Source organism: Pantoea sp. Fr+CA_20 (assembly GCF_024520835.1).
Taxonomy (GTDB): domain Bacteria; phylum Pseudomonadota; class Gammaproteobacteria; order Enterobacterales; family Enterobacteriaceae; genus Pantoea; species Pantoea allii.
Genome location: NZ_JALNPN010000002.1, coordinates 323,692 through 381,362 on the forward strand (window position 1 = coordinate 323,692; position 57,671 = coordinate 381,362).

Here is a 57,671-nt window from a genome sequence, read left to right on the forward strand (position 1 = left end):
CCAGCGGTACGGTAAGCGCAGCAATACATGACAGACAGAGCGTGGCCAGCCAAAAGACATGCTTTGCCTGCCGTTCAGCCTGAAACACCTGGTATTTGCCCAGCCGCCTTCCGGTGATGATAGTTGACGCTGAACCCAGAGAGTTACCCGGCAGGTTAATCAATGAAGCCACAGAGAAGGCGATAAAATTACCGGCAATTTCATTGGTGCCCATGCCTGCGACAAAAACCTGAGTCAGCAATTTACCGCCGTTAAACAGCACGGATTCGATACTGGCAGGCACGCCAATGCTCAGTACTTCATATAAGATGCTGCTGTTCCAGCGACGAAAATAACTGGAAAGCGTGATTTTTAGCGAAGCATTAAATCCAATCATTAACACATAAATAATGGCGAAAGCGCCGATATAGCGGGTAATGGTTAACCCTAATCCAGCGCCGACAAACCCCAGTCCATCCCATGAAAAGCAGCCATAAATGAGTACGCTACTGATCATGATATTGAGGATATTCATCCCGCCATTAATCAGCATCGGGATCTTGGTATTCCCTGCCCCACGCAGCGCGCCACTGCCGATTAGCGTGATTGCCGCTGCCGGATAGCTCCATGCGGAAACCTGGAGATAGCTCAGTGCTAAGGCTTTCACTTTTGGTTCGGCAGCGCCCGCAATAGCATCAATGATCAGGTGGCCCCAGAATTCGATAGCAATGACCAGCACCAGCGCCAAAATCGTCATCATGGCCAGAGACTGGCGCGTGGCGGCGCGGGCCCGCTTGCCGTTGCGCCTTGCCAGGCTGAAGGCGACGACTACGGTAGTACCGAGATCGATGGCGGCAAAAAAGGAGATGATGACCATGTTAAAACTGTCAGCCAGGCCCACGCCTGCCATCGCCTCTTTACCCAGCCAACTGACCAGGAAAGTACTCAACACACCCATTAACAGCACACAGGCGTTTTCGAAAAAGATAGGAACTGCAAGCGGCGAAATTTCACGCCAGTACAGCGTGCGGTAGGAACGACGTTTGGGATACCACGCCGTGCGCTTAATCGCCTGCACCACTGCTACGCCGGGATTTTGCAAAGGAGTACCAAATATGAAGAAGTCGGGGGAATAACTCTAATGATGGTAGCCTGCGGGCAAATATGCAAAACGTTTTGCATTCCTGTTAAATCATGGTTACACACTTTTTTTATCTCTGCCTCCCACCCATTTAAATCGCCACGTTGTCGCATCCGGCACGTGATAATCCCTGGAAGAATGCCTTTTCTGTGCGGATAACCCGATGTAATGGTCGGGTTTATCTGCATTTTCACTTACCCCATCGCGCCAGCGTTAAGCCTCGCCTATAACTCGCAGCAGTAAAATGCGCGCGATCATAGATTCTTCACCAAATCCTTCGTTAAACCCGCTAAGCTGAAGGAAATTGTCGTAAGCATGTGAAAGGAGAAGTTATGCCCGCCCAACGGAAAAATCTTACACGCGAGCAGGCGCTTGATACGCTTGAGCAGATGTATGACGATGCAGTGAATGCCCTGCGCGCGTCGATTAAAGCCTACACGGAAGAAGGATCGTTACCTGATCCCGTTGCCCGGTCGCAAGGTCTGTTTGTTTATCCTGAATTACGTATTACATGGCAGGGCGATGGCCCTCAGCAGAATCGTACCCGCGCCTGGGGACGTTTTACTCACACAGGCAGTTACAGCACTACGATTACGCGCCCGGCTTTGCTACGCCACTACATTTCTGAGCAGCTTGCTATGCTGGAAAAAGAGTATGAGGTCGAAATCGACGTCGGTCCTTCGCGTCAGGAAATCCCTTATCCTTACGTCATTGACGGTTCTGACCTGTCGCTGGACCGCACCATGAGCGCCGGTATTGCCCGCCATTTTCCCACCACCGAGCTGTCGCAGATTGGTGATGAAACGGCAGACGGTTTATTTCATGCCGATGCCACCTTCCCTCTTTCTCACTTCGATGCGCTGCGCACTGACTTTTCACTCGCCCGCCTGCGCCATTATACCGGCACCGCCGTTGAGCATTTTCAGCCCTTTGTACTGTTCACCAACTACACGCGCTATGTAGACGAATTTGTTCGCTGGGCCATTGAGCAGGTTCGCGATCCTTCGACGCCTTTTGACAGTCTTGTCTGCGCAGGTGATGTCGTTCTGACAGCCAGTACGGAAGACAACGAAGCGATGCTGTCTGATTTAGCGTGGAAGAAGCATCAGATGCCCGCCTGGCACCTGACGTCACCCAACCGCCGGGGCATTACCCTGATTAATATCGGCGTCGGTCCGTCCAATGCCAAAACCATCTGCGATCATCTGGCCGTTATTCGCCCCCACGCCTGGCTGATGATTGGGCACTGTGGTGGCCTGCGTGAAAGCCAGCGTATCGGTGACTATGTGCTGGCGCACGCTTATCTGCGTGATGACCATGTGCTTGACAGCGTGTTGCCACCCGATATCCCGATTCCAAGCATCGCTGAGGTTCAGCGGGCGTTGTATGACGCAACCAAATCGGTCAGCGGTATGCCGGGCGAAGAGGTCAAAGAGCGTCTGCGCACCGGAACCGTTGTAACGACTGACGATCGCAACTGGGAACTGCGCTATTCGGCTTCAGCCCTGCGTTTTAACCTCAGCCGTGCCGTCGCCGTCGATATGGAAAGTGCGACGATTGCCGCGCAGGGTTATCGCTTCCGGGTGCCTTATGGCACATTACTCTGTGTTTCAGATAAACCGCTGCATGGCGAGATCAAGCTGCCCGGTCAGGCAAACCGCTTCTACGATGGTGCGATTTCAGAACATCTGCAGATTGGTATTCGTGCCGTGGAATTATTGCGGGCTGAAGGTGATAAGCTGCATTCACGTAAGTTACGCACGTTTAACGAACCACCGTTCCGTTAAACGATAAAAGATGAAAAAGACGGTATTAAGTGTGAATGCATTTCACATTAATGCCGTCTCTAAATTGAATACGTTATGCTGATTCAGGCCGCGTTTAATACGGCAGTGTTGATGAACCAGGCAAATACAGCAAGGATAGCTGGGACCATTAACGTCCAGATAAGTCGGTTATTCAGGCTTTCAAATTTTAAATCCAGTTTATCGAATCTTTCGTCAATCTTGTCGAATCGATGATCCATGGCATCAAGTCGTCTGTCGATGCCATCAAGTCTGATATCAAGGCCATTAAGCCTGAAATCAATGCCGTCGAGTCTCTTGTCAATGCCGTCAAGCCGTGCTTCAATGCCGTTAAATCTCACATCAATAGCGTCGAATTTTTTGTAAACATCATCAAACTTCGCATTTATCACGCTGAACTGGATATCGATAAGATTAAATCGATTAGCAAAGTTGAATAATATGCCATCGATTTCAGTCAGTTTGCTCTCAATGCTGACCAGCCTGCCGTCAACATCGGCAAACCTGATGCTAAAATGTTCAACTTTATCTTCCAGTTGAGTAAATCGCTGACGTATTTCAACATGAAACACAGTCTGCTCCGAGCGCAGACGCTCAAGATCGGCTTTGGTCGCAAACGCCATGGCGCGCCCACTAAAAAGCGCCAGATCGATTTTTATTTGATGATTGTCGGCTTCAAGTCGCTCAAAGCGCATCTCAAAATTTTCCATTTTTCTGCCTCCTGTCCAGCGATGACTGAGGGTCAAATGCGGATTACCGCGATTCCGTTTTCCATACAGATTGCCCATTATTTTTTCCTGACAGGCGGATTAACTCAATCCATTAATGTAAGTCCCAACCTGCTTCACTGTTATTGAAGCAAAATCTCGCGCAATAAACATTACCTGATTGAATAAAAAGGAAAAATAAAAAGAGAGTCAACTCGTTCCTTTATTCGCAATGTTTAATCAAAGGATAAAAGGACAGCGGCGTGAAGAAAAGGTGGTTCAGAGACGATCTGGAAGGGAGCGCACAAGGATTGAAGATAACCGTGAATAACCATCACCCGTTAATTTGGCATACCGCATTAAAACCGTTACAGCATATTCAATATACTGTAACGGTCTGATTAATTAGGCACTCAGCCAGCCAAGTTTAATGACAAATAAGATAGAAAGAATAATTAGTGCAACATTAATCTCTTTGGTGCGCCCGCTGAGTAACTTAACCACGGTCCAGGTGATAAAGCCAAACGCGATACCGTTGGCAATAGAATACGTCAGCGGCATCGTCAGTGCGGTTACCGTCACAGGGGCGGCAGTCGTGATATCTTTCCAGTCAATTTCAGCCAACCCGGACGTCATCAAAACAGCGACAAACAGTAACGCCGGTGCGGTGGCATAAACCGGTACGCTTGACGCGAGGGGAGAAAAGAACAGCGCAAGCAGGAAAAGAACGGCAACCACCACAGCCGTCAGACCGGTACGTCCACCTGCGCTGACGCCAGCGGCAGACTCGACATAGCTGGTGGTGGTAGATGTCCCCAGCAGAGAACCAAACAGCGCGGCAGCACTGTCTGCAACCAGCGCGCGTCCCATCTTAGGCACGTTGCCCTGCTCGTCAGCCAGCCCGGCACGTTTGGTCACGCCCAGCAGTGTGCCGGTGTTATCAAACACATCGACAAACAAGAAAGCAAAAATCACGCTAATTAAGCCGACGTTAAAGGCTCCCGCAATGTCCAACTGCATAAAGGTTGGCGCGATTGAAGGCGGTGCAGAAAACACACCACCAAATTTCGTCAGGCCGATCCCCATGGAAATAAAGGTAATGAGCAAAATGCCAATTAATACGGCCCCTGTGACGCGACGCGCTTCCAGGACGACGATGATGATAAAACCTAACATCGCCAGCAGTGGTCCCGGCTTAGTCAGATCGCCAATCCCCACCAGCGTGGCCGGGTTATCCACCACGATTCCGGCACCTTCCAGCGCGATAATCGCCAGGAAAAGCCCGATCCCGGCGGCAATACCTGCGCGCAGCGGCAGCGGGATACTGTTAATAATCCATTCGCGAATCTTAAATATGGATAAGGCAAAGAAGATCACGGCGGACAGGAACACCGCACCTAATGCAATCTGCCAGCTATAGCCCATGTGCAAGACAACGGTATAGGTGAAAAAGGCATTCAGCCCCATTCCCGGTGCCAGCGCGATCGGGTAGTTGGCAATCAGCCCCATTAATACAGAACCAATCGCAGCTGCCAGACAGGTCGCGACAAAAACGGCACCTTTATCCATGCCGGTTGCGCCCAGAATACTGGGGTTAACAAACAGAATGTAGGCCATCGCCAGGAAGGTGGTAATCCCTGCGATGATTTCAGTGCGTACGGTTGTGTTGTGCGCTTTTAATTTAAATAGTTTTTCTAACATCATTATCTCTCGATGATAGAGACGTCACTTAGGTGCGCGCTCTCTTGCCAAAGTTATGGTCATGCTGTTTGTTGTGATACTGAGGGATCGCCAGTGCTGTCGCATGCCAGCCCGGCCACCCGAAATACTGTTTTCGCTTTCCTTAGTCACGTGAGCAATTGCAAAGGCTTAAGCAATTGCTGTGCCAGCCTGGCACGCAATCGATTACCTGGGTGAGGGCAAGCGAGCCTTAAGATAATTCTGAACCGAATCAGGGCGCGATTATGGTGCATTGCCCCCTGACAGCGCAATCGTTTTCCTGCACGGTCCACTCTCCGGGAAATTCTGCGCTTACGCACGGTTTAGCACCTTGCCAGGCGACGCTGGTCACGTTTCAGCTGCATCAACCTGCAGACAATATTGGAATGTGTACACTCGCATTTAACCCTTCAGTAACATTGAGGTCACACGATGAAGCCAGCAATTCTGGTGGTGGATGACGATCATGCTGTCTGCGATCTGTTGCAGGACGCACTCAGTGAACATGGTTTGTTGGTTTATCGCTGTCATCAGGGAAAAGATGCCCTCGCGATGGTGCGCGAACGCCCGGAAATTTCTCTGGTGATGCTGGACATGATGTTGCCCGACACCAATGGATTGCTGGTTCTGCAGCAGTTGCAGCGTCAGCGGCCGGACATTCTGGTGATTATGCTGACCGGGATGGGATCGGAAGCGGAAATGGTGGTGGGCCTGGAGATGGGAGCGGATGATTATATCGCCAAACCCTTCAACCCCCGCGTCGTCGTTGCGCGGGCGCGCGCTGCACTCAGGCGCAGCGGGCGCGTCGTGACGCCGGAAGGTGACCATGAAGGATGGCGTTTTAATGGCTGGCTGCTTGATGAGGCGCGCTGCCAGTTACTGAATCCGCAGCGTGAAACCGTGCCCTTAACCCAGGGTGAATACACCTTGCTGCGCGCCATGGTACGACATGCGCGCAAGGTTCTGACGCGCGATCAGTTACTGGAACTCACTCATAGCGAAAGCATGGATGTGTTTGACCGTACTATCGATGTTCTGATTATGCGGCTGCGCCGTAAAATCGAAGTGAACCCGCATCAACCCGGCCTGATCCGCACGATTCGCGGGCTGGGTTATGTTTTTTCAGCGGACGTGGTGAAACCTGAAGGTCTGCGGCTCTCGACGCAAACAGCCTGAGCCATCCACTGCCTCATCTCGGTCAGTGGACGAATGCCATCGATGGCATTCGCCGCGCGTAAGTTAAAGCAGGCACAGGTGTGAGCCAGTTGCAGCGTCGACAGCATGTCATCGCCCTGATGGCTGGCAAACAGCACCCCCGCGCAAAACGCATCGCCGGCTCCCACACTGCCAACAATGTCGTCCGGTGCCAGTTGCCATGCTGGCTGCCAGATACCCTCGCCGCCCACCTCCTGACCCCATGCACCTTCCGGCGCATGAATGACCACACGCTGGCGCACGCCCTGCCCGGCCAGCCACTGTGCAGCGTTTGCAAAAGCCGCCGGTGGCTGAATCCCCTGACTGTCACGCAACACAATACCTGACAGCGCCTGTGCTTCCAGTTCGTTAATGATCAGATAATCCAGCCAGCGTAGTGCGGGCAGCACCTGGGGACGATAATCACCCACGCGTGAGGCTAAATCCAGAGAGGTAAAATAGCCACGCTGCTGCATCTGGGCCAGTAAACGGGCGCTGCGCGTACCAAATTCGCTGTCTGCGCCATCCAGCGTTTCAAGCAGCAGTAAATAGCCTAAATGGAAGATGCGCTGTGCGTCATCAACGGCCGCAAAATGGGGCCTGTCCAGCAGGGCGTTCGCGCCGGGTGAAAAGAAAAACGTTCGCTGCCCATCCGGTGCCGTCATCACCTGCGTCATCGCGGTGGGCTTATGACTGGTACGCTGCACCCAGCGATGATCGATCTGCGCCTCCTGCATCATGGTCAGCAGATAGTCACCGTCGGCGTCATTCCCTAACAGGCCGATCGCCACCAGCGGAAGCTGACAGTGCATGCGCGACAGGGTAAGCAGGACGTTAAGCGGCGCGCCACCTGCCGCCTTTTCGCTATGCTGCACCTCCGCCAGCCAGCCCTGCTCCGGCCAGTGACTAATGCGGTGGACATAATCCACCAGCATCACGCCAGCGGCCAGAATGCCGCGCCGCGCGCTCATCTATGCCTGCCCTACGCTGCCGAAAATCTTCATTTGCTGCATGACCGTCTCACAAATGGCTTTTTCTACCGCCATGAGCAGTTCAGCAAACTCGTCATAACGCGTATTGCGTGATGCCAGACTGCGCTCTACCGCGTCGAGTGCCGCCTGGGACATGCCGGTATAAAAGTTAATTTTATGAATACCGAGCGAGATAGCCCGGCGGAAATCCGCATCGCTGATGCCCGATCCGCCGTGCAGCACCAGCGGCACGCCGGTTTGCTGACGGATGGCGGCCAGCCGGTCAAAATCAAGTTTGGGTTCGCCTTTGTATTTGCCGTGGGCATTCCCAATGGCGACCGCCAGCGTATCGATGCCGGTTTCGCGGACAAATTCGGCGGCCAGGCGCGGATCGGTGAATTTTTCGCTATCGGCCTCCCCAAAGAGCGCGCCACCTTCATCTCCCCCTACCGCACCCAGCTCCGCTTCAACCGACACGCCCACGGCATGTGCCGCCCTGACAACCTCGCGGGTCTGGCGAATGTTTTCGTCATAACTCAGGGTCGAACCGTCGAACATTACCGAGGTAAAGCCCAGGCGGATGGCCTGCATCACCGCTTCGAAGTGCAAACCGTGATCCAGATTGAGCACCACCGGAATAGCGTGCTTTGCGGCTTCAAACTTTATCGCCTCAACGATCTGGTCGAGGGTGACATATTTAAAATGCACTTCTGCAATGTTGATAATAAAAGGTGAGCGTTGCTGCCCGGCAGCCGCAAACAGCGCGCGCAGGAAATGGCTGTCCAGAACATTAAACGCGCCCAGTGCGTACCCATTTTGCTGTGCATGAGCCAGCCCTTGTGCCAGAGAGATCAATGCCATTATTCACTCCTCAGATTGAGCCAATGGGAATAGTCGTTGCAGAGCAGCCGGTGCGGCTCCTGATCCTCGTCGAGGGCGTTAAAGCGTGCCAGCGGCGTCAGAAACACGTTGTCGTTATCGTCATCGTTAGGCATCGAGACTTCCCCGACCAGCACATCGCCAAAGCCGTTTTCGCCCCAGAAACTGTGCCAGACACCGGCAATCAGAGTGACGCTTTCGCCAGGTGACAGCCGGAGCTGTGACCCTGCAGCATGGGTTTGCCTGATGCCATCCAGCGACACCGTGACCGGCGTGCTCGCTTTTTCATTGCCTTCACGGTTGTAAAGCTCGACGATCAGATTGCCGCCACCGCGATTAATAATGTCTTCCATTTTTCGTGGATGGTAATGCATCGGCGTCACCTGCCCTTCACGCACATGCATCACTTTTTCAGCATAGGGTTTGTGCCAGGGCTTTCCGCCCGGTGAGCCATTGCGCAGGGTGAAGAGCGTCAGGCCGGTTTGCAGAAAATCATCGGCCCCAAAGCTGGTGAGGTCCCAGCCCAGACGTAACGCCACAATTTCATCCATATCACACTGCTGCTGACGCCACTGACGGATATCGTAATCCGCCCAGGGCGGCAGATGGACATCCTGACGCGTAAAAAAGTCTCGCGTGTTTTGCAAAAACACATTCACTTCGGAGCGTTGCATCCTCAGCTCTCCCGTTAAAGCGGCACCCTGAGGTGCCGCGCGCCGGTTTATTTCACTGTCCAGCCCTTGTAGCTGCTGACGTTATTACGATCGATTAACTTCACCGGGATCAGTACCGGTTTATCCGGGGCCGGTTTGCCCTGAAGAATGTCGTAACCGATCTCAACGGCTTTGGCTGCCATCACCTGCGGGTCCTGTGCTGGCGTGGCGGCAAACAGCGAGTTTTTACGCTTCAGCGCTTCCTCGCCGTCCGGCGAACCATCCACGCCGACAATAAAGAACTCTTTGCGCTGCGCCTGTTTTGCGGCTAAGTCTGCGCCGATAGCGGTAGGATCGTTAATGGCGAACACCGCATCGATTTTTGGATTTGCCGACAGCAGGCCGGTCATCACTTCCAGTCCGCCTTCACGGCTGCCTTTAGCGTTCTGGTTAGAGGAGAGCAGCTTGATGTCCGGATGGCGTTTCAGCTCGGTCATGCAGCCTTCCACGCGGTTCTGTACTGCCGAAACTGGCGGTCCGTTAATAATCACCACGTTGCCTTTCTCTTTCAGGCGATCGGCGATGTATTTACAGGCCATTTCACCGGCCTGGGTGTTATCGGAGGTGATGGTGGCGTTAGCGCCATCTGCGGCCACGTCCACCGCGACCACGACAATACCGGCGTCACGTGCGCGCTTAACGGCGGGAGCAATCCCTTTTGAATCGGCGGCATTCAGGATAATCATGTCCACTTTGGCAGCAATAAAGTTGTCAATCTGACCGACCTGCTGTCCGAGATCGTAGCCGCTCGAGACCAGCGTGACCTTAACGTTGTCGCCGGCCAGCTGACGCGCCTTCATCTCTGCACCTTTAGTGATCTGCACAAAGAATGGGTTAGCCAGATCGCCTACGGTTACACCAATAGATTTCAGTTCTTTTGCCTGAGCCACACCGGCGCTGAACAGCGTTGCCGCCAGCAGCCCAGTTACAATCGGATTAAAACGCATAGATCTTCTCCTGCTGTTATTTATCTGCCAACTGCTGAATGGCGCTTTGTTTGCTCTGCGCATGTGGCCTGTCAGCCCACATGATGACGAGTTCGATATTTGTCGATCAGCACGGCAATAATGATCACCGCGCCTTTAATCACCAACTGCCAGAAATAGGAAACACCCATTAATGTCATGCCGTTGTTCAGCGTGGCGATAATCAGCGCCCCAATCAGCGTGCCGGTAATGGTGCCGATGCCACCGACGAAACTGGTACCGCCTAAAATGACCGCTGCGATGGCGTCCAGCTCATAGCCCACGCCAAGGTTGCCGTTGGCGCTGTAAAGACGCGACGCACTCATCAGCCCGCCCAGCCCGGACAGCAACCCGCTCATGCCGTAGACAAACACCAGCACCATGCCCACTTTGATGCCCGTCAGTCGGGCCGCCTGGATGTTGCCGCCCACCGCGTAGATATGCACCCCCAGCGTGGTGCGGCGCAAAATAAACCAGCAGATGGCGATGACGGCAAAAGCGATGACGATGAGCCACGGCACCGGCCCAAGATAGCCGTTGCCTATCCACTCAAAATTAATATCGGAATTGATGACTGTGGTGCCGTTGGCCAGCAGATAGGCCGCGCCGCGCAGAGCGGTATAGGTGCCGAGCGTGACGATAAACGGCGGCAGTCCGGCCCAGGCCACCAGAATGCCGTTAAACAATCCCATGACCAGTCCGGCACCCAGCGCCATTGGGATCGTCAGTGACGCCAGCATCGGGTCCAGCGAGGTCAGCAGCGCCACCACCGCCGTGGTGCCCAGCATCGATCCCACGGACAAATCGATACCGCCCGTCAGAATGACAAAGGTCATTCCTGCGGCCAGCACAATATTGATAGAAGCCTGGCGCGTAATGTTCAGTAAATTGGCTTCGGTAAAGAAGTTAGGAGTAACAAAACCGAAGACTGCGACGATTAAAATCAAAATCGGTAAAATGCCCACCGTCTGCATGATGTCGCCCATCAGAGCGCGCTTGATCGTCGGTGGGTTAACAGGTGCCGTTTGTGTCATTGTTTTATCCTCATACTTCAAGCGGTGATGCGCTGTGCGCACCGGTTGCCAGCGTCATGATGTTTTCCTGACTGATCCGGTCGCCCGCCAGCTCGCCGGCGATGGCCCCTTCATGCATCACATAAACCCGGTCGCTCATGCCGACGACCTCCGGTAATTCACTGGAGATCATGAGAATGGCCACGCCCTGCCGCGCCATATCCTGCATCATGCGGTAAATTTCGCTTTTCGCGCCGACGTCGACGCCGCGCGTCGGCTCGTCCAGAATCAGAATGCGGGGTCCGATGGCGATCCAGCGAGAGATCAACAGCTTTTGCTGATTGCCCCCTGATAAACCGCCAGCGCGTACCAGCGCATGGGGCACACGAATATTGAGAGACGAAATGGCCTCACTGGCGATTTTTCGGGATTTGCGACGGTTAAGCATGCCGTAGCTAGCATCACGCTCCAGGGTGGCCATCACGATGTTTTCCTGCGCGGCCATCTCCAGAAACAGCCCCTGCTCTTTACGGTTCTCGGTAAGAAAACCAATGCCGTGCGCAATCGCCTCACGCGGGGAGTGAATCGCCACCTTCTGACCATCGATCCAGATCTCACCCTGTTTAAGCCGGTGCACACCAAAGATCAGCTGTGCCAGTTCACTGCGTCCGGCCCCCACCAGTCCGGCCAGGCCGACGATTTCGCCCGCACGAACCTCCAGGCTACAGGGATGGACTTTGCCGCCGTCGGACAGGTGGTTGATCGCCAGGCGAACGGCACCGCGCGGAATCGTGCGGTCTTTGTTAAACAGGTCACTGAGTGGACGCCCCACCATCATGCGCACCAGCTCACTGGCATTGAGGTTGTCACGCGTCAGGCTGCCCACGTACTGCCCGTCGCGCAGCACGCTGACCCGATCTGACAGTTCATAGACTTCAGCCATGCGGTGGCTGATATAAATAATCGCCATACCTTCGCTGCGCAGACGTTTGATGAGGGCAAACAGTTGTTCGGTTTCACGATTCGACAGGGCGGCGGTAGGCTCATCCATCACCAGAATCCGGCTGTTACGGTGCAAAGCGCGCGCAATTTCAACCTGCTGCTGCTCGGCAATACTCAAGCGGCTGACTTTGTCAGTGGCGCTGAACTGTGCGCCCAACCGGTTGATCACCTGTTGCGCCTCGTCCGCCATCTGGTGGCGTTTCACCATGCCTGCCCGGGTAATTTCACTGCCCAGAAAGATGTTTTCGGCCACGGTAAGATTGGGGGCCAGGTTGATTTCCTGATAGATCAGCGTGATGCCAGCAGCTAACGCCTCTTTGGGCCCTTTCAACTGCCAGGGCTTGCCATCAATTAACACCTCGCCACTGCTGGCCGTATAGGCACCCGCCAGTATCTTCATCAGGGTGCTTTTACCCGCGCCATTTTCGCCCATGAGCGCATGCACCTCACCGGGATACACGGTGAGATCCACCCCTTTTAACGCGTAAAAATTACCAAAGCGTCGGGTGATCTCGCGCATTTCGAGTATCGGCTTTGCTGTCATCTACCCGCTCCTGCTGGTTATGAATAGCAGCGAGTTAAGCAGGGCCAGATAAATGGAAAATGTCAGAAGTCATTCATATTTGTCATATTTCGCCTTGTGCTCGCTCCTATACTCGGCTCATCATCGCACGGTCGGAGAGTCTTTATGCAACGCAGTTCACCGTGGCAAGTCGGGGCGCGCGGTCGCCTGTTGCTGTCTCATTTGTTGGTGGTATGCGTCACATTAATGGTCAGCGTGGTGGCAGTAACCAGCTTTCGTCATGCGGGCACCATCCAGGAACAAGCCCAGGCGCAAACCCTGGCCGATATGAACGGCAGCCTTGCCCTGGCGCGGGATACCGCGAACGTCGCCATTACGGCAGTGCGCTTATCCCAGGTGGTCGGTGCGCTTGAATATCAAAGTGAATCGCGACGATTACAGCAGAATCAGCAGGCTTTGCAGCATTCGCTCTTTTTGCTGGCCAACACACCGCTGGCCGCACGTGAGCCTGAGCGCGTGGCACGCCTGCGGGCGCGCAGCCTGATGCTTGAACAGTCGGTCAGTCTGCTGTTACGCACCGGCCATGAGCGCCATCTGCAGCGCAATATGTTGTTAAGCGGTTTATGGCAGTCGCAGCTCCTGCTTGAACGCATTAACGACCTGGCCCTGCGGCAGACCGCAGGTGCACCCGACAGGGAGCTGCGACAGCAGACCGGCAGGCTACTGGATATCGCTATCCGTACCCCTTCGTCAGCCGCGGTGATTGAACAGCTGCAGCAGGTCATGACCACATGGCACAGCGTCACGGCGCAAGGAACGCTGGGTGACGACGTGCAGCAACTGGTGCAGGCTCTGCAAAGCCTGACGCCGCTGTCGGCGGATCTGGAACAGAGCGATCTGGCCATCGCCTACGCCACCTACCGTATCAAAGCGCTGGTGGCCGCGCTGAATGACGACATTACTGCTTACGTACAGCAGGTGGCGCAGCAAACAGAAAGGCGCAATATTGCGACACATCACCAACTCGACTCGGTGAGCGGATTTATCATGCTCTCTGCGCTGCTGGCGTTGGCGATTACCGTGTATACCGGCTACTACATTTACCGCAACCTTGGCTCCAGCCTGACCGCCATTGCGGGGGCGATGACCCGGCTGGCGCAGGGAGAGCAGAACGTCAGCGTACCAGGATTGCAGCGTCGGGATGAGCTGGGTGAGCTGGCGCGCGCGTTTAACGTTTTTGCCCGCAATACCGCCTCTCTGGCGCATACCTCACGTCTGTTAAAAGAGAAAAGCACCCAGCTTGAGTCCACCTTCCTGGCGATGCGCGATGGTTTTGCCCTCTTCGATAACAGTGGGGAATTGGTGGTATGGAATGCGCAGTATCCGCAACTGCTGGGCATCGCCCCGCGGGATTTGCATCGCGGCATGCACTATCAGCAATTGCTGGAGCAGCTTGATGTGCAGTTGCACGATTTAGCGGAACCCCAGGAAGTCAGGCTGGCAGACGGACGGACGCTGGAACTGCGCTTTAGCCCCGTGCCGCGGCGCGGAATGGTTAATACCGTGCTGGAACGCACCTCGCGTAAGGTGCTGGAAGAAGCGCTGGTGCACAGCCAGAAAATGAAAGCGGTGGGCCAACTGACCGGCGGCATCGCGCATGATTTTAATAATCTGCTGGCCGTCATCATCGGCAGCCTGGCGTTAACCGAAGGGCAGCTTGCGCCCGGCCCTGTTGCCAGCCGGATTGAACGGGCACGCCAGGCGGCGGACAGAGCGGCACTCCTGACCCAGCGGCTGTTGGCTTTTTCGCGCAAACAAACCCTGAATCCCCATGCGGTTTCCGTCGTGTCGTTGATAGAGAATCTACAGGGGCTACTGCAGCACTCGCTGCTGCCCGGTCAGCATTTGATTATCGATGCACAGCGGCCCGGCTGGCCAGCCTGGATAGATGCCAGCCAGTTAGAGAATGCGGTGATGAATCTGGTGGTCAATGCCAGAGATGCCATGGGTGGACAGAGTGGCGAGATTCGCCTGCGCATCTGGAATCAGCGGCGAAGCGAACAGGGTGAAAAACGTGATCGGGTGACGATTGAGGTGATCGATCACGGTTGTGGGATGGCGGATGACGTGCGCGCCCAGGTCTTTGAGCCCTTCTTTACCACCAAGACCACCGGCACCGGAAGCGGGCTGGGGCTGTCGATGGTCTACGGTTTTGTCCGCCAGTCGGGTGGACAGGTAGAGCTGGAAACCGCGCCCGGCCAGGGCACAACGGTACGGCTGTTGCTGCCGCGTGCGCCTGATGTCGCGGCGGCACGTCCCATCGTGCCGGCTCCGGCTCAGCCCGATGCCGCCGATGACCGTCTGGTGCTGGTGCTGGATGATGAACCGGCGGTGCGGCAAACCCTGTGTGAGCACCTGCATCAGTTGGGTTATCTGACGCTGGAGTGCGCGACCGGTGAAGAGGCGCTGGCACTTCTGCATCAGACGCCGGATATCGATTTGCTCATCAGTGATTTAATGTTGCCGGGGGAGATAAACGGTGCCGAGGTCATTCGTCAGGCCCAGCAAACCTGGCCGAAACTGGCAACGTTACTGATCAGCGGTCAGGACCTGCGCCACCAGCCGGTCACGCTGCCGCTGTGTGAGCGGCTGGCAAAACCCTGGCAGGAGGCGCAACTGGTACAGGCGCTCCAGCGCGCCTGGCAGCGAAGCGCGCGGCTTAATCGTGCCCGTCCGGCTGCCACAACGGCACCGCTTTCCCAATGATATAGCGCTTACGCAGATGGCTTGAGATCGTATCCATGATCATCACCACCACCACCAGAATCAGCGTCAGGAACATCACCACATCCCAGTTCCACAGGCGCATATTCTCAGCATAAACCAGGCCGACACCGCCCGCGCCGACAAAGCCGAGGACCGCCGCTGAGCGGGTATTCGACTCGATTTGATAAAGGCTGAGCGCCAGGAACTGCGGAAAAGACTGGGTGAAGATACCAAAACGGTGCTTCTGTAAGCTGTTCGCGCCCAGTGCCCCCAGCCCCCGGCTGGGTGAACGCTCTACCGCTTCGTGCCCTTCCGAATAGAGCTTACCCAAGAGTCCCACGTCCTGCAGGATAATGGCCAGTACACCGGCCAGTGGCCCCATACCGACCGCACGCACAAAGATCAGGCCCCAGATGGCCATATCAATCCCGCGCAGCATGTCGAACAGACGACGCATCAGGAAAGCAATGGGCCGGGCTGCCCGGTCATGCATCACATTACGTGCGGCCAGAAAGGATAATGGCAGCGCCAGTAAGGTGGCGGTAAGCGTACCGGCAAATACGATCGCCAGCGTAATCCCTACCTGAGAGAAATAGTAGCCAAAGGGCCAGTTGGCAAAGTCCTGCCAGACAAACATGCGCAGGAAATAGCGCCCCAGCTGCTGACAGCCCATCAGCAGGCGGCCCCATTCAATACCGTACACCATAAAGAAAAAGACGTAATAGAGCATCAGCGCCAGTGCCAGCATAGCCAGACGCCGCAGATAGCGGTTTTGCGCGGCAAAGAGTTCAGGATGCTGCTGCTTCATCGCCATGATATCAGGGGCCAACGTAACCATATTTATTCCTCCACCACACGGCGGCGCAGGCGGCCAGAAACCGTATCCAGTAGCGACACCACAATCAGAATCAACAACAGCGTCATGCTGACCTGATCAAAGCGATCCAGTTTGATGTTGGTCATTAACTCCTGACCGATTCCGCCCGCCCCGACCAGCCCAAGAATGGTCGACGAACGGAAGTTAACCTCCAGCCGCATAAAACTGTAGGAAAGAAAGGTAGGTTTGACCTGGGGCCAGAATGCAAAGCGCATACGCTGTAGCTTGCTGGCACCGCAGGCGGCAAGCCCGCGCACCGGCTTATCGGATGCTGATTCAATCGATTCATAAAACAGCTTGGTCAGGCTGCCGATGGTATGTAAAGCCAGCGCCAGAAAACCGGGAATCGCGCCAATCCCAAACGCCATGACAAACATCACCGCCCACGCCAGTTCAGGCATCGTGCGTAAAAACGCCACAAAGGCACGAATTCCGATGCGCAGGCTGGCGGGCGTTTGCGTGTTGTCGGCGGCAAAAAATGCCAGTACGCCTGCAATGACGACCGCAATCAGTGTGGAGGCCAGCGCCAGCTGTAAGGTTTCCCAAATCAGCGGGAGCTGAATGTTCAGACGATAGCCCCAGTAGGCCAGCGACCCTTCCGTCTTGCCATCGGCAAACAGCAGCGGCAGATGCAAAACGGGGATAATTTCGCGGATGTAATCGAAAAAGTGCGGCAACGATTGCCAGATGGTCACGAGACTGAACTCTGACATATTGGCCGCCGCCAGATAGAGCACCACCAACACCAAAGACCAGATGAGCGAGTCACGCTTCTGTTGGCGGCGGATACGTTGATAATAACGTTCGAAGTCGGTCACGGGAGATGTCTCAGATTGAGGTGTGGCAAAGCCATCCTGGAAAGGTTGACGTGCAGACAAGCCCGTCGGCTGTCTCGTGCCGCCTGCCTTGCTGGAGGCGGCACGAGGACGGAAAGCTCACTGCCCTGCCGTTAGCCGCGCGCGCCTTTCATCAGCTCGCGTTTCATATCAATGATGTTCTGAAAGTCAGCAACAGAGGTTTTGCCAATGTGCTGCGCGCCGCCCACGGCTTTAACGAAACAGGCATGATCGGTTTTATCCAGCTTTTTAATTGCCGCAACCACTTTCTCTTTAAAGTCTGCTGGCAGTTTATTGCTCACCAGAATTGGACCGTTAGGAATCAACGGCGATTGCCAGATGATGCGAATCTGCTTCATCAGATCGGGATGGTCCATACGGATCAGTCGACCAAACGCACCCGATGTGTAACCGGTGTTGTAATCACCGACCATGGATGTCCAGGTCACCGCGCCGTCAAACTGATTATTCAGCACGCCCAGAATGTCCTGCTCATGACCGCCGGAGAAGGTCACGCTTGAAAAGAAGTTGTTGTATTTATTATCAATCGTGCCGCCAAACATCTTCTTAAAGGCCTGGTTTGGCACGAGGAAGCCCGAGGTTGAATCCGGATCGGCCATACCAAAGGATTTGCCTTTCAGATCTTCCAGCTTCTTGTAGGGGCTGTCGGCTTTCACAATCACCACGGAGTGGTAACCGCGAGACTGATCTTTGTCATCCACAACGATACCCACTAAATCAACGGCCTTGGGGTCCTGAATGTAGACGGACGCGTACGAGGAGGGAGACATGCTCAATACCAGATCCACTTTGCCGCCCAGCAGCCCCTGGATCACGCCTGAATAGTCGGAAGAGTTGCGGATTTTGGTATCCACGTTCAGCTCTTTATCGAAGAACGATTTAACACACTGGTTATCACCAATCTGCTGCGTCGCGTTCTGACCGCCCAGGATACCCAGATTCAGTTCTTTCGGTGCGTCCGCTGCATTAACGCCAAAGGTAAGCAGTGCTGTAGTCAATAAAGCGAAAGATCTCATTTTCATTAGCATTGTTCTCTTGCTGTGATAGTTAGTGGATCTGGTTCAGTTCGTCACCGTACAGCTGATGCAGCAGGCCGTCGGTGAGTTCAGAAGGATGACCGTCAAACAACACCACACCACGCTGAATACCAATGACGCGCGTGCAGTAACTTTTTACCAGCTCAATCGAGTGCAGGTTCACCATCACGCTGATGCCCTGACCGCTGACCTGACGCAACACATCCATAATGCGGGTGGTATTTTTAGGGTCCAGCGACGCGACAGGTTCATCCGCCAACAGAATTTTTGGGTTCTGCATCAGTGCACGGCAAATCGCCACGCGTTGCATTTGGCCGCCGGAGAGGTTCTCGGCGCGCTGCAACGCCTGGGGCAGCATATTCATCCACTCAAGCAGTTGAATGGCGCGGGCGCGATCGGCGTCAGAGAAGACTTTGAAAAAGGATTTCAGCGTGGACGTCTGGCTGAGGCGGCCAAGCAATACGTTGGTCAACACATCAAGGCGGGGCACCAGGCAAAAATCCTGAAAAATCATGCCGCACTGAGTGCGCCACTCACGCATCTGCCGACTGCTGAGATTCACCACATTCCGATCGGCCTCGCCGTGGTGCAGACTGATAATCGCGCCCTGTGAGGCGGAAATGGTGCCATTGAGCATATGCAGCAGCGTCGATTTGCCTGCGCCAGAGCGACCTATTACCGCCACTAATTCGCCCGCATGCAAATCGAAACTGACGTTATCGAGCACCTTATTGTTGGCGTATGCTTTGCTCAATCCCTGAACAGACAACACTTTTTGCCCGCCTGAATGGGTCAATGACGTGACGTTATCGACCACAGTTTTAAGCAGTGCCTGTGCCATGATGTACTCCGCTATTACAGTTTACGTTCTGTACGCCCGCCCCCCGAATCCAGAGTTGACGTTATACCGCTGGTCGGTGCTGGTTGGCGTGCGTCATTATCTTGCGTCTGTTGCTCACGCCGCAGGAATCTGACGAGAGACCGCTATATTAAGAACATGGGGGATGAAGGCTGTATTACGGTTAGATGATTAAACTGTGACAGGCAAATCGGCACCGAGAGACAACGACAAACCGTCGTAAGCCGCGCGCACCTGAGCAGGCAAGGCGTGCTCTGCCAGCCAGTTGTCCATGTGATGACTCAAATGAATCAGCCAGGCCTGATGGGGTTTCAGTTCATCGATGATTTTCAGCGCTGCGGTGAGATCGTTATGATTGCGCCCACCCTGTCCGGGCGGATCGTTACAGTCCACCACCAGGTGATCCAGCGTCTGTCCGCGCAGAAAATCCGCTGTATCGGGCGGCAGACCGCAGGTATCGCACAGCCAGGCCAGACGCGATCCATACCAGTCAAACAGATAGCCGTGCGTCAGCCGGGAGTGCTGCAGCGGCAGTGCCGTCACCCGCAACGCACCGAACGACTCCGCAACAAAAGGGGTGAGGGATGGACGGAAATCCAGCAGTCCGGGATGTTTGAACAGATCGTCACAGCCCTTCTCATCCGGCGGCCCCCAGACGGGAATGGCGTTGCCTTCGCCCCAGCGCAGGGTGAATAATCCCTGCACGTGGTCCATATGATAGTGAGTCAGCAAAATCCGGTTAATGTCACCCGGCTGGAAACGTTCGGCCAGCAGGGGCAAGCCCGCGTCCAGTAAAATACGCGCCTGACCGGCTTCAATCAGGGCGCTACAGGGCGCACGTTTATAACGTGGCTGCTGGCGGGCGCGTAAACAGGCGTGACAGTCACAACCGAACACCGGTGCCCCCGTCACGCCGCCGGTACCGAGAAAGGTCAGTTTCATGGCGACAGCGCCAGCAGCTGGCGTAACTGTTGTACGGTATCCGCCAGCGCGCCATCGTTATTCAGCCGTAAACAGCCCTCTGGTTGATGCTGCGCAGCGCGAGCCAGGCGTTGGGCGATCGCCTCTTCATTTTCGCGTCCGCGCTGCCGTAAACGCGCGGCCAGCACCGACGGGGAAACCTCAATGCACAAGGGTAACAGCTGCGCGCCGTAACGCGCGCGCACCTGTTCCAGATGCTGCCGGGACCCGTTTACCAGCACGTTTTGCCCGCATTCAAGCCAGCTATCAATTTCACGCCCGATGCCGTAGCGAAAACCGTGGGCCTGCCAGCTAACGGCAAATAAACCCAGCGCCTCGCGCCGAATAAACTCCGCTTCCGTCAGGGCAACATGGTTTTCTCCCCCCACATCGTGGGGGCGCGTAATGTAGCGGTGCGCAATCAGCAGGCTATCAGGCGGTGCCTCGCGCAGCAGGTCCAGCAGGCTGTCTTTCCCTGAGCCGGAGGGACCTGTTAGCCAGATAAACCGGGCCATCAGTACACCTGCCGACCTTTACTCCACACATGGCGGATATGGGGATGACCATGTTGGGTATGCGCCAGCACCAGGTCGGCACGGCAGCCTTCGGTAATTACGCCACGATCTTCCAGCCCCAGCGCCCGGGCCGGATTACAGGTAACCAACGCGATAGTTTGCGGCAGAGACAGCGTGTTACGCTCATCTGCCGCCAGGCGGAACGCCGCATCCAGCAGGCTGCCGGGATAATAGTCCGATGACAGGATATCCAGCATCCCGTGTGACGCCAGCTCCCAGGCGGCAACGTTGCCGGAGTGCGAGCCGCCACGGACGATATTCGGCGCGCCCATCAACACCTGCATATTGCGGTAGCGGGACGCCTTCGCCGCCTCCAGCGTGGTGGGAAACTCGGCTATCGCGCTGCCCACGCCGTGTGACTCTTCCACGTGCGCTTCGGTGGCGTCATCGTGACTGGCAATGGCGATGCCATGCTCACGGCACAGCGCGGCAATCGCCAGACGGTTAGGCTGTGACCAGGCTTTGGCCAGCGCCAGCTGATCGCGCTCAAACTCATCCATCTGCTCATCATTAAGCTGATATTTTCCCTGATAGTACTCGCGGTACTTTTCCAGCGATGCGTACTGGCGCTGTCCCGGTGAATGGTCCATCAGCGACACCAGCGACAGCTCCGGTGACGAGATCAGCGCTTCAAACAGCGGCAGCGTTGTGTGGTGCGGCAGCTCGCAGCGCAGATGTAATAAATGCTCGGCGCGGTTTAGCCCCTTGCGATTACTGTCGCGAATAGCCCCAATCATTTTGCTGAGGTTGTCCAGCCGGTGACCGCCATCGCGCACATCGCCCACGCCGATAGCATCCAGCACCGTGGTGATGCCGCTGGCCACCATCAGCGCGTCATGGCTGCTCATGGCCGAATGTGCCGGCCAGTCGACTTTAGGACGCGGGGTGAAAAACTTATCCAGGTTGTCCGTGTGCAGCTCCACCAGGCCGGGCAACAGATACGCGCCTTCGCCATCCAGCGCGCTGGCAAGCTGGCTGGTCGTTTCGCTAAAGTTGGTAATACGGTCTTCACGAAACTCCAGCGATCCCGCTACGACTTCATTTTCCAGCACCAGCTTTACATTATTGATGATCATGCTTCTGCCCCTGTCGTGAAGGGCTGCATCACGTGCAGGCGGTCCGCCACACGTTCCCGCACCGCTTCATCATGAAAAATCCCCACAATCGCCGCACCGCGCTCACGCGCCTGTTCGATCAGGCTTACCACCGCCGCGCTGTTAACGCTGTCGAGCGACGCCGTCGGTTCATCCAACAGCAGCACCGGATAATCGGCAATAAAACCACGGGCGATATTGACGCGCTGCTGCTCCCCACCGGAGAAGGTCGAGGGCGCAAGGGCCCAGAGACGTTCCGGTACGTTAAGCCGGGTCAGCAGGTCTTTGGCGCGCGCTTCACAGAAGCCGCGTTCAGCGCCGCGCTCCAGCAAGGGCTGCATGACGATTTCCAGCGTTGGTACGCGGGGAATAACGCGCAGAAACTGACTGACCCAGCCGATGGTATCGCGGCGAATCGCGATAATCTGACGGGCTGGCGCCTGCGCCATATCCACCCATTCGCCCTGATGCTGTACCCAAATACTGCCGCTGTTGGCCTGATAGTTGCCATACAGGGCACGCAGCAGCGTGGATTTACCGCTGCCAGAATGCCCATGCAGTACCACGCATTCCCCCTCACTGACATCGAGGCTGGCATCCTGCAATACCGGCAGTGCCGCACCGTTCTGATTGTGCAGGACAAAGGTTTTGCACAAATTTTCCACGCGCAGTTGCGTCTTCATTGTCGCTGTCGCCATTTAGTTAAGCACCGATGAAACCAGCAGTTGTGTATAAGGATGATGCGGATCATCCAGTACGCGGTCGGTTAACCCACTTTCCACCACCCGGCCCTGCTTCATGACCAGCAGCCGATGAGCCAGCAGGCGCGCCACGCCCAGATCGTGCGTCACGATGATCACCGCCAGATTCAGTTCACGTACCAGGGTACGCAGCAGGTCCAGCAGCCGCGCCTGCACCGAGACGTCCAGCCCACCTGTCGGTTCATCCATAAACACCAGTTTCGGCTGGGTCACTAAATTGCGGGCGATTTGCAGACGCTGCTGCATGCCCCCAGAGAAGGTGGTGGGAAGATCATCGATACGGTTAGCCGCGATTTCTACCGCCTGTAGCCAGTGGCTGGCTTCTGCACGGATATCACCATAGTGACGGTGGCCGACAGCCATCAGACGCTCACCGATATTGCCGCCCGCCGTGACCTGAGGACGTAATCCTTCCAGCGGATGCTGGTGTACCACGCCCCATTCGGTACGCAGTAACCGGCGACGGTCGCTTTCACTCATCTGATAGAGATCGCGCTGCAGGTAATGAATCTCGCCCGCCTGCGGCACCAGCCGGGCAGACAGGCTACGCAGCAAGGTGGTTTTGCCGGAACCCGACTCCCCCACAATCCCCAGCACCTCGCCCGGATAGAGATCAAAGCTGACCTCCTCGAAGCCTTTTCCCGGTGCATAAAGGTGGGTGAGGTTATTGACCGCGAGCAGCGGTTGTTCACTGTGCATGTTGTTGTTCCTGCTGCTGGTGGCAAAAATCGGTATCTGAGCACACAAACATTCGCGTTCCCTGATCGTCCATCACCACCTCATCCAGGTAGCTGTGACGCGATCCGCACAGCGCACAGGGTTCGTCCCACTGCTGCACGGTGAAGGGATGATCGTCGAAGTCGAGGCTTTCGACTTTGGTATAGGGCGGCAAGGCATAGATGCGCTTCTCGCGTCCGGCACCAAACAGCTGCAGCGCCGGCATCATGTGCATTTTCGGGTTATCAAATTTGGGAATCGGCGACGGGTCCATCACATAGCGATCGTTGACCTTCACCGGATAGGCATAGGTGGTGGCGATATGACCGAAGCGGGCGATATCTTCATACAGTTTGACCTGCATGATGCCGTACTCTTCCAGCGCATGCATGGTGCGGGTTTCCGTTTCGCGCGGCTCAATAAAACGCAGCGGCTCAGGAATCGGCACCTGGAAAATCAGAATCTGATCTTCCTCCAGCGGCGTTTCGGGAATACGGTGGCGCGTCTGGATCAGGGTGGCATCGACCGTGCGTTCGGTGGTGGCGGCCCCACTGACCCGTTGGAAGAAACGGCGAATAGAAACGGCGTTGGTGGTATCGTCTGCGCCCTGGTCGATGACTTTCAGCACATCTTTATCACCAATCACGCTGGCGGTGATTTGAATCCCGCCCGTGCCCCAGCCGTAAGGCATGGGCATTTCACGTCCGGCAAACGGCACCTGATAGCCCGGAATCGCGACGGCTTTTAAGATGGCACGGCGAATCGTGCGTTTGGTTTGTTCGTCGAGGTAACCGTTGTTATAGCCGCTGAGCTCAGCCATTTTGCTGCTCCTGATAGTCCTGGCGCAGACGTTTCAGCAGTTCCAGTTCGGCCTGGAAATCGACGTAGTGCGGCAGTTTTAAGTGGGAAACAAATCCCGCGGCTTCGACGTTATCCGCATGGGACAGCACAAACTCCTCATCCTGAGCCGGACTGGTGATACGTTCATTGTGCTCGCGGGTCTGTAACGCGCGATCCACCAGCGCCATGGACATGGCTTTTCGCTCTGCCCGACCAAATACCAGACCATAGCCGCGCGTGAAGTGCGGCGCGCTTTCACCGTCGTGGGTAAATCCGTTGACCATTTCACACTCGGTCAGCAGCATTTCGCCAATTTCCAGTTCGAATCCCAGCTCTTCCGGGCAAACACTGACGCTGACATAGCCGGTGCGGATTTCACCGGCAAACGGATGGGTTCGCCCATAGCCACGCTGAGTGGAGTAGCCCAGAGAGAGCAAAAAACCTTCATCACCGCGCACCAACTGTTGCAGCCGCGCGGCGCGCGAAGCGGGAAAGCCTATTGGCTCGCGGGTGATATCCGTCGGTTCGCTACCGTCGTCGCTTTCACTCTGTGCTAAGCCTTCGTCGCTCATCATGCTGAACATATGCGGACAGTGCTCAGGCAGTGCCTGCTCGCTTCGCGGCGGAAGCGGCGTTTCCCCGTTAGCCATCAGGGTAAAATCCAGCAGGCGGTGGCTGTAGTCGTAGGTCGGGCCTAAAACCTGGCCGCCGGGTAAGTCCTTATACACAGCCGAGATACGCCGCTCAATCCGCATGCTGCTGGTGGCTAACGGCGTGCTTTGTGCCAGGCGCGGTAAGGTCGTGCGATAAGCACGCAGCAGGAAAATCGCCTCTACCAGGTCACCGCTGGCCTGTTTAATCGCCAACGCCGCCAGCAAGGGATCGTAAATCCCGCCTTCCGTCATCACGCGATCCACCGCCAGCCCAAGCTGCTGTGCAATCTGATCGCAGGAGAGTTCCGCTACGGCGCGATCGCCCCGGCGCAAGTCGGCCTGCAGATGGTGGGCATTCGCAATGGCTTTTTCGCCCCCTTTCACCGCTACGTACATGAGCACACCTCAACATTTGTTGTGCGTGGCACCGCCATCATCGCTTCGCCACAGGTGAAAATCAGATCAACGCCCTGAGGAAACGGATGGGGCCGGGCGCGCAGGTATTCGAGCACGCTTTCTGGCAGCTGTGGCGCAATGGCGCGGGCTTCACGCAGCCCAGGTCCCGACAATCGCAGCGCCAGGCCACCGTTTAGCGAGGGCACTTCAATAATCAGCGTGGTGCTTTTTTCCGGTGCCAGGTTGTCACCCGCGGCGAAGTCGCCTGGATTGGGTTGAGCGTCGGCGTGGCTTAATGCAAAGGCCGCATCATTGCTGTCGGTAACAGGAGCGCCGGTATGAAAACGCAGGTTGTCGCGCAGCTGTTGATTATCCACCTGCGGGTCCAGCCATAGCGGGCTTTCCTGATCGACCAACGTCAGCAGCACGGCGGTGGCGGCAGGCGAAAGTGCGCCCCAGCCCTGTTGCAGCGGCAGGGAAACCATCACGCCCGGCTCGCTCATGGCTTTCAGAATGCGGCGAAAGGCGTGCTGCGCATCCGCAACCGGATGATTAAAACTTGCCAGTAAAGTCATTCATTGTCTCCGCGTACCAGCGTAAAGAAGTCCACTTTGCTGCTGGCAATTTCACGTGCGCGCAGCTGACGCTGCTCTTCACGTGAGGCCGCCAGCGGGGTAATAATTTTTTCCTGCAGCAGTTCACCGGTTTCTGTCTGCTGCAACAGGGCATCCATCAGCGCACAACGTTCGGCATGGGCTTTATCCCGCCCGAGCAGGTAGCTGTAACCCAGGGTGCCATCGTTAAGCCGCACGACTGCGCGCGTCACGGTGGCATCGCCGACCACAAAACGCTTGCCGGTAGCGCCCATGCGGGCCTGCAGGCGCGTCAGGCCAATTTCAGCCGGACGGATCAGGGTAAATTCAGGCTTGAGGTTGAGCGGCTGCCAGTGCGCGTCAAGCTCGGCTGCGCTGCTGTGAGCCAACACCGAAAGCCAGTGCTGGCGGGCCGTTTGCTGTTTCATTAGTGCTCCAGAGTCAGTTCGATCATGTCGCCACGGGTCAGGCTGACGGAGTATTCCGCCATCGCGCCATCGGTGGTTTTATTCAGGGTACGCACGCACAACAGCGGGGAATGCAGCGCGATTTCCAACTGTTTACACTCTTTTGCCTGCGCCCGGCGGGTGCTGATACGCGTCTGGCTGCGCACCAGCTGCTTGCCGGTATGGTGCTGCAGAAAGTCATGGAGTGAACCGCTGTTGAAGCGTTGCAGCTGCGGCCACCAGCTGAGATCGGCAAGAAAGTGATTGATCAGACAGACCGGCAGACCATTTACACGGCGCAGAGTACGCAGGTGGATCACGTCATTGCCTTCGCTCACCCCAAGTGCCGCGGCCACATCGGCACTGGCCGGGCGCAGCACCGCCAGCAGACGTTCACTGGTGGGATCGCTGCCCTGCTCCATCAGGTTTTGGCTGAAGCGGGCCTGGGCATGCAGCGGATAGTCGTAGGGGCGCATCAACACCAAAATCCCAACACCGTGGCGGCGTTGCAGCAGGCCTTTATTGACCAGCTCGTCGACCGCCCGACGCAGCGTATGGCGGTTTACCGCATAGTGATCGGCCAGTTGCTGCTCGGAGGGTAAATAGTCACCACTGCGGTAGCGTTCCTGAACAGCCTGCTCCAGTTGCGCTGCGACAGCCTGATACACAGTGGTCGGATGTCTGGATAACTCCATCACAATTAAATCCTCACATCAGTAGAGGGATTTCGCAGCGAAGGTGCTGCGGGATGGAAACAGACTGACGGGATCAGATGACAGCGAGGTGACGAGACGGTGACGTAAACATGAATTCGCGCCAGCCTGTCGCGTACAGGGCAACAGGCTGGCAGGCGGGTCCTTCAGGGCTGGCCCAGGCTATCCAGCAGTGCCGCCGAGGTGGCGACCGCGCCAAAGATACCGCCCTGCATATGAATCATGCTCAGGGCGGCTTCATGATGATGTCGCTCAGTGGCGGCACAGCAGTCGGATAAGACCAGGCACTCATACCCGCGATCGTTGGCCTCACGCAAGGTGGTATGCACACACACATCCGTTGTAATACCGGTAATAATCAAGTTGCGGATGCCGCGACTGCGTAACACCAGCTCAAGGTCTGTTGCATAGAAAGAGCCTTTACCAGGCTTATCGATGATCACTTCGCCCGGCAGCGGTGCCAGTTCCGGGATAATCTCCCAGCCCGGCTCACCGCGCACCAGGATACGACCGCACGGTCCTGGGCTGCCAATTTCTGCATTCATCCTGCCCGACCGCCAGCGTTTATTGGCAGGCAGATCGCTGAGATCCGGGCGATGCCCTTCCCGTGTGTGAATGACGGGAAAATGCAGCGCACGCATGCGGGCCAGCAACACCTTAAGCGGTTCGACAGGCGCGCGCGTAAGGCCAATATCGTAGCCCATGGTGTCAACGTAGCCGCCCGCGCCACAAAAATCGATCTGCATATCGATGACGAGTAGCGCCGTATCAGCGGCACTAAAATGGCCATCAAACGGCCAGGCATAGGGGGTGGAATTCACACTGTACTCAGGCATTGTTCTTCTCCATTCGCGGCGTCGGGGAACGTAATTTAATAATCAGGGTATAGCTAAGCGCCGCTGTCACCAGACCGATAACCGCTTCGCCAAACTGGGGAAAGCCCAGATGCGCGATGACCGCGCACAGGCTTCCCAGCGCCCAGGCCGCAAAGGCGGCACCGTGAAACCGTTGCGCCGGGCGCTGTTCACTCAGCTTCGCCATAAAAATCAGATCAACAATCATGACCGCACCAAACGGTGGCACCACCACGCCCAGCAGGCTCAGCCATGCCAGGAAATAGGTCCAAACGCCCGCCAGCGCCAGCAGACCGCCGATGGCACCGAGAATCAGCGTCCAGCGGCGCATCTTGCTGTTAAAAAGATGGCTGAAGCCTACCGCACCGTTATAAAGACAGTGCGTACACACCGAGCCAAGATTGATGAACACAAACAGGAAAGCCACCATGGTTAAAATCTCACCATGCCCCATCAACATGGGCAGGAAATTGCCGCCGTTGGTCAGCGGGTCCACCGCCGCGCCGACCGAGACAATAATCACGCCAAAAAGATAGGCGATCAGGTTTGCGACCGGAAACGCGGAAAAGGCGGCGATGACCGCAGCACGGCCACTCTTCGACCAGCGGGTGAAATCGGCAGTCATGGTGCCGGAATCGGCAAACCCCGCCACCACCATGGTGACCGCCGTGCCCATGCTCATGGCTCCCGCCACCGTGGGGCTGCCCTTCCAGTGAAACATGCTGGAAAAATCATGTGTCTGCCCGACGAAATACAGCGCGACAAACCCTAAAATCACAAACATTGGCGCAGCAATCATGCCCAGCACGGACAGGGCACGCACGCCCAGAAAGGTCACGGCCGTAAACAGCACCATGGCAAATGCCGTCACCGACAGGGCATTCCAGCCAAAGGTCTGATGAATCACCGTCCCGGTCAATCCCGTCTGGAAGGCGTACCAGCCGATAACCACGGTCGACAGAAAGCCGGACACGAGGATATAGCCTTTGCTGCCGAAGGTCCTTTTCGCCTGCAGGGCAAAATTCATCCCGGTATTGCCCGCAAACCAGCTTAGTGCGCCGACATAGGCAAACAGCACCAGATTGCCCATCACAATCGCCAGCAATGCAGGCCAAAAGCCAAGGTGCCAGGTAATGATGCCGCCAAACAGCGCATTGGTGAGGATCATGGGGAAACCAAACCAGACCGCAGAAACCGAGCGGGTCGGATGGCGATGCGACAGCGGCACGGGTTCGTGCTCAAACTCCTGCTCTAACGTTGGGGAAGCCTGTTTTTTCATGGCAAAAATTCCTGGTTAAGGTGAATCCACGGACAGGCGCGCTGGGGCACTGACGTTCATCCTGTGCTCGCCATCTTTATGACGGTACAGGTGCCGTCGCGCTGGCGACTGTCATTGCATTGCGTGGTGATGTACTGCCGCCTTACCGGGCTGTTAACCCTTTTCCACGCATGTTGTCTTACCGGCATTGTTAACCCGATAAGAAGTGCATGAAGCATGCCAGGAATCGTCCCTCCCGCGTTGGCACGCGCGGATGTCCGTCTGGATACGGGCTGGGATACAAGATCGAATACTTATGATAAGACGCGGCACCTTACCCGTTGCGGTGCGGCGGTTTCTGGCACGCTGATGGGGCGGTGATGCACGATAAATGGGAAACTTTTGAATCTCATCTGGAAAGCGAAAAGCACATCAGAATGTCACTGCGTTGTCATGCGCCCTTCACGCCCGGCGACCACAATAGTCGCCCATTATTCTTGTCGAAGGCTTTTATCATGTCTGCTGTTATTCGTTTTGGCACTTTTCTGGCGCTTTTTTCAGGCATGATTGCGGCGCCTGTTGTGAGCAGCGCACGGACATCGGCCCTGCTGCCTGCACCGCCCGCCGACCCCGGATTTACCGATAGCGCGCCTGCGGCAAAGGTGCCGGCTTTTGTTGACAGCATCGCCACCAACCAACGCGGGGATGCGCGCTTTGCCACGCTGGAGACGAATGCCGGCGTGCGCGTGGTGTCCGGCTTTCTGGCCCTGTGGCGTCCGCGTACGCTCAAGGTGGATGCGGGGATTTCGGCACCGGCTCGTGATGGTTTTGCGGCGATTACGCCCTCTGATTGCACTGGCCTGCCCGGTAAGGCCCCCGTCTGCGGCACGATGCTTAATCATCAGGTACTGGCGGCGAATGTTCAGTATGTGGTTACGGCGACCCGCCAGCGTACGGCAGCCCAGGCCGAGGCGGCCTACTTTGACGATCGTCGAGCCAAAGGCTATAGCGTCACGGACGGCCTGGGTCCGCTGACCGCGGCATGGCGCAGTGCCGCTCAGCAGGTCACCACCATCACGCAGATTCCCGCGGATGCCACGACGGTGCTGTATAACGACAAGGGAAACAACACCGGCACGGGCAGCCATGACGGCAATCGCGACTTCGGTGAGGTGGTGGATTTTCTCAATGAAATGGGTAACAACGCCTCTACGGAACCGGCAAAACGTTTCTATAAATACGCCCGTCCCTACCGCTGGCGTTCAGAGGTGGCGGTGGTGTCTGCCCTTGTGCCCGCAGAGAGCCCTACGCCCGCTACCGATGGCGGATTTATCAGCGGACACACGGCGGAGGCGGTCAGAGATGCCCTGACCATGGCGTGGCTGGTGCCGGAGCGCTATCAGGAGATGGTCAGCCGCGGGATGGAATTGGGCGAAAGCCGGATCGTCGCCGGGATGCATTCGCCTTTGGATGTTATGGGCGGACGCATGTTCGCGCTGGCCGTTACCACCGCGAATCTGACGGCATATCATGAGGATGCACAACGCGCGTACAAACAGGCGCATCAGGCATTATGGCAACGCACCGGTACACAACCCAGCACCTTTCTGCAATACGCTCACGCCGCGCCGCTCAATGCCGACCGCTTCGCCGATCCTACCCTTAACCGTGCCAGTGCCCTTCGGCGCATGACGTTTGGCTTTGCTCCCATCGCGTCCCGCCATCGTCCACCGGTGGTGCCCAAAGGTGCCGAGATTCTGCTGGAAACCCGTTTTCCCTATCTGAGTGCCATGCAGCGCCGCGTGGTGTTAAAAACCACTGAACTGTCATCGGGCTATCCGATCCTGGATGATGCCGAAGGTTGGGGACGTCTGAATATCGTGGCGGCCGCCGACGGATATGGTCAGTTTACCGGGAATGTGCAGGTGATGATGGATGCTGAGAAAGGCGGTTTTAATCAGGCCGACAGCTGGCGGAATGCGATTGGCGGCCAGGGGAAACTGACCTTACAGGGTTCAGGTACGCTGCGGCTACTGGGTGCGAATCGCTACAGCGGCGGCACTGAAATTGAAGGTGGCGTGCTGGAGGCCGGTTCAGCCAGCGCCCTGGGCGTGGGTGAAGTTTATGTGGGCAACGCCGGCAGCGTGCGTATTGCCGCAGCCAGCCCGGTGCGCGTTAAACAATATTCTGCGCAGCCTCAGGCAACTCTTGAACTGGATATCGATGGTCAGGGCGGAGGTCGTCTCAACGTGAAGGGGCCATTGGTCGCAGGCGGTACGCTGTTAGTGAAGTTTGTGAAGGGTTATCACCCCAAAGCAGGCACGCTGATTCCGTTGATTGAGGCGGGCTCAAATGCAGCCCACTTTGGTCGCATTATTGTCGAGGGCTATCAGGCTCAGCCTGTCAGCTCCGCTACGCGAATCAGTATTAAACTGCTCTGATCCTGAGCACGGCTGGTAAGGCGCGCAGAGAATGGGCTTGCCAGGCTTCTGCGCGCCGGGCCGAAAATTACACGCCGAACTCTAGCGGGTTATGTTTACTGATCAGTGAGCGTAACGGCACACTGCTTTTCATCACGGGTGATTTAATCACGATATAGCTGAAGTACTTATCGATGCCAATTTGCGCATCCAGCATCTTCTCAATCACATCCTGATAATGCTCAATGCTGCGGGTAATAAAGCGCAACAGGTAATCGTAACCCCCGGTAATTAAGTGACATTCCATGAGTTCGTCAACGTCACGCATGGCGGCTTCAAACTTCATAAAGTCTTCGCGCCGGTGTCCGTTCAGCGTCACTTCGGTAAACACGGTGACCGAGTCGGTAATTTTGGTGAGATTGACGTGTGCTTCATAGCCGGTAATAAAACCGGCCTGCTCAAGCCGTTTAACCCGTTGCAGGCAAGGACTCGGGGAAAGTCCTACTGCATCGGCGAGATTAACGTTGCTGATACGGCCATCTTTTTGTAGTTGCACCAGAATATTGATATCGATGCGATCGAGTTTCATTAAGCCGTTCATAGCACCCCTCATTGTTTACAGCTGTACTGGATGTTCGCTACTACCCAGAGCTACTCTGTGTACACAAGCGTAAAGCGCACTTTTATAGATACTTAAAATACGCCACTTTAAAATAACAAGTACGCTATTTTTTTGTAACACAAAAAAACCCCGGTCTGTCACGCTTTGCAAAAATTGCGCCAGCGTTGAACCCGGTGGCGGCCCCGCTGGCCGCGATACCGGGCTGTTGCCTGTTCAATGAGGGAGAGCGGCTATCCTAAGCGTCCGGTCGCACGCGCCAGGGCAATATCAAAAATATGCAGTGCCTCTTCAAGTTGCGAATCGGTGGTCACTAACGGTGCAAGGAAGCGAATCGTATTACGGTGTAAACCGCATTTAATCAGCAGCAGCCCTTCCTGACAGGCGCTGTCGAGGATCTTTTGCGTCAGCGCGCTGTCGGGTTTGTGGGTGTCCACATCCAGAATTTCTACTGCCTGCATAAAGCCCACGCCGCGCACGTCACCGATGCAGGCATATTTATCTGCAAGTTGACGCAAACGTTGATTCAACTGCTCACCCAATTGACAGGAACGCGCCAGCAGGTTTTCTTGCTCAAACACGTCAAGCACCGCCAGTGCCGCTGCACAGGCCAGCGCATTACCGCCATAGGTGCCGCCCAGTCCGCCCGGTGCCGGGCCGTCCATCACTTCGGCTTTGCCCACCACACCGGAAATCGGCAGGCCCCCCGCCAGACTTTTCGCCATCGTCACCATATCAGGCTTAATGCCGAGTTGCTGGAAGGCAAACATGCTGCCCGTACGACCAAAGCCGGTCTGAATTTCATCACAGATCAGCATAATACCGTGTTGAGTCGTGATGCGACGCAACGCCTGCATAAATGCCGGCCCGGCGGGCAGGAAGCCGCCATCGCCCTGCACTGGCTCAATGATAATCGCAGCCACGCGCTCCGGCAGAATCTGCACCGCAAACAGTTGGTCCAGCGCTTTCAGGCAGTCCGCTTCCGTGACGCCGTGCAACGGGTTCGGGAACGGCAGACGATAAACATCGCCAGGGAAAGGGCCAAAGTTTTGTTTGTAAGGCGCGGACATCCCCGTCAAGGTGACGCCAAGTAAAGTACGTCCGTGGAAGGCGCCGTCAAAGGCGATGATGCCCGGTCGTTGCGTATAAGAACGGGCAATTTTAACCGCATTCTCCACCGCTTCTGCACCGCTGGTGAAAAACACGCTCTTATAGTGTTCGTCCCCGCCCACCAGCTTATTCAGACGCTGCGCCAGTTCGATATATCCCGGATAGGCCACCACCTGAAAACAGGCGTGCGATACCAGGCCCAGCTGGCGGGTTACAGCGTTAACCACAGCCGGATGGTTGTGGCCCACGTTAAGCACGCCAATGCCGCCGACAAAATCCAGATAGCGATTGCCTTCTACATCCCACACTTCACTGCCTTTGGCTCGCTCAATCACCAGCGGATGAGCGGTAACAATGCCGCGCGGCACATTATGATCTCGGACATCCAGCAACTGGCTGTTGTCCGCATAGGTTTGCTGCTCTGCCAGGACATTCTGCATTTTTATACCTCATCCACGTCGTGTTCGATTGGCTTAAGTATCGCAATCTGTGGGGCAATAACGCTGCCGTAATTCCGTCAGCAGCGGCATTTCGTGTCAAAATCCCACGGGTTTCAGCGAGTAAATGTTGTTCCCAGCCCGTGGCAGGCCAGGGTAATCAACGCCTGGATGCCATGCGGTATCAGCGCGTCGTTAAAGTCATAGGCGGCATGATGAAGCGGCTTGCTGGGGGCCGATCCTATCCATACATAGGCACCGGGCTTTGCATGTAACATAAAGGCAAAATCTTCCGAGGTGAGTGCAGGCTGGCGCGCCAGTTGGGTTGTCATGCCCGCCGCCTGCAAGGCCGCCAGGGCCTGAGTCGCCTCAGATTCATTGTTGATGGTGGCCGGGTAATAACGCAAATAGTTCACCTCGGCCTGTAACCCGTGCGCCGCCGTAATGTGTTCCGCCATCTGCCGCAGCCGGGATTCAATAATATCCTGCGCTGCCGGGTTAAAAGTGCGCACCGTACCGGTGATGTTGGCTTCCGCAGGGATCATATTGTGGGAAAAACCGCCCTGCATCCGCGTCACCGTCAGCAAAGCCGGTTCGCAGGGATCGAGCGCCCGGGAAACCAGCGTGTTTAACTGCACCACCAGTTCACTGACGGCTAACAGCGTATCGTGCGTCAGATGCGGCTGTGCGGCGTGACCGCCCGCGCCTTTGACAGTGATATCAAACCGGTCTGCCGCGGCCATAATGGCTCCGGGCCGGGTCTGAATTTCACCCAGGGGTAATTCAGGCCAGTTATGCAGGGCAAACACCGCATCACAGGGGAAGCGCTGAAACAGACCGTCGTCAATCATGGCCTTCGCGCCTGCCAGGCCCTCTTCTGCCGGCTGAAAGATAAAGCAGACAGTGCCGCTGAACTCAACCTCACGCGCCAGTTTTTCCGCCGCGCCCAGCAGCATGGTGGTGTGACCGTCGTGGCCACAGGCATGACTGTGGTTCGCTACCAGACTGGTCCAGGGCACCTCGCCTTTGTCCTGCATGGGAAGCGCATCCATGTCGGCCCGCAGCCCAATCATGCGTGAGCCGTTGCCTTTCTTCAGCACGCCCACTACGCCCGTTTTGCCAATTTCCCGATGCACCTCAATGCCTAAATCCTGTAGAAAACGCGCGACAATATCGCTGGTTCGCTGTTCATGGAAACCCAGTTCAGGATTACGGTGTAGATCGCGGCGCAACGCCACTAAATGGTCCATCTCAATATCCTCGTGAACGATCAACGACGCCGTGCAGCGGTTCACCACGCTGAAAGCGACGCAGATTAGCCAGCAGTGCGCTGATCGCGCTGTCGTTTTGCGTCTGGCTGGCGATGTGCGGCGTGAGCCAGATTGCGGGATGCGTCCAGAATGCATGATCGGAGGGCAGAGGTTCAGGGTCGGTCACATCAATCACCGCCGCCCGTAACTGGCCGCTGTCGAGCGCATCCAGCAGATCCTGATGATTAAGCTGAGGACCGCGCCCGGCCTGCACCAGTGCAGCACCTGTTGGCAGTTGGCTGAACAGCCCGGCATTCAGTCGCCCCTGAGTACTGGGCGTCAGCGGTAGCAGGCACACCAGAATATCGCTGCGGGCGAGAAAGTCGGGCAGCTGATCGTCACCATGCCAGCACGGCACGTCCGGAATAAGATGCGGCGTACGGCTCCAGCCGCCGCAGTCAAATCCCATCGCCTGAAGCTGGGCCAGTGCCGCGCGGCCCAGTTCGCCCAGTCCCATGATCCCGACGCGGCGCTGACCGGCGGGAATAGCCAGATGCGCCTGCCATTGCTGATGCCGTTGCTGCTGAAAATAGCGTGGCATATCACGATGTAATCCCAACACCGCAAAGGTGATGTACTCCACCATGCCCTGCGTCAGGCCGGGTTCAATCGTTCTGACCAGCGGGATATGTGACGGCAGCGTGGACAGATCAAACTGTTCCGCTCCGGCCCCTACGGAAAACAGGATTTTCAGATTGGGAAAACGGTCTGCAAGGTTATCGGGCGGCAGCCAGGCGACCAGCGCATCAACCTGATCGGCATCGCCGGTCTCCGGCCAGAGGTGTAAATGAATATCGGGCGCGTGCTCAGCCAGCCAACGCTGCCAGTGCAGGCCGCGCTGTGGCTCCGATTTATAAACGATGTGCATCAGGCCATTGCCTGCGTCATCAGCCCAAATGCCTGCATGCCTTGTGGCACCCAGACGTCACCGCGCACCATCGTGATCGGCGCGTCAACGTTTGTCAGGCCCAGGCTCTCCAGCCAGGCGGCCAGCGGCAGCGTGGCATCCGTATCCATGCGTAGATATTCGCCCTTCAGGCTCTGCATCAGCGCGGCGGTTAGCGCCTGGGCAACCGGAAAATCCTGTGCAATAACGGGTCCAATGACCCAGCCACGACCAAAGCGCCGCAGGCTGGCATAACCCTGAGGGGTTTGCTGGTCATCCTGCAAGATAATGGTCTGATTGTCGGTAATCAGATGTTCCACCAGCGCCGGGCGGAAAAGCCCGTGGGCGGCCTGCTCCATCTGCACCAGCGCATCCCGATCGTCAAGAGTGGCGCTGCGCAGCGTCAATCCAGCCGGAATCTCCACTCTGGGTAACGCGTTCAGGGCAGGCGTTTGGTACTGTAGGATCTTACCGCAGGTAACAAAGCCGAGTTTTTCATACAGGCCCTTACCCATCTCCGTCGCGTGCAGACGCACGTTATAACCGGGCACTTTCTCTAATAAGGCCAGCATCAACTGCTTGCCCAGCCCGCGCCCCTGGTGCTGATTCGCGACAATCACCAGACCGATGGTCGCGGCCTTGTCGCCCCAGCGCCAGAGAATCGCACTGCCTATTACTTCGCCCTGCTCTTCAATGACCACGCCTTCGCCGAGCTGCATGCCGATGGCCCAGTCTTCATGGCGGTGCGGCCAGTTCAGCGCCTGGCTCATCGCGTAAACCTGGGGAATGTCTTCGGTCGTCATGGTACGAATATCAACTGTCATTTTGCTTTCCTTACATCATGCCGGGTGCATCAAGTCCGCTGCCGTCGATGAAACGGCTGTAGCGATAGGGCGTGGGATCGACCACCGGCGTGGAGTCTGTCGCCAGTTGAGCCGCCAGGCGGCCTGCACCGGGACCAATCCCAAAACCGTGGGCACTGAATCCTGCCGACAACACCAGGCCTGGCAGTTTTGCCACTGTTGAAATGACCGGAATCGCGTCCGGCGTACTGTCAATCATCCCGCCCCAGGCCTGGGCGACTTTCAGGTTTGCCAGCGCAGGAAATTCACGCCGCATTGCCGCAAGTCCGCTTTCCACGACCCAGGCATCGGCAGCGGGGTCCAGAATACGCATCCGCTCGAAGGGTGAAATCGCATCCAGATCCCAGCGGCCCATCGCCTCAGGGCCATTAAAGAACGGCTTCACCCCCAGATTCAGGGTAAGATTTTTACGCCGACTTTTAAACGTGGGATAAAACTGTCGCAGGTAACGAATCCCCTGCGCACCGGGTTCAAGCCGCCCGCGGCCCGATACGGAAACGGTATAGCTGCCATCCATCTGCGGTCGACAGGCAAAGCTTTCGGTATAAAAAGGGACGGCGATAGCCTGCTCAATCGGGTGGGTACGGAAGGCGGTGCCAATGACGTTCCCCAGCGGCAAATCAATACCGTGCCGACGGCAAAACATCGAGGTCCAGGCACCCGCCGCACAGATCACCCGGGTGGTTTTGATCAAGCCGCGTTCCGTTATAACTCCGCTGACGCGCCCGGCTGAAATATCCAGCCCGCGCACTGCACACTGCTGGAAAACCAGCGCGCCTTTTTTTTGCGCGCCAATCACAATGCCCGGTGCAGCCAGTTTAGGTTCAGCCGCACCATCCGCCGGGGCGGAAACGCCGCCCAGCCAGTTTGTGGTACTGCCTGGCGTCATGGCTTTCGCCTGCTGGGCATTCAGGATATCGCTGCGTACGCCATACTGTTTGGCCATCTGGCCCCACTTATCCCAGGCCGCAATATCCGCTTCATTCCGGGTGGCATAGACCAGACCGCTGCGACGAAAGCCCAGCTCTTCCCCGGTTTCAATGCTAAGTTCTTCCCAGCCGCGTAAGGCTTCAATCACCAGCGGCAGTTCGCGCTCGTCACGATTCTGCTGACGGCACCAGCCCCAGTTGCGGCTCGACTGCTCGGCGCCGACCAGCCCCTTCTCGATCAGCACCACCTTCAATCCTTTTTTTGCCAGTTCCCAGGTGGCGGCGGCCCCCGCAATACCGGCACCAATCACCACCACATCGGCGGACGCCGGGAAATCACTGCTGTCCTGTACGTAACGAATCGGTGCGGGCATGGCGTAGCCACCTCTTAATCTGTTTGTTTGCCGGTGCCATGACGCTCATCGCGCCCGGCGCCTGGATACTGCCTGTCTGTCGAACGTGATCGACGACATAACAGCCTGTTACTCGGCTTTCAGAATCTCTTCATGCTCATCCAGCCAGCCCTGACGCAGCTCAGGAACCGCACGTTTCAGGCGTTCGAAATAGAGTTCACTGGTAGGCTGGTCATAATTGCTGCGCGCCAGCTGAGTGACGATGCTGCCATTTCGCATCACGACGATCTCATCACATACCGCGCGCACGGCGTGCATATCGTGGCTGATAAACATTACCGACAGGCCCAGCTCGCGGCGCAGTTCGCTGATCAGATCCAGCACGGCGGAAGCTACCACGGTATCCAGCGCCGACGTGACTTCATCACATAAAATCACATCCGGTTCAGCCGCCAGTGCACGGGCCAGGTTAACACGCTGTTTTTGCCCACCTGACAGTGACCAGGGGCGGCGGGACAGCACGGTGCGCGGCAGCTTAACCAGATCAAGCAGTTGATAGAGTCGCTGCTGGCGAGCGATGCCGCTCAGACCATGAAACAGCGTCAGCGGACGCGTTAAAATGCGTTCAACGCTATGGGCCGGATTGAGGGCTGTATCCGCCATCTGGAAAACGTACTGAATACGTCGCAGCTCATTGTCGCTGCGTTTTTGCATCTGGCCCGCAACAGAGTGGCCGTTAAACAGGACATGTCCCTGGCAGGCAGGATTGAGACCGGCAATGGCATGCGCCAGGGTGGTTTTACCCGAGCCGGATTCCCCGATAATGCCAATGGCCTGACCTTTCCACAGCGTGAGATTAATATTTTCCAGAATGCGGACTTTGGGCAATCCATCACTGCCCTTTGGACCGTAACCGGCTGACAGGTCACGCACTTCAAGCAACGGCAGTTCATTCGCCTTTGCCTGACACCAGTTGCTGGGCCGCTCTTTTTGCTGAGCGGCATCCATCAGCAGGCGCGTATAGTCCGCCTGGGGTGCACCAATCAAATGCGCCGTCGTGCCGTATTCCGCAATTTTGCCTTGCAGCAGTACCAGAATCCGGTCGGCCATTTGCGCCACCACGGCCAGGTCATGGCTGACATAAATCGCCGTTACGCCGCGTTGTTTCACCACCCGACGAAAGGCTTTTAGCACTTCAACCTGGGTCGTCACGTCTAACGCCGTGGTGGGTTCATCAAGAATGACCACCTCGGGATCGCTAATCAGGGCCATCGCCGTCATTAAACGCTGTAACTGCCCGCCTGAGACCTGATGGGGGAAGCGATCGCCAATCGTATCCGGGTTGGGTAAGGCCAGCTCACGGAACAGCGCCAGCGCTTTGACCTTCGCCGCCTTGCGCGTCATGGTGCCGTGAATCACAACCGGTTCGATAACCTGGTCGATGATTTTCATTCCGGGGTTAAAAGAGGCGGCGGCACTCTGGGCAATATAGGACACTTTATTGCCGCGAAACACGCGCAACTGCGCGGGCGTGAGATCCATGATGTTGGTGCCCGCCACATGAATATTGCCCTCGGCGATCTTGCAACCGTGGCGCGCATAGCCCATCAGCGCCATCGCAATGGTGGTTTTACCCGAGCCGGATTCGCCAATCAGCGCCAGCACTTCGCCTTTTTGCACCGTGAAGCGGATATCGGAGACGATATCCAGTTCATCCCCATTGTCGGTATGCGCCGTCACGCGCAGGTTATCGACAGAAATCACAGGCATTGCCGTATGTTGTGTCACGTTCATGCCCCCTCCTTTGCCAGCGTCAACGGACGCATGCTTTGCAAGCTGTCAATAAACAGGTTGACCGCGATGGTCAGGCTGGCAATCGCTACCGCTGGCATCAACACCGCCGGTGAGCCGTCAAACAACCCCTGAATATTTTCACGTACTAATGTTCCCCAGTCGGCATAAGGTGGCTGAACGCCCAGCCCCAGGAAGCTCAATCCACTCAGCAGTAATACGATATACACAAAGCGCAGACCAAAATCCGCCAGGACCGGATGCACCATGTTGGGCAGAATATCGTGGATGGCGATGTACCAGCGGCTTTCGCCCCGCAGGCGAGAGGCGCGGACATAGTCCATGTTGCGTAAGTTGCTGGCGAGGGCAAAGGCGATACGAAACGCACCCGGCCAGTAGGTAAACACCGCCGTGATCAGCAGCATCGGCAGCGAGGACCCGAACACCGCCACAATCATCAGCGCCAGTATTTTGCCTGGCAACACCAGCATCGCGTCGTTGATACGGCCCAGCAGCTCTTCCAGCCAGCGTCCGGTTACCGCCGCTAACAGCGCCAGCATGGTGCCAATCAGGCTGGCCAGCATGGCAGCGCCCAGCGCCAGCCCCAGGGAAAACTTCGCACCGTACATAATGCGGCTGAGCATATCCCGTCCGAGGTAATCGGTACCCAGCAGGTTTTCATGCGTCAATCCGCCCATTAATGGCCCGACCCCAATGTCGTCAAGATTGTGGGGGGCCCACCAGGTGCCGAAGATGGCGATGATCAACCAGAACAAGGTCACCACCAGGCCCAGGCGGCCCGATAAAGACAGTGACTGAAAAATACGCCACGGAAGCAATATTTTCATCAGCTCCTCCATTTCGGGTTAAAGGCGATAGTGACAATATCCGCCGCCAGCAGCAGCACAAGATAACAGCTGGCAAACAGCATTACGCAGAGCTGTACCACCGGCAGATCGCGATTACTGACCGCGTCGACCATCTGGCTGGCCAGACCCGGATAGCTGAAGATGGTTTCGATAATAATGACCCCACCAAACAGGTAAGAAAGACTGAGGGAAATCGCGTTAGCAATGGGGCCGACGGCATTCGGTAAGGCATGGCGTAACACCGCCCGCATGGGGGAAACCCCTTTGAGCAAGGCCATTTCAAGATAAGGGCTGTCGAGCTGGTTAATAATGGCCGCGCGGGTCATACGTGCCATTTGCGCGACCAGTCCGCAGCATAACGTCATCACCGGCAACGCATAGGCTTTGATGTAGCTGGCGAAGTCCATACTGGGACTGCCCAGCGACATCGCAGAAACCCAGTGCAGCTTCACGGCAAAAATCAGCACCGCAATCGTGGCCACCAGAAATTCCGGTACGGCCACCGTCGCCATCGTGCCAATCACCAGCGCACGATCGAGTTTGGAGCCACGATTCATGGCCGCCGCGATACCAATAATCAGTGCGAGCGGCACACAAATCGCTGTGGTAGTGGCAGCAAGTTCAAAGGTGGCGGGAAGACGCTGCGCCACCAGCTGTGCAACCGGCAGATGACTCGCAAATGAGGTGCCAAAATTCCCCGTCAGCATACCGCCAAGCCAGGTGAAATAGCGCACCAGCAGCGGCTGATCTAAACCGAGCTGCTGGCGCAAGGCCGCTACCGTTTCTGGCGTGGCGTTTTGCCCCAGGATCATTTGCGCCGCATCGCCCGGCAGCAGGCTGGTGATAAAAAATACCACCGCCGAGACGATAAGCAAGGTCAGGATGCCGGCGCCAATGCGCCGGGCAATCAGGAACATCATGTATCGGTTCATCGGCGAACTCCTTCGTCAGACGATTATCAGGCTGAAAGCCAGGCAAACTCATGGAAGCGATAGCCCATTAGCATGCCCGATGGCCAGGCCTCAAGGCCGTTAACCTTCTTGCTGTAGCCATCCATTGAACTGATAAATGCCGGGATGAGCGTACCGCAGTGGTCATAGATCAGGGTTTGCATATCACCGTACATCTGCTTGCGTTTGGCTTTATCACGCTCACCGCGTGCCGCAATCACCAACTGGTCAAACTGGGGATTTTTCCAGCCGCTCTCGTTCGTGGAGGAGCTTGACAGGTAGAACTGGGAGAACAGCATATCCAGCGTTGGGCGCGGGTTGATCGAGCCGTAGCCCACCGGATCTTTCGTCCAGTGTGTTCCCCAGTAGCCTTCATATGGCACGCGCCGCACGTTAACGTTAAGCCCTGCGTTGCGCCCGACCTGCTGGATGAGCTGCGCCCCTTCCGTCGCGCCTTCCAGCGGCGGCGTGGTAATAATTTCTATCGACTGTCCGGTCATGCCCGCTTTGTTGATGTAAAACTTGGCTTTTTCAGGATCGAGCGGACGCGGTTTAAGATCGGCGTTAAACAGCGGATGCCACGGCGGAACCGGCGTGTCATTACTGATATCGCCAAAGCCCTGCAGCACCGTTTTCACGATGATTTCTCTTGGCTGCAGGTATTTCATCGCCAGCACGAAATCTGGGTTGCTGCCGGGTTTGATATCGGTACGGATGATCAGGTTGGTATACATGCCGCCCTTGGTTTCAAGCACCGCGTGATCCGTCGTATGACCAATGCGCATACTGTCTGAGGCTTTCAGGCCCGAGGCCACCTGGATATCGCCAGACAGCAGGGCGTTGACGCGGGCAGCCTGATCGGTAACGCCAAGCAGCTCCACTTCGTCCAGATGCGGCAGGCCCGGTTTAAAGTAGTTCGGGTTTTTGGTGCCCACGGTATTCACGCCAGGCGTAAAGCTCTTGCATACGAAGGGGCCGGTGCCGATCCCTTTGCTGAAATCTTTGGTGCCATCCTGAACAATCAGGAAGGGAGACGTGGTCAGCATGTAGGGAAGATCAAAGTTAGGAGCCACAAGGACAAGCTGCACTTCATTATCGTTGACGGCAGTGATGGTCTTGAACTGTTCAGCAAGCTTGAATGCGCTGGAGGCAACGGCAGGATCTTTATGACGATTAAGCGAGAAAATCACATCCTTCGCGGTAAAAGGTTTACCGTCGTGGAAGGTAACACCTTTGCGCAGTTTAATGCTCCAGGTGATGCCGTCGTCAGAATCAACCGACTCTGCCAGGCCGGGCTTAACGGACATCGCCTTGTCGACCTCGGTCAGACAGCTGTAAAACATAAACTGGCGCGTGTAGTCGGCGCTGTTACTGCCTTTTGCCGGGTCCAGCGTATCGGTTGCAGACGCGTTAGACATCCCGACACGCAGTTTCCCGCCCTGTACGGGTTTGCTTTCCGCCAGCGCCATGCCGGGGAAGCCAATCAGTCCCGTGCTCATCACCGCACCGGCGGAGAGTAGCTTCATTAAACTGCGACGGGACAATGTGCCTTCAGTGATCATCCGCGTCAGAGCAGGATTGGTTACGTCAGATTCTTTATTATCAATTTTACTCATCTGTACACCTCATTACGTGTTCGAGCGAACATGGAAAATTCCCTGCGTTATTCAGACGGCGCATGCTGCATTGCCCATCCGCGGCGGGCTGTTGGTCGCTTTCGGCAAACACAACAACTCCGCAACGGCCTGAAAAACAATGTGAATTTACGAAAGGCGATCCTTTGCTTTGTAGTAGAGCCCGGCAAGGGGCAAAAACCACGGTTTTCCGTGATAGCCCGGCAGTGCAGGCCATGTCTGACGCTGCCAGGGGTTGTCCCGGACTTTCTCACTTAACAGATCGGCCATCACGCGGCCCATCCATACCGACATCTGGGTGCCATGACCGCTGTAACCCAGCGAATAAAATATGCCGTCCTGTTCGCCGGCGTGCGGCAGGCGATCGGCCGTCATATCCACCATGCCACCCCAGCAGTAATCAATTTGGGTGTTAGCCAGCTTCGGAAACATCTTCGCCATTGCAGCATGCAATATCTCGCCGCTGCGTGAGTCCGAGGTCGGATTGCTGATGGCAAAGCGCGCGCGTCCACCAAAGACCAGACGGCGGTCCGCCGTGGTGCGGAAGTAGTTACCAATATTCATGGAGGTAACGTAGTTACGATCCTCCGGCAGCAAGGTACGGATGAGCCCATCATCCAGCGGCTCAGTGACAACGATAAAGCTGCCTACCGGCACGATACGACGCTGGAACCATGGAAACGGACCTTCACTGGAGCAGCCCGTTGCCATCAGCACTTTGTCTGCCTGGATTTCACCCTTGCTGGTCACCACCCGGTGGCGATAACCGTCAAGGCGTTCCAGTTGAGTGACGTGATGGTGGGGATAAATTTTTGCGCCGCTGCGTGCCGCGGCTTCGGCCAGGCCCACACCAAACTTGCCCATGTGCATCTGACCGCCGCGCTGTTGCAGCAATCCACCGTGAAAATCGCTACTGCCGATCTCACGCTGAACCTCATCTTTACTCAGTAACTGGATATCGGGGTCCACCGTGCGCCGCATCAACGTGAAGGCGTCCTGCAGTCCGGCAAAATGCGAGGCTTTACTGGCCAGCTTGAGTTTGCCGCACCACCGAAAATCGCAGTGAATCTGCTCGTCCTTCACCAACTGCTCGACATAGGTAACCGCATCATCAAACGCCCGATAGAAGCGACTGGCCTGTTCAAGTCCCTGGCTGGCAACCAGCGAGGCAAAGTTTTGCGCCACGCCGGTATTGCAGTGACCGCCGTTGCGCGACGAGGCCTGACTCATCACTTCTCCGCTATCCAGCACCACAACATTGATACCGTTTCGCGCCAGCGTCAGCGCCGCAGACACACCGGTAAAGCCAGCGCCTATCACCACCACATCCGCCTGTGACGGCAACGGCCCCGGCGCGGCAGCGCTGAACGACGGGGCGGTGGCTTGCCAGTACGATTCCAGTTTCATGTCGATGTCCTCAAAGACCGACGACGCCAGGCAGGCCGCCAATGTCTTTAACTTCGGTGTATTGATAATACGGATTAGCCGGTTCATGGCCGCGGTTGACCCAGACCTTATGCTTAATGCCGAGGTCGTGGGCGGTCATCAGGTCATAACGGAAACTGGATGACACATGCAGGATCTCGTCCGGACGGCAGTCCAGTTTTTCCAGCATGTATTCAAAACCTTTCATATGCGGTTTGTAGGCACCGGCCTCTTCCGCCGTGATCGTCATATGGATCGGTGCGCCCAGGCGAGGAATATGATGAGGAATCAGGTCATTCATCGAGTTAGTCAACAGCACCAGCGGGAATTCTTTTGCCACTTTGGCTAAGCCAGCGGGCACATCAGGATGCGGGCCCCAGGTGGCGCAGTCAGCGTAAATAAAATCGCTGTCTGCCTGTTGCCATTTCACGCCCCACTTTTTGCAGGTGCGCTGAATAGCATTGCTGACGACATCGTAATAGGGTTTCCATGCACCCATGACTTCGTCCAGACGGTAGCTGGAAAAATCAGTCACAAAGGCGTCCAGCGCTTCTGCGTCGACACGATCGGCGAAACAGCGTTTAGCCGCACCGGCCATGTCAAAAAAAATCAGCGTGCCGTAACAATCAAATGTGATGAATTTGGGTTTAAACAGTGCCATTGAATTAACCTCGTTATTGTCAGGTGTGGTGCTTAAAAATCGATCAGTACACTTTTCTGGCGCTGGCAGGCCTGGAAGGCCTGGCGACCCAAATCTTTGCCAATACCCGATCCCAGAAAGCCGCCGGTAGGGATAATAAAATCGCCAGAGCGACCGTAGCGGTTGACCCAGACGGTACCGGCTTCAATCGCGCGTATCGCCCGCATCGCCCGGGGCAGACTCAGCGTATGCACGCCCGCGCACAGGCCATACGTGTCATGTGCCGCCAGTGCCAGCCCCTGCTCTTCCTCATCGAAGGTCTGAATCGTCAGCACCGGACCAAAAATTTCCTGCTGAACCGCCGGGTTATCAGGCTTAACCTGGCTTAACAGCGTGGGCTGCCAGAACCAGCCCTCATCGGTATCCGCAAAGCGTTCGCCGCCCACCAGCACTTCTGCGCCCAGGGCTTTGGCTTCTTCAATCACCGAACGCACTTTATTGCCCTGGCGTGCATCAATCAGCGGCGCATAACGACTGGTTTCCTGCCAGGTGACGCCGGGTTTAACCTCACGGCACAATGTCGTCAGTCGCGCCGTGAGCGCATCGGCAATGCCGCGCTGCACGATTAAGCGCGTACCCGCTACGCAGGCCTGACCGCCATTGGCGGTAAAGCCGCGCAGAATACGCTGCGCCAGCACCTCAATATCACCCGCATCATCAAAGACCAGTTGTGGACTTTTTCCACCCAGCTCCAGCGTCACCGGTTTCATGCCGAACTGCGCCGCATCGCTCATAATGCGCGCGCCGGTCAGGGTTGAGCCGGTAAAGGAGACCTTACGGACCAGAGGATGCCTGACGAGCGCACTGCCCGTTACGGCCCCACTGCCCTGTACAATATTGAGGATACCGGCGGGCAAACCGGCCTGGACCGCCAGTTCTGCCATGCGTACGGTAGAAAGCGGCGTCAGTTCTGACGGCTTGAGTACCACGGCATTCCCCGCAGCCAGTGCCGGTCCGCACTTCCACGAGGCCATCGACAATGGAAAATTCCAGGGCGTAATGGCACCGATCACCCCATAGGGTTCTGCAATCAACATCCCCAGGCTGTTTTCACGGGTGGGGAACAGGTCACCGCTGTATTTGTCCGCGCATTCGGCATAGAAACGGATGGCTTCGGCAGTGAAAGGAATTTCATGCTGTATCACGTCAGCAATCGGACGCGTCGAGCCCAACGCTTCAAGCTGGGCCAGCAGCCGATCCTGCTCAATTAAATCGGCCCAGCGACGCATTATCCGACCGCGTTCACGGGGTGCACAGCCTGACCAGCCGCTGGTTTTTAATGCCTGATGGGCCGTCATGACGGCATGGTCAACGTCCTCGGCCTGCGCTTCATGCAGAGTGGCAAAGACGTGACCATCTGAGGGGCGTTTGACGGCAAAAGATTCGCCTTGTGTTTGCACATGTTTCCCGCCGATATAATGGCCCAACGGGAGTTGCACGCTTTCCGGGTCGAAACTCAACATGGAAGAATCCTTATTTGTTACAGCCGTCACACGCTGGTTTGGTTAAATTTCGGCAATGCTTTTCTGAAATATTAATTAGGTAATGCAGAAAGTATGCCAGCCGTTAAGAAAATTAAAATGCGTTTAAAACCACGCAAAAAAATTTTTCTGCCGTATTAATGACGGATTTATTGCGGAATTGCCGAAGCCTTAAACAGATGATTTACCTCACAAAAAAGCCGCATTGCTTTGGTGCATTGCGCATGAAACTTGCACTAAAAAGGAGAATTGAAGGAAAACTTAGATCTGGCGCACAAAAAAAAGCGCCAGCAGAGTGCTTATGCTGGCGCGTACATTTATGACTACCGTTTTAAATTACAGGCTGCCGAGATGGAAAGTTTTTTGCTCCAGATATTCATCAATTCCGTAACGTGAACCTTCACGACCAATACCGGATAATTTTACCCCACCAAAAGGAGCGACTTCTAAAGAGATTACGCCGGTATTAAAACCGACCATGCCAAATTCCAGCGCTTCCGCTACCCGCCAGGCACGACGAATATTCTCGGTAAAGAAGTAAGCGCCCAGTCCATAAGGTGTGTCATTTGCCATCGCCAGTGCCTGCTCTTCATCATCGAAGATAAACAGCGGCGCCACGGGGCCAAAGGTTTCTTCCTGGGCAATACGCATCTCACGCGTGACCTGACCGAGCACGGTAGGCTGAACCCAGGTGCCCGTTCCATTGCTGATGCCGCCTGTTAACAGCGTCGCCCCTTTTTGTAAGGCATCGTCGATGTGCGCATTCACCTTTTCGACCGCCCCGGTATTGATTAGCGGCCCGATGGTGCTTCCGGCTGCAAATCCGTCACCCACCTTCAGGGTAGCAACGGCCTCCAGCAGACGGGCGGAAAAGCGGTCATAGATGTTGCGCTGAACCAGAATCCGGTTGGCGCAGACGCAGGTTTGCCCGGCGTTACGGAACTTGCTGGTCATTACGCCCGCCACCGCAATCTCAATGTCGGCGTCATCGAAAACGATTAACGGCGCATTTCCCCCCAGCTCCAGACTCAGGCGTTTTATGCTGTCAGCGCACTGCTTCATGAGTAACTGACCCACGCGAGTTGAACCGGTAAAAGAGATCTTACGGACAAGGCGGCTTTCGGTCAGCGCGGCACCAATTTCCGTCGGCATACCGGTGACCACCTGCAAGACACCGGACGGAAAACCGGCGCGCTCGGCCAGTACCGCCAGCGCCAGCGCGGAGAGCGGCGTCAGGTCGGAGGGTTTAACGATAATGGGGCAACCCGCCGCCAGCGCCGGAGCCACCTTGCGGGTAATCATGGCGATAGGGAAGTTCCAGGGTGTGATCGCTGCCGCCACACCGACCGGCTGTTTCAACACGATAATTCTGCGGTCTGAGGTGGGAGCAGGAATGGTATCGCCATAAATGCGACGTGCCTCTTCGGCAAACCATTTGACGAAACTGGCACCGTACAGCACTTCGCCTTTCGCTTCCGCCAGCGGCTTGCCCTGTTCGGCCGTCATGATGATGGCAAGATCGTCCGCGTTATCGATAATAAGCTGGTACCACTTCTCCAGCAGCCCGGCACGCGTGGCATTAGGCGTTTTTGCCCATTCATGACGCACCGACTCCGCATGGTTAATTGCCGCCTCGGTTTCCTCACGGCCCAGCGCCGGAATGGTGGCCAGCGTGTCGCCGGTGGCCGGGTCGATAACCGGCAAGGTTTCGCCCTGATAGCCATTCTGCCATTGGCCCGCGAACAGCGCCTGTTGGCGCAGCAGCGTGTGATCGTTTAGTTGTATACGTGACATCCCATCCCCCTTTGTTCAGATCTTTCCACTTTATCGGGTGGGGGGAAGCGCAGGATGTTGTTATTGCCAGCCAGAAAGCGTTCGCTGAGAGGATTTACGGCAGAAAAAAAATTTTATGCCGTCACGATATGCAGCCCGATGTCCCTGAGCATTAAATCTGAAAATCGATCACAGGTTCATCATCACCCGCTGATGAAAGCGCCTGCTTTTTGATCTCTTCAAGCGACAGGTTGGCGTTGCACAGCTCAAGAAATTGCCAGACGTAGTTGCGCTGTAGCTGTCCCCGTTTCAGGCCCAGCCATACCGTGTTGGCGTCAAACAGGTGCGTGGCATCCAGCCTGACCAGCTCTCCGCCCGGCTCGGTTTCACAGGCCTGATCGGCCAGGATACCGACTCCGAGACCAAGTTTGACATAGGTTTTCACCACATCGGAATCCTGGGCGCTGAGCACGATGTCCGGTTTTAAACCTGCGCCCTGAAAGGCCCTGTCCACGCGCGAGCGTCCGGTAATGCCCTGACGATAGGTAATAAGAGGATGGTGGCTCAGCGCATTCAGTGATACCGGTTGCTGCTGAACGAGGTCATGATCGTGCGGCACCAGCAAAGCATGATGCCAGCTGAACCACGGAAATGCCGCCAGACTGCCGTTGTTCACCAGCATTTCACTGGCAATGCCGACATCCACCTCTCCTGCCAGCAGCATATTTACGATTTCCTGCGGCGATCCCTGGTTGAGTTCGAGGCGGACATTGGGATAAAGCTGGCGGAACGCCTTGATAACCGGCGGCAGACTGTATCGGGCCTGAGTATGGGTGGTTGCGATGGAAAGAATACCGCTGGATTCATTGGTGAAAACGTCCGCCAGACGACGGACTTTACCGGCTTCGTCCAGAATTCGCTCAGCGATGGTTAACAACGCCTTACCCGGCTCTGTCATACCGAGCAGTCGCTTGCCGCGCCGGATAAAAATTTCGACGCCAAGCTCATCTTCCAGATCGCGGATATGGCGACTGACGCCCGATTGTGACGTAAACAGGGTGCTTGCCACCTCTGTCAGGTTGAACTCCCGCCGCGCGGCTTCGCGAATAATTTTAAGTTGCTGGAAATTCACACCCTTTACCTCTCTTTACACAATCTGATAATCAGAGGGTAAAAAGGATTATCGATAACAGGAAATACTAAAAAAGTTTTATTTATGCATTTAAAGCATATGACAGGCAGCAGGAAGGAATGAATCACATCAGGGAGGACAGCCAGAGAAGGGGCAGTGGCGCGATGTCTCCGCGCCCTGCTTTACAGACAGATCAACAAGGATGAGCGTCAGCTGACCAGCGTGAGTTCGCGTTTTTCCGTCAGCGGCTTGTTAAGCAGCGACAGCAGGATATTTTTAACGGCCTGCGCAGGCGGCGATAAAGGTAAACGGTGCGACAGGTTCAGCGACAACGGCAGGCTGATGGTCGGACTGGTAATGCGCGCCATCCACGCCTGGGTTGATCCCACCAGCGCCCGGGCAGCCGACTCCGGCAACACGGTCACACCCATTCCGCTTGATATGGCGGCGGTGAGGGTAGAAAGCGACTCTATTTCGCCAATAATGCGCGCACTCAGGCGACGCAGTGAAAACGCCTCATCGACCCGCTGGCGCACAGCGCTGTAGTCGCGTGGCAGAAACAGGCTCATCTGCGCCACGTCGGCCAGATCCACGTTGGTCCCCGGACAGGCCGTGGTGCCCACCAGATACAGATCTTCTTTCAGCAACGGCACACTGTTAATGCCTGCCGTCGGCGCACGGTCATACAGCACGGCCATATCCAACTGACCGTTGATGATGTTTTCGTTTAGCGCACTGCTGCTGTTTTCATGCAGATAAACCATGATATCGGGATACTGTTCCCGTACGGTTTGCAGCAGCGGCATAGTTAAGGCTGAGGCCGCCGTTCCCGGTGCCAGGCCAATCGACACCTGCCCGTTGACCACCTCACCCGCATTCATCACTGCTGACTGTGCCAGTTCGCACTGCCGCAGAATAACGCGCGCATGGCTGTAGAGTAATTTCCCGGCTTCCGTCGGCGTAACACCGCGCTTGGTGCGGTTGAGAAGCTGCTGTTCCAACTCACCTTCAAGCGTAGCAACCTGCTGGCTCAATGCAGGCTGAGCAATATGCAGCACTTCGGCTGCCCGCGTCAGGCTACCGATATCGACGATTTTCACAAAATATTTCAGCCGTCTTAAATTCATCTTGCCTCCGTTGCTACGTCAAGGTGTCTGGCTGGTCTCTGTCAACCAGCTTGCATAAGAGGGAATTGCAATATGCAGACCAGGTTTATTCAGATCGCGAAACATGTCGGGAAATAATTGCTAAGCATCAGAATAAACAGCGTTTATCTGTACCTCCAAAGAGGTAAGTCTGGGAGCACCGCCGTATTCAGGCGGCGACGCGAGGTGAGCTGCACCGCAACAGTGCGCAATATGTCAAACCAGCGTGCAGCGTCGGCCCTGTGCCAGCAAAGGTTATCGACGTGCCAACGCCCGGCCCGGTTATGCAGGAGGAAAAGCAGAAAGAGAGAGGCGTTGCTGCGTTGCTGCGTTGCTGCGTTGCTGCGTTGCTGCGTTGCTGCGTTGCTGCGTTGCTGCGTTGCTGCGTTGCTGCGTGAAAGTTTAAGACTGTTGGCTGAGGAGAAACACGTTATTGCCTGAGTGGTTGATCGATTCGAAACGTCTTCCCACCTATAACGCTAAATATACTCACGTTTTTTTAAAAGGTCAGAAAGGCGAATACGCAAACGCATTTGTGTTGTAGCAAGGCAGATATCCTCTGGCACCAGAGAAAACCCCCACGGGATTTCGGTAAAAAGCTTTTTAGTTTTGCTGTCTCTTGTTCACCTCAGCCAGCAAAGCGCGAATACGCAAACGCATTTGTGTTGTAGCAAGGCGGCGCCAGGCGCTTAGGCCCAGGAGCATAGTTAACTATGTGACTGGGATAAGCGCCTGGTGCCAACGCCGCTACGGCGCAAAGGCGGCAGCGTATTAGCGTTTGGCGCGATTGCGTCGCATATCGATGGTAACTGCGGCGACGATGATGATGCCTTTGATGATATCCTGGATATACGCATCCACCCCAACAAAGGTGAATCCGCTTTTAATCAGACCAAGAATCACCGCACCAATCAGCGTGCCGGTAATACGACCCACGCCGCCCATCAGGCTGCTGCCGCCGATGACCGCTGCGGCAATTGCATCCAGTTCGTAGCCCACGCCCATGCTTGACTGGCCGCTGCTGACGCGTGCCGCCAGCACCACACCCGCCAGGCCTGACAGCGCCCCCGCGATGGTGTAAACGATGATCAGGTATTTATTGACGTTAATGCCGGACACTTTGGCCGAAGTCATATTGCCGCCGATGGCATAAACATATTTGCCGTAGCGGGTATGTTTCAGCGCAACGTGAAACACCAGCGCCACAACCAGGAAAATCACCACCGGCATAGCACCCTGACCAATAGAGGTGAATCCATCGGACAGAAAACTGATGGGGTTGCCCTGGGTGTAATACTGCGCCAGACCGCGCGCGGAGACCATCATACCCAAGGTGGCAATAAACGGCGGGATACCGGTACGGGTAATTAAGACGCCATTGATCAACCCGCACAATAAACCGACCCCGATACCGGCACCAATAGGTACAACCGCAGGCATATTAACCAGCGACGGGAACATCGGCGTGAGACTGTCTGACGTTTGCGCCAGGCTGGCAGCCACCACTGCGGTTAGCGCAATCACCGAACCGGAAGAAAGGTCGATACCGGTCGTAATGATCACCTGCGTCACACCCACGGCAATGATGCCGATGATAGCAACCTGCAGGACGATCAACACCAGGCGGTTAGGATTGAGTAAAAAGGACTGATCGCGCACATACCAGCCGAACATTTCAAAAACCAGGGCAATCCCCACCATCACCACAAAGATGCCGGTGTCCTTTGGCATGCGATGGCGCAAGGTCGACAGAAACGAGGGTTGTTGTTGAGGAGCCTGAGCGGCCGTGACTTTTGTGTTACTCATAGTGGTTTCGCGCCTCATTCGGATGCTAACGACAAAATAGTTTCCTGGTCGGCTTCTTCTTTATTGAGGATGCCGGTAATGCGCCCGCCATGCATCACCATTATACGGTCGCTCATGCCCAGAATCTCCGGCAGCTCTGACGACACCATAATGATGGCGACTCCACGGTTGGCAAGCTCACTGATCAAACGGTAAATTTCGGCTTTTGCCCCTACATCGATTCCTCGCGTTGGCTCATCCAGGATCAGGATTTTCGGTTGGGCCAGCAGCCAGCGAGCGATAAGCACTTTCTGCTGATTTCCCCCGCTCAGGTTATTGATGATTTGATCCATGGTTGGGGTTTTGATGTTCAGGCGGCGAATTTGATCCATGCAGTCCTGGGCCATTTTGACATGGCTGACAAAACCGCTTTTACCGCTGTATTCAGGCATGTTGACGATGCTCATGTTCTCTAACACCGACAACACTAAAAACAGCCCAGACTTCTTACGATCTTCAGTCAGAAACGCCATGCCTTTTTCAATCGCGGCAGACGGCGAGTCGATAGTGACTGGTACGCCATCAATCAGGATTTCACCGCTGTCAAAATGCGTCATACCAAACAGGGTTTCCATCACCTCGCTGCGCCCTGCCCCGACCAGCCCGGCAACGCCAAGGATTTCGCCACGACGTACGCTAAAACTCACCTCAGAAAACCGGTCTTTACAGGTGAGGTTACGTACCGTCAGCACCTCTTCACCAATGGCATTGTTGAATTTGGGGAACAGCTGTGTCAGCTCACGTCCAACCATCTTGGTAATCAGCGACTGGCGCGTATATTCACTGGTGATGTCGCTGCCGACCCAGTTACCATCACGGAAAATACTAATCTCATCCGTGATGGCAAAGATCTCATCCATTTTGTGGCTGATATAGATGATGGCTTTCCCCTGCTGGCGCAGATCGCGAATGATGGTAAATAAATGCGCGACTTCAGTTTCCGTTAAGGCGGAGGTGGGTTCGTCCATAATGACAATGTCGGAATTCCAGGATACCGCCTTGGCAATCTCTACCATCTGCTGCGAGGCAATACTCAGCTCGCCCACCATGCTGTCGGCTTTCAGTTTAATATTCAGCCGGTTTAGCAGCGCCTGGGTTTCTTTATTCAACTGAGCATGGTCGACAAAGCCAAATTTAACCGGCTCCCGTCCAAGCCAGATATTTTCAGCCACGGTCATGTGCGGCACCAGATTCAGTTCCTGATGGATCATAGAAATACCGGACCGTAACGCATCCATGGTGTCCCTGAATTGCACTGGCTCCCCTTTAATCTTAATGGTGCCCTGATCGGGACGATATATCCCGATCAGGCACTTCATTAAAGTGGATTTGCCCGCGCCATTTTCACCCATCAAGGCATGTACCGTTCCAGAACGTACGCGCAGTGACACATTGTTCAGTGCCTTAACGCCTGGAAAGAACTTGCTGATGCCTTCGGCTTCAAGCGCAAAAGCGGTCATACATCACCTCCGTACAACAGGTTCGGGACGTTTATTTTTGGTTCATGCCAACGTATTTGGTGTAGTTGTCTTTGGTGATCAGCTGGAAGGGGATATCCACAATTTTCTGCACTTTCTCACCGTTAGCCAGCTTGATGGCGGTCTGAACAGCGCCTTCACCCTGGCCTTTAGCATCCTGGAATACGCTGGCCACCATCTTGCCGTTCTTGATCATCTGCAACGCATCCGGTGTGCCATCCACGCCTGCTACCAGAATGTGTTTATCGTTCTTGCCTAATGCCTGAATGGCGCCAATCGCCATTTCATCGTTGTTTGACGCGATGGCATTGATATCATCGCCAGCGGTCATCCAGTTACTTACGACATCTACCGCATCGTTACGGGTAAATTTGGCCGTTTGTTTTTGTACCACTTTAATATTTGGGTATTTGGCGACCACGGCTTCAACGCCTTTGGTACGTTCACGCGTGGCTTCATTAGCCAGATCGCCCAGCAGAATCGCCACATTGCCTTTGCCGTTCATGGCTTTCGCCAACGCTTCCATCTGCAGACGTCCCGCCAGCTCGGAGTCAGAGCCCACATACGCCATCTTGTCGCCTAACTGGGCCTGAGGTTTACGGTTAACAAACACCAGCGCCACTCCGGCTTTGGTTACCTGATCGATGATGGGTTTCACGGCGTTCGTGTCTACCGGGTTAACGATGATGACGTCCACGCCCTGACCAATAAAATTTTGTACCTGCTGGAGCTGCTGGGCCACATCGCCTTTGGCATCTTCAACCTGACCTTTCACGCCATCTTTTTGCATTTCTTTTTGCATGGCGGTACGCACAATCGTCAGAAAGTTGTCATCAAACAACGCCATTGAAACGCCAACGGAAATATCTTTTGCCATTGCGGCGGCGGGTAACATGCAGGCTAACAGTGAGGCAACAATCGTTTTTTTGATGTTCATAGGGACCCTTCTTATTTGTTAACTTGCTAGCGAATAACGCTTTGAATGAAAAATATTTTTTACATTCGAACCGCTTCGCTGGCGTTTTTATGGAAAATTTGAGGTAAGGCAACTCCGTTAATGCTTTTTTTTCAATCCACCATTACTTTTCTTATCTACATGATTTTACTAACTAAGGATGAGGCATCCTCTTTGCGCTGGCACGTCCATCCCACTTTCCCGCGCCGAGCAGTTTATTTATTCCATATATTTTGTTTTTGAAATTTTTATCATAAAAGCACTGAAACAAGTGTTTTGATATCGTCAAATAACAAAACTTTGACATGCGTCTAACATCTACTGAGAAATGGGTTTAAAGTGAGATCCTGTTAGCAGTTTGAAAAGCAAGCGAATGTGTCTGATATTCGCCAAAGCGCTGCTTTTACGAGCACTTGAACGCAAACGATGAAAGAGTGCTTTGACATCCCGAACTGACGCCGCTACTATTCGCCCCGTTCCAACAATTCCTCTGTAGTTCAGTCGGTAGAACGGCGGACTGTTAATCCGTATGTCACTGGTTCGAGTCCAGTCAGAGGAGCCAGATTTTGAAAAGCCCGCTCAGGGAAACCTGAGCGGGCTTTTTGCTTGCTGGGGGTTAGCGTTTGTGGCGTCGCCCGGTAAGACGGGCTGCATGGGAATAGCGCGATGGCCAAATCTGTTCCGGTTTAACCCCTAACGCAGCCGCAATAATGCTTTCCCCTTTCGGCCAGGGCCGCGTGAGTGCATTGGCCAATGTGGATGAGGCCAAACCCGCCTTGCGCGACAGTGCTGCCAGCGATGTACCTTGTTTCTTTATTCCCGCGATGATATCTGCCGGATGCCAGTCCTGATGTTCCATCTTATTCACTCCTCGTTATGCAAACGCATCGCATTATCCCATTTTGGGATAAATCAACCAGCGCGAGATATTCGATTTTGGGATAAAGATCGAGATAAAACGATGTCGACTATCTATACAGAAGAATATCAACGCGTTGTTAAAGCATTACGTGATGCAAGAGTAGCGAAAGGCATTACCCAGCAGCGGCTGGCGGATGCGCTCAATAAACCCCAATCCTTTATCGCTAAGATTGAAAGTGGTGAGCGGCGATTAGATGTGATCGAGTTCGTCCATGTGGCACACCTGCTGGGGATTGAGCCTGCGCCGCTTCTGGAGGAGATAGTGCCGAAACGAAAAATAACGCTGAAACAGAATTGAGAGGCCGGGCTGGCGTTCATTACGGCTACGCCATTTTACTGAATGAAGAAGGCTACCTGGTGCCAGGACCGACGCAAGGTACGCGACACAGAAAATACGGGTGGTGTGCCTGTCACTGGCCTTTTCAATCGCCTGAAAAATCAGAACGGGTACGCTGGTCGCGCCACATGGCAATTGATGATGAAAGAACCGGGTGGAATATCAGGGTGCAGACGGGCTGCACACCCTTCAATAGCCTCTGGGAATGCCTCATCCGTTTCAAAGCCCAACCGTGTTCTGAACGGCGGTGACGACCAGAAAACCTTATTGGGATGTAAAGGATTACCATCAATAATCTGCAGGTCACACAGCTCGTCATTGCGCATTTCACGAGAAAGCTTAACGCGTCATGGCGATGTCATAGTCAGCCTGACGCGCAACCTCATTGTGAATATTCAGTAACCTGCCCATCATTCTCTGAGTCAAGCCGTCCGGCTGCGTTCACGACGTGTTTAAGCCCGGAACCCGTATATTTGCTATCCTGAAATGAAACCTTTTTTGCCGGCTTTCCTCCATGAGGTCTGTCCCATGAGCATCTCGTAAAAGGTGTATGAAGTGGCCTTTATCCTTTTGATGTAACAGTGAACAGAGAGCTGCCAGCGTATAGTTCTTCTGACCGTCGTTGCCAAAGTTGAACGGCGCGTCCCGCGAGATCCCCAACGGCGTGCTTCGGGTATTTCTTTCTCCCTCACGCATCCAAAACGATTCAGGTGCCAGAGGTAGCTGACTGTCCAGAAGGTCGGGCAGTTGAGCGACAGCCGGGCATTTTTGACGATGTTCTTCAGGCTAAAGGACGGTAACAGCAGCGGATGCTCGCTGCGGCTGGCTGAAAACGTTTTTAATCATTAACGATGCCTTTGAAAGAGAAATAAGACAGAGGCGTTGTCGGCACAACAGGACGTAATATGCGCAGCACAACACTTTAATTTAATTGATTTATTAAGGTGAACTTACGCGTTTACCGGTATCTGTCATGGGGTCAGCTCGTAGTGAGATATCACCAGACGTTAAAAAAAGCGCTGTTTTGCGCTTTGTGAAAACGGCCCCTTAGGTTCATCAGCACTCTGCCGAAAATAACATGGGTACGACAAACCATAACCGGAGAGAAAGATGAAGGTATCGACACGACTGTCGGCAGGATTTGCCTTTTTAATCCTACTTTTTGTTATTAGCTCAGCGGTTGCCATGAGCAACCTGCTTGAAGCGCGTCAGAATATTAATGAGATCGTCAATACCAACCTCAAAAAAGTCACACTGGCTAATGATGCAGGTACGGCCCTGAGAAACATGCTTGTTGAAGTGAGGAACATGGCTCTCTTTTCTGATAAATCAGCGATTGAGAATGAGTGGGGGCGCTTTGAAACCCAAAAAGCGGCTTATACTCAGAAACGTACTGAGCTTGCCGCCATGATCGAGAGAGACAGTAACCAGAAGGAACTTA

At 55.6% G+C, this 57,671-nt stretch carries 51 protein-coding genes and 1 tRNA gene (2 of these 52 only partly in view); 7 read left to right on the forward strand and 45 right to left on the reverse strand.

The window, feature by feature from the left end; all coding sequences use genetic code 11:
* On the reverse strand, nt 1-1,057 hold the 5' portion of the coding sequence (locus tag NR177_RS03940) for an EmmdR/YeeO family multidrug/toxin efflux MATE transporter (RefSeq protein WP_109717439.1). Its footprint begins 359 nt before the window's first position; the window shows 1,057 of its 1,416 coding nt (coding positions 1-1,057); the start codon lies at nt 1,055-1,057; its stop codon lies beyond the left edge, outside the window.
* 395 nt (nt 1,058-1,452) lie between these two features.
* Here NR177_RS03940 and NR177_RS03945 point away from each other — a divergent pair, with 395 nt between their 5' ends.
* On the forward strand, nt 1,453-2,907 hold the full coding sequence (locus tag NR177_RS03945) for an AMP nucleosidase (RefSeq protein WP_063880069.1): 1,455 nt from the start codon (nt 1,453-1,455) through the stop codon (nt 2,905-2,907).
* An 83-nt stretch (nt 2,908-2,990) separates the two neighbouring features.
* On the opposite strand, the gene NR177_RS03950 is transcribed toward NR177_RS03945, so the two are convergent.
* Both NR177_RS03950 and NR177_RS03955 read right to left on the reverse strand, forming a co-directional pair.
* A complete protein-coding gene (locus NR177_RS03950) occupies nt 2,991-3,635 on the reverse strand; it encodes a hypothetical protein (protein ID WP_256852335.1) in 645 nt (214 codons plus the stop codon).
* 402 nt (nt 3,636-4,037) lie between these two features.
* Nucleotides 4,038-5,336 carry an NCS2 family permease gene (locus NR177_RS03955; RefSeq protein WP_216639866.1) on the reverse strand — a complete coding sequence of 433 codons (1,299 nt, stop codon included), beginning with the start codon at nt 5,334-5,336 and terminating at the stop codon, nt 4,038-4,040.
* A 447-nt stretch (nt 5,337-5,783) separates the two neighbouring features.
* Between NR177_RS03955 and NR177_RS03960 the strand changes: the two genes are divergently transcribed.
* A complete protein-coding gene (locus tag NR177_RS03960; RefSeq protein WP_145394090.1) occupies nt 5,784-6,527 on the forward strand; it encodes a response regulator in 744 nt (247 codons plus the stop codon).
* Here the strand turns inward: NR177_RS03960 and NR177_RS03965 are convergent.
* The 6 genes from NR177_RS03965 to NR177_RS03990 all read right to left on the reverse strand — a co-directional run bounded on the left by NR177_RS03965 (nt 6,464) and on the right by NR177_RS03990 (nt 12,632).
* Nucleotides 6,464-7,516, reverse strand: a complete 1,053-nt coding sequence (locus tag NR177_RS03965; RefSeq protein WP_063880073.1) for a carbohydrate kinase family protein — start codon at nt 7,514-7,516, stop codon at nt 6,464-6,466. The two genes, NR177_RS03960 and NR177_RS03965, sit on opposite strands and share 64 nt — an antisense overlap.
* Nucleotides 7,517-8,377, reverse strand: coding sequence for a ketose 1,6-bisphosphate aldolase (locus NR177_RS03970; protein WP_096010745.1), 861 nt, complete (start codon nt 8,375-8,377; stop codon nt 7,517-7,519).
* On the reverse strand, nt 8,377-9,069 hold the full coding sequence (locus NR177_RS03975; protein WP_063880075.1) for a D-lyxose/D-mannose family sugar isomerase: 693 nt from the start codon (nt 9,067-9,069) through the stop codon (nt 8,377-8,379). The genes NR177_RS03970 and NR177_RS03975 overlap by 1 nt, the downstream gene beginning before the upstream one ends.
* A 47-nt stretch (nt 9,070-9,116) precedes the next feature.
* Nucleotides 9,117-10,055: an ABC transporter substrate-binding protein gene (locus NR177_RS03980; RefSeq protein ID WP_063880076.1), complete on the reverse strand. Its 939-nt coding sequence runs from the start codon at nt 10,053-10,055 to the stop codon at nt 9,117-9,119.
* A gap of 71 nt (nt 10,056-10,126) precedes the next feature.
* Nucleotides 10,127-11,107, reverse strand: a complete 981-nt coding sequence (locus tag NR177_RS03985) for a COG4158 family protein (protein WP_063880077.1) — start codon at nt 11,105-11,107, stop codon at nt 10,127-10,129.
* A 10-nt stretch (nt 11,108-11,117) separates the two neighbouring features.
* Complete coding sequence (locus tag NR177_RS03990; RefSeq protein WP_063880078.1) at nt 11,118-12,632, reverse strand: sugar ABC transporter ATP-binding protein; 1,515 nt, start codon at nt 12,630-12,632, stop codon at nt 11,118-11,120.
* Nucleotides 12,633-12,776: 144 nt separating this feature from the next.
* Between NR177_RS03990 and NR177_RS03995 the strand changes: the two genes are divergently transcribed.
* Complete coding sequence (locus NR177_RS03995) at nt 12,777-15,377, forward strand: ATP-binding protein (RefSeq protein ID WP_256852336.1); 2,601 nt, start codon at nt 12,777-12,779, stop codon at nt 15,375-15,377.
* Here NR177_RS03995 and phnE (NR177_RS04000) read toward each other — a convergent pair.
* The 16 genes from phnE (NR177_RS04000) to NR177_RS04075 all read right to left on the reverse strand — a co-directional run bounded on the left by phnE (NR177_RS04000) (nt 15,331) and on the right by NR177_RS04075 (nt 28,888).
* The gene (gene phnE, locus NR177_RS04000) at nt 15,331-16,215 is read right to left on the reverse strand and encodes a phosphonate ABC transporter, permease protein PhnE (RefSeq protein WP_256852337.1); all 885 of its coding nucleotides are present in this window, start codon (nt 16,213-16,215) and stop codon (nt 15,331-15,333) included. The genes NR177_RS03995 and phnE (NR177_RS04000) overlap by 47 nt on opposite strands.
* A gap of 2 nt (nt 16,216-16,217) precedes the next feature.
* Entirely contained in the window at nt 16,218-17,072 is an 855-nt protein-coding gene (gene phnE, locus NR177_RS04005; RefSeq protein WP_063880081.1) for a phosphonate ABC transporter, permease protein PhnE, read from the reverse strand.
* Nucleotides 17,073-17,203: 131 nt separating this feature from the next.
* Complete coding sequence (phnD, locus tag NR177_RS04010; RefSeq protein WP_096010749.1) at nt 17,204-18,133, reverse strand: phosphonate ABC transporter substrate-binding protein; 930 nt, start codon at nt 18,131-18,133, stop codon at nt 17,204-17,206.
* 25 nt (nt 18,134-18,158) lie between these two features.
* The gene (phnC, locus tag NR177_RS04015; protein ID WP_096010750.1) at nt 18,159-18,989 is read right to left on the reverse strand and encodes a phosphonate ABC transporter ATP-binding protein; all 831 of its coding nucleotides are present in this window, start codon (nt 18,987-18,989) and stop codon (nt 18,159-18,161) included.
* A gap of 189 nt (nt 18,990-19,178) precedes the next feature.
* Entirely contained in the window at nt 19,179-19,949 is a 771-nt protein-coding gene (gene phnP, locus NR177_RS04020) for a phosphonate metabolism protein PhnP (RefSeq protein WP_063880083.1), read from the reverse strand.
* On the reverse strand, nt 19,946-20,482 hold the full coding sequence (gene phnN / locus NR177_RS04025) for a ribose 1,5-bisphosphokinase (protein ID WP_096010752.1): 537 nt from the start codon (nt 20,480-20,482) through the stop codon (nt 19,946-19,948). The genes phnP and phnN overlap by 4 nt, the downstream gene beginning before the upstream one ends.
* Nucleotides 20,482-21,618: an alpha-D-ribose 1-methylphosphonate 5-triphosphate diphosphatase gene (phnM, locus tag NR177_RS04030; RefSeq protein ID WP_109717298.1), complete on the reverse strand. Its 1,137-nt coding sequence runs from the start codon at nt 21,616-21,618 to the stop codon at nt 20,482-20,484. Before phnM ends, phnN begins: the two co-directional genes overlap by 1 nt.
* Complete coding sequence (phnL, locus tag NR177_RS04035) at nt 21,615-22,334, reverse strand: phosphonate C-P lyase system protein PhnL (RefSeq protein WP_063880086.1); 720 nt, start codon at nt 22,332-22,334, stop codon at nt 21,615-21,617. Before phnL ends, phnM begins: the two co-directional genes overlap by 4 nt.
* On the reverse strand, nt 22,335-23,096 hold the full coding sequence (gene phnK, locus NR177_RS04040; RefSeq protein WP_063880087.1) for a phosphonate C-P lyase system protein PhnK: 762 nt from the start codon (nt 23,094-23,096) through the stop codon (nt 22,335-22,337).
* Nucleotides 23,086-23,934, reverse strand: a complete 849-nt coding sequence (locus NR177_RS04045; RefSeq protein ID WP_013026274.1) for an alpha-D-ribose 1-methylphosphonate 5-phosphate C-P-lyase PhnJ — start codon at nt 23,932-23,934, stop codon at nt 23,086-23,088. Before NR177_RS04045 ends, phnK begins: the two co-directional genes overlap by 11 nt.
* Nucleotides 23,927-25,003, reverse strand: a complete 1,077-nt coding sequence (locus NR177_RS04050) for a carbon-phosphorus lyase complex subunit PhnI (RefSeq protein WP_256852338.1) — start codon at nt 25,001-25,003, stop codon at nt 23,927-23,929. Before NR177_RS04050 ends, NR177_RS04045 begins: the two co-directional genes overlap by 8 nt.
* Entirely contained in the window at nt 24,994-25,578 is a 585-nt protein-coding gene (gene phnH / locus NR177_RS04055) for a phosphonate C-P lyase system protein PhnH (protein ID WP_096010757.1), read from the reverse strand. Before phnH ends, NR177_RS04050 begins: the two co-directional genes overlap by 10 nt.
* The gene (gene phnG, locus NR177_RS04060) at nt 25,575-26,024 is read right to left on the reverse strand and encodes a phosphonate C-P lyase system protein PhnG (RefSeq protein WP_063880090.1); all 450 of its coding nucleotides are present in this window, start codon (nt 26,022-26,024) and stop codon (nt 25,575-25,577) included. The genes phnH and phnG overlap by 4 nt, the downstream gene beginning before the upstream one ends.
* The gene (phnF, locus tag NR177_RS04065) at nt 26,024-26,737 is read right to left on the reverse strand and encodes a phosphonate metabolism transcriptional regulator PhnF (protein WP_063880091.1); all 714 of its coding nucleotides are present in this window, start codon (nt 26,735-26,737) and stop codon (nt 26,024-26,026) included. Before phnF ends, phnG begins: the two co-directional genes overlap by 1 nt.
* Nucleotides 26,738-26,901: 164 nt before the next feature.
* Nucleotides 26,902-27,591: a cysteine hydrolase family protein gene (locus NR177_RS04070; protein ID WP_063880092.1), complete on the reverse strand. Its 690-nt coding sequence runs from the start codon at nt 27,589-27,591 to the stop codon at nt 26,902-26,904.
* Nucleotides 27,584-28,888 carry a cytosine permease gene (locus NR177_RS04075; RefSeq protein WP_256852339.1) on the reverse strand — a complete coding sequence of 435 codons (1,305 nt, stop codon included), beginning with the start codon at nt 28,886-28,888 and terminating at the stop codon, nt 27,584-27,586. The genes NR177_RS04070 and NR177_RS04075 overlap by 8 nt, the downstream gene beginning before the upstream one ends.
* A gap of 494 nt (nt 28,889-29,382) precedes the next feature.
* On the opposite strand from NR177_RS04075, the gene NR177_RS04080 reads away from it, so the two are divergent.
* Nucleotides 29,383-31,308: a phosphatase PAP2 family protein gene (locus tag NR177_RS04080; RefSeq protein ID WP_256852340.1), complete on the forward strand. Its 1,926-nt coding sequence runs from the start codon at nt 29,383-29,385 to the stop codon at nt 31,306-31,308.
* Nucleotides 31,309-31,375: 67 nt separating this feature from the next.
* Here the strand turns inward: NR177_RS04080 and NR177_RS04085 are convergent, their stop codons facing one another.
* From NR177_RS04085 to NR177_RS04175, 19 genes are all read right to left on the reverse strand, one after another.
* Nucleotides 31,376-31,888, reverse strand: coding sequence for an Lrp/AsnC family transcriptional regulator (locus NR177_RS04085; RefSeq protein ID WP_063880094.1), 513 nt, complete (start codon nt 31,886-31,888; stop codon nt 31,376-31,378).
* 251 nt (nt 31,889-32,139) lie between these two features.
* Nucleotides 32,140-33,456 carry a 4-aminobutyrate--2-oxoglutarate transaminase gene (gene gabT / locus NR177_RS04090; protein ID WP_063880095.1) on the reverse strand — a complete coding sequence of 439 codons (1,317 nt, stop codon included), beginning with the start codon at nt 33,454-33,456 and terminating at the stop codon, nt 32,140-32,142.
* A 113-nt stretch (nt 33,457-33,569) separates the two neighbouring features.
* Complete coding sequence (locus tag NR177_RS04095; protein ID WP_256852341.1) at nt 33,570-34,703, reverse strand: M20 aminoacylase family protein; 1,134 nt, start codon at nt 34,701-34,703, stop codon at nt 33,570-33,572.
* Nucleotide 34,704: 1 nt separating this feature from the next.
* Nucleotides 34,705-35,631: a glyoxylate/hydroxypyruvate reductase A gene (locus tag NR177_RS04100; RefSeq protein ID WP_256852342.1), complete on the reverse strand. Its 927-nt coding sequence runs from the start codon at nt 35,629-35,631 to the stop codon at nt 34,705-34,707.
* The gene (locus NR177_RS04105) at nt 35,631-36,473 is read right to left on the reverse strand and encodes a GNAT family N-acetyltransferase (RefSeq protein WP_256852343.1); all 843 of its coding nucleotides are present in this window, start codon (nt 36,471-36,473) and stop codon (nt 35,631-35,633) included. Before NR177_RS04105 ends, NR177_RS04100 begins: the two co-directional genes overlap by 1 nt.
* Nucleotides 36,474-36,483: 10 nt before the next feature.
* On the reverse strand, nt 36,484-37,815 hold the full coding sequence (locus NR177_RS04110) for an FAD-binding oxidoreductase (RefSeq protein ID WP_145394102.1): 1,332 nt from the start codon (nt 37,813-37,815) through the stop codon (nt 36,484-36,486).
* 108 nt (nt 37,816-37,923) lie between these two features.
* Nucleotides 37,924-39,588 carry an ABC transporter ATP-binding protein gene (locus NR177_RS04115; RefSeq protein ID WP_109717309.1) on the reverse strand — a complete coding sequence of 555 codons (1,665 nt, stop codon included), beginning with the start codon at nt 39,586-39,588 and terminating at the stop codon, nt 37,924-37,926.
* Entirely contained in the window at nt 39,585-40,433 is an 849-nt protein-coding gene (locus NR177_RS04120) for an ABC transporter permease (RefSeq protein WP_063880101.1), read from the reverse strand. Before NR177_RS04120 ends, NR177_RS04115 begins: the two co-directional genes overlap by 4 nt.
* Nucleotides 40,433-41,386: an ABC transporter permease gene (locus tag NR177_RS04125; RefSeq protein WP_063880102.1), complete on the reverse strand. Its 954-nt coding sequence runs from the start codon at nt 41,384-41,386 to the stop codon at nt 40,433-40,435. The genes NR177_RS04120 and NR177_RS04125 overlap by 1 nt, the downstream gene beginning before the upstream one ends.
* Nucleotides 41,387-41,412: 26 nt before the next feature.
* Complete coding sequence (locus tag NR177_RS04130; protein ID WP_109717310.1) at nt 41,413-43,020, reverse strand: ABC transporter substrate-binding protein; 1,608 nt, start codon at nt 43,018-43,020, stop codon at nt 41,413-41,415.
* Between the two features lie 147 nt (nt 43,021-43,167).
* Nucleotides 43,168-44,445, reverse strand: a complete 1,278-nt coding sequence (locus tag NR177_RS04135) for an FAD-binding oxidoreductase (RefSeq protein ID WP_256852344.1) — start codon at nt 44,443-44,445, stop codon at nt 43,168-43,170.
* Nucleotides 44,446-44,455: 10 nt separating this feature from the next.
* On the reverse strand, nt 44,456-45,124 hold the full coding sequence (locus tag NR177_RS04140; RefSeq protein WP_063880105.1) for a haloacid dehalogenase type II: 669 nt from the start codon (nt 45,122-45,124) through the stop codon (nt 44,456-44,458).
* Nucleotides 45,125-45,156: 32 nt separating this feature from the next.
* Nucleotides 45,157-46,626: an aldehyde dehydrogenase gene (locus tag NR177_RS04145; RefSeq protein WP_145394104.1), complete on the reverse strand. Its 1,470-nt coding sequence runs from the start codon at nt 46,624-46,626 to the stop codon at nt 45,157-45,159.
* A gap of 354 nt (nt 46,627-46,980) precedes the next feature.
* Complete coding sequence (locus NR177_RS04150; protein ID WP_063880107.1) at nt 46,981-48,438, reverse strand: NAD-dependent succinate-semialdehyde dehydrogenase; 1,458 nt, start codon at nt 48,436-48,438, stop codon at nt 46,981-46,983.
* A 151-nt stretch (nt 48,439-48,589) separates the two neighbouring features.
* A complete protein-coding gene (gene cbl, locus NR177_RS04155) occupies nt 48,590-49,549 on the reverse strand; it encodes an HTH-type transcriptional regulator Cbl (RefSeq protein WP_096010770.1) in 960 nt (319 codons plus the stop codon).
* Between the two features lie 209 nt (nt 49,550-49,758).
* Nucleotides 49,759-50,676: a nitrogen assimilation transcriptional regulator NAC gene (gene nac / locus NR177_RS04160; RefSeq protein ID WP_063880109.1), complete on the reverse strand. Its 918-nt coding sequence runs from the start codon at nt 50,674-50,676 to the stop codon at nt 49,759-49,761.
* 789 nt (nt 50,677-51,465) lie between these two features.
* A complete protein-coding gene (locus NR177_RS04165; protein WP_145394106.1) occupies nt 51,466-52,500 on the reverse strand; it encodes an ABC transporter permease in 1,035 nt (344 codons plus the stop codon).
* Between the two features lie 14 nt (nt 52,501-52,514).
* Nucleotides 52,515-53,999, reverse strand: coding sequence for a sugar ABC transporter ATP-binding protein (locus NR177_RS04170; protein ID WP_109717313.1), 1,485 nt, complete (start codon nt 53,997-53,999; stop codon nt 52,515-52,517).
* A 31-nt stretch (nt 54,000-54,030) separates the two neighbouring features.
* Nucleotides 54,031-54,954 (reverse strand): sugar ABC transporter substrate-binding protein, encoded by a 924-nt coding sequence (locus tag NR177_RS04175; RefSeq protein WP_109717314.1) that lies wholly within the window; start codon nt 54,952-54,954, stop codon nt 54,031-54,033.
* A 504-nt stretch (nt 54,955-55,458) separates the two neighbouring features.
* On the opposite strand from NR177_RS04175, the gene NR177_RS04180 reads away from it, so the two are divergent.
* Nucleotides 55,459-55,534, forward strand: a tRNA-Asn gene (locus NR177_RS04180).
* A 54-nt stretch (nt 55,535-55,588) separates the two neighbouring features.
* On the opposite strand, the gene NR177_RS04185 is transcribed toward NR177_RS04180, so the two are convergent.
* On the reverse strand, nt 55,589-55,831 hold the full coding sequence (locus NR177_RS04185) for a helix-turn-helix transcriptional regulator (protein ID WP_256852345.1): 243 nt from the start codon (nt 55,829-55,831) through the stop codon (nt 55,589-55,591).
* Nucleotides 55,832-55,933: 102 nt separating this feature from the next.
* Here NR177_RS04185 and NR177_RS04190 point away from each other — a divergent pair, with 102 nt between their 5' ends.
* Together NR177_RS04190 and NR177_RS04195 are read left to right on the forward strand one after the other, a co-directional pair.
* Nucleotides 55,934-56,191 (forward strand): helix-turn-helix domain-containing protein, encoded by a 258-nt coding sequence (locus NR177_RS04190; protein ID WP_256852395.1) that lies wholly within the window; start codon nt 55,934-55,936, stop codon nt 56,189-56,191.
* A gap of 1,149 nt (nt 56,192-57,340) precedes the next feature.
* Nucleotides 57,341-57,671 carry the 5' portion of a methyl-accepting chemotaxis protein gene (locus NR177_RS04195; RefSeq protein WP_256852346.1) on the forward strand. The gene runs 1,214 nt beyond the window's last position, so only the first 331 of its 1,545 coding nucleotides appear in the window; it begins with the start codon at nt 57,341-57,343; the stop codon falls past the right edge of the window.

Bases quoted from the DNA above. Each gene is read 5' to 3' on its own strand.
- NR177_RS03945 (WP_063880069.1), top strand. From the start codon at position 1,453: ATGCCCGCCCAACGGAAAAATCTTACACGCGAGCAGGCGCTTGATACG.
- NR177_RS03950 (WP_256852335.1), bottom strand. From the start codon at position 3,635: ATGGAAAATTTTGAGATGCGCTTTGAGCGACTTGAAGCCGACAATCAT.
- NR177_RS03955 (WP_216639866.1), bottom strand. From the start codon at position 5,336: ATGATGTTAGAAAAACTATTTAAATTAAAAGCGCACAACACAACCGTA.
- NR177_RS03960 (WP_145394090.1), top strand. From the start codon at position 5,784: ATGAAGCCAGCAATTCTGGTGGTGGATGACGATCATGCTGTCTGCGAT.
- NR177_RS03965 (WP_063880073.1), bottom strand. From the start codon at position 7,516: ATGAGCGCGCGGCGCGGCATTCTGGCCGCTGGCGTGATGCTGGTGGAT.
- NR177_RS03970 (WP_096010745.1), bottom strand. From the start codon at position 8,377: ATGGCATTGATCTCTCTGGCACAAGGGCTGGCTCATGCACAGCAAAAT.
- NR177_RS03975 (WP_063880075.1), bottom strand. From the start codon at position 9,069: ATGCAACGCTCCGAAGTGAATGTGTTTTTGCAAAACACGCGAGACTTT.
- NR177_RS03980 (WP_063880076.1), bottom strand. From the start codon at position 10,055: ATGCGTTTTAATCCGATTGTAACTGGGCTGCTGGCGGCAACGCTGTTC.
- NR177_RS03985 (WP_063880077.1), bottom strand. From the start codon at position 11,107: ATGACACAAACGGCACCTGTTAACCCACCGACGATCAAGCGCGCTCTG.
- NR177_RS03990 (WP_063880078.1), bottom strand. From the start codon at position 12,632: ATGACAGCAAAGCCGATACTCGAAATGCGCGAGATCACCCGACGCTTT.
- NR177_RS03995 (WP_256852336.1), top strand. From the start codon at position 12,777: ATGCAACGCAGTTCACCGTGGCAAGTCGGGGCGCGCGGTCGCCTGTTG.
- phnE (WP_256852337.1), bottom strand. From the start codon at position 16,215: ATGGTTACGTTGGCCCCTGATATCATGGCGATGAAGCAGCAGCATCCT.
- phnD (WP_096010749.1), bottom strand. From the start codon at position 18,133: ATGAAAATGAGATCTTTCGCTTTATTGACTACAGCACTGCTTACCTTT.
- phnC (WP_096010750.1), bottom strand. From the start codon at position 18,989: ATGGCACAGGCACTGCTTAAAACTGTGGTCGATAACGTCACGTCATTG.
- phnP (WP_063880083.1), bottom strand. From the start codon at position 19,949: ATGAAACTGACCTTTCTCGGTACCGGCGGCGTGACGGGGGCACCGGTG.
- phnN (WP_096010752.1), bottom strand. From the start codon at position 20,482: ATGGCCCGGTTTATCTGGCTAACAGGTCCCTCCGGCTCAGGGAAAGAC.
- phnM (WP_109717298.1), bottom strand. From the start codon at position 21,618: ATGATCATCAATAATGTAAAGCTGGTGCTGGAAAATGAAGTCGTAGCG.
- phnL (WP_063880086.1), bottom strand. From the start codon at position 22,334: ATGGCGACAGCGACAATGAAGACGCAACTGCGCGTGGAAAATTTGTGC.
- phnK (WP_063880087.1), bottom strand. From the start codon at position 23,096: ATGCACAGTGAACAACCGCTGCTCGCGGTCAATAACCTCACCCACCTT.
- NR177_RS04045 (WP_013026274.1), bottom strand. From the start codon at position 23,934: ATGGCTGAGCTCAGCGGCTATAACAACGGTTACCTCGACGAACAAACC.
- NR177_RS04050 (WP_256852338.1), bottom strand. From the start codon at position 25,003: ATGTACGTAGCGGTGAAAGGGGGCGAAAAAGCCATTGCGAATGCCCAC.
- phnH (WP_096010757.1), bottom strand. From the start codon at position 25,578: ATGACTTTACTGGCAAGTTTTAATCATCCGGTTGCGGATGCGCAGCAC.
- phnG (WP_063880090.1), bottom strand. From the start codon at position 26,024: ATGAAACAGCAAACGGCCCGCCAGCACTGGCTTTCGGTGTTGGCTCAC.
- phnF (WP_063880091.1), bottom strand. From the start codon at position 26,737: ATGGAGTTATCCAGACATCCGACCACTGTGTATCAGGCTGTCGCAGCG.
- NR177_RS04070 (WP_063880092.1), bottom strand. From the start codon at position 27,591: ATGCCTGAGTACAGTGTGAATTCCACCCCCTATGCCTGGCCGTTTGAT.
- NR177_RS04075 (WP_256852339.1), bottom strand. From the start codon at position 28,888: ATGAAAAAACAGGCTTCCCCAACGTTAGAGCAGGAGTTTGAGCACGAA.
- NR177_RS04080 (WP_256852340.1), top strand. From the start codon at position 29,383: ATGTCTGCTGTTATTCGTTTTGGCACTTTTCTGGCGCTTTTTTCAGGC.
- NR177_RS04085 (WP_063880094.1), bottom strand. From the start codon at position 31,888: ATGAACGGCTTAATGAAACTCGATCGCATCGATATCAATATTCTGGTG.
- gabT (WP_063880095.1), bottom strand. From the start codon at position 33,456: ATGCAGAATGTCCTGGCAGAGCAGCAAACCTATGCGGACAACAGCCAG.
- NR177_RS04095 (WP_256852341.1), bottom strand. From the start codon at position 34,703: ATGGACCATTTAGTGGCGTTGCGCCGCGATCTACACCGTAATCCTGAA.
- NR177_RS04100 (WP_256852342.1), bottom strand. From the start codon at position 35,631: ATGCACATCGTTTATAAATCGGAGCCACAGCGCGGCCTGCACTGGCAG.
- NR177_RS04105 (WP_256852343.1), bottom strand. From the start codon at position 36,473: ATGACAGTTGATATTCGTACCATGACGACCGAAGACATTCCCCAGGTT.
- NR177_RS04110 (WP_145394102.1), bottom strand. From the start codon at position 37,815: ATGCCCGCACCGATTCGTTACGTACAGGACAGCAGTGATTTCCCGGCG.
- NR177_RS04115 (WP_109717309.1), bottom strand. From the start codon at position 39,588: ATGAACGTGACACAACATACGGCAATGCCTGTGATTTCTGTCGATAAC.
- NR177_RS04120 (WP_063880101.1), bottom strand. From the start codon at position 40,433: ATGAAAATATTGCTTCCGTGGCGTATTTTTCAGTCACTGTCTTTATCG.
- NR177_RS04125 (WP_063880102.1), bottom strand. From the start codon at position 41,386: ATGAACCGATACATGATGTTCCTGATTGCCCGGCGCATTGGCGCCGGC.
- NR177_RS04130 (WP_109717310.1), bottom strand. From the start codon at position 43,020: ATGAGTAAAATTGATAATAAAGAATCTGACGTAACCAATCCTGCTCTG.
- NR177_RS04135 (WP_256852344.1), bottom strand. From the start codon at position 44,445: ATGAAACTGGAATCGTACTGGCAAGCCACCGCCCCGTCGTTCAGCGCT.
- NR177_RS04140 (WP_063880105.1), bottom strand. From the start codon at position 45,124: ATGGCACTGTTTAAACCCAAATTCATCACATTTGATTGTTACGGCACG.
- NR177_RS04145 (WP_145394104.1), bottom strand. From the start codon at position 46,626: ATGTTGAGTTTCGACCCGGAAAGCGTGCAACTCCCGTTGGGCCATTAT.
- NR177_RS04150 (WP_063880107.1), bottom strand. From the start codon at position 48,438: ATGTCACGTATACAACTAAACGATCACACGCTGCTGCGCCAACAGGCG.
- nac (WP_063880109.1), bottom strand. From the start codon at position 50,676: ATGAATTTAAGACGGCTGAAATATTTTGTGAAAATCGTCGATATCGGT.
- NR177_RS04165 (WP_145394106.1), bottom strand. From the start codon at position 52,500: ATGAGTAACACAAAAGTCACGGCCGCTCAGGCTCCTCAACAACAACCC.
- NR177_RS04170 (WP_109717313.1), bottom strand. From the start codon at position 53,999: ATGACCGCTTTTGCGCTTGAAGCCGAAGGCATCAGCAAGTTCTTTCCA.
- NR177_RS04175 (WP_109717314.1), bottom strand. From the start codon at position 54,954: ATGAACATCAAAAAAACGATTGTTGCCTCACTGTTAGCCTGCATGTTA.
- NR177_RS04185 (WP_256852345.1), bottom strand. From the start codon at position 55,831: ATGGAACATCAGGACTGGCATCCGGCAGATATCATCGCGGGAATAAAG.
- NR177_RS04190 (WP_256852395.1), top strand. From the start codon at position 55,934: ATGTCGACTATCTATACAGAAGAATATCAACGCGTTGTTAAAGCATTA.